Origin of the sequence: Pseudoalteromonas sp. MM1 (assembly GCF_030296835.1) — a bacterium.
In the GTDB taxonomy this organism is placed as follows: Bacteria; Pseudomonadota; Gammaproteobacteria; order Enterobacterales; family Alteromonadaceae; genus Pseudoalteromonas.
On the sequence record NZ_AP027922.1, the window covers coordinates 288,357 to 346,027 of the forward strand.

The following is a 57,671-nucleotide window of genomic DNA, read 5'->3' on the forward strand; positions in this document are numbered from 1 at the left end:
AAAAAGCAGATTTCTGGCTTATTAAACGAGTGTTACCGTCGTCTAGGTCTTAAAGACACAGTTGTGTTTGCTGACCAAGTTATGTACACCGGTTTCCACTACGCAATGAAGTCAGGTGTTTCAATTGGTATCGATGACTTAGTTATCCCACCAGTTAAAGCATCAATCATTGAATCAGCGGAAGCTGAAGTAACTGAAATCAACCAACAATTCCAATCAGGTCTTGTAACGGCTGGTGAAAAGTACAATAAAGTTATCGATATCTGGTCACGTGTAAATGAAAACTTATCACGTGAAATGATGGCCAACTTGTCAAAAGACACGGTTATCAATGCTAAAGGTGAAGAAGAAGAGCAACCGTCATTTAACTCAGTGTTTATGATGGCCGACTCAGGTGCTCGTGGTAGTGCCGCTCAGATCCGTCAGCTAGCAGGTATGCGTGGTCTAATGGCACGTCCAGATGGTTCAATCATCGAGACGCCAATCACGGCTAACTTCCGTGAAGGTCTAAACGTACTACAGTACTTCATCTCAACGCACGGTGCGCGTAAAGGTCTTGCCGATACAGCACTTAAAACAGCTAACTCAGGTTACCTAACGCGTCGTCTAGTAGACGTTGCACAAGATTTGGTAATCAACGAAGACGACTGTGGCACAGAAGATGGCTTAACAATGAAACCGCTTATTGAAGGTGGTGACGTTGTAGAAGCGCTTCGTGAACGTGTACTAGGTCGTGTTGTCGCTGAGCCTGTGCTTATTCCTAATACAGACACTGTATTAGTAGAGCGTAACGTTATGCTTGATGAAAAACTGTGTGACCTTTTAGAAGAGCACTCAGTAGATGAAGTTCGCGTACGTTCTGTTATCACCTGTGATAACGACTTTGGTGTATGTGCTAAGTGTTATGGTCGTGACCTTGCACGTGGTCATATCATCAACGCAGGTGAATCAGTAGGTGTTATCGCGGCACAATCAATCGGTGAGCCGGGTACACAGCTTACGATGCGTACATTCCACATCGGTGGTGCGGCATCAAGAGCATCAGCTGAAAACAATGTACAAGTTAAAACTGACGGTACGTTAAAACTACATAACGCTAAGTATGTACTTAATACCGACGGTAAGATTGTAATTACTTCACGTTCAACTGAAATCACTATCATTGATAGCTTCGGTCGTGAAAAAGAGCGTTATAAAGTACCTTACGGTGCGGTACTAACAGTACAAGACAATGCAGAAGTTCAAGGTAACGACATCGTTGCTACTTGGGACCCGCATAGTCACCCAATCGTTCTTGAGCATAAGTCAAAAATCTCGTTCAGCGATGTTGATGACTCAAATACTGAAGCACAAACTGATGAACTAACCGGCTTAACCCGTGTAGTTGTTAAAGACCTTGCTAAAGTAAATGCGAAAGAGCCTAAGCTTATCATCGAAAGTGAAGAGCGCGGCTTGCAAGAAACACGTCTACCTTCATTCACTACGATTGAAGTGACAGATGGCGTTACAGCAAACCCAGGTGACGTACTTGCACGTATTCCGCAAGAAGGTTCGAAAACTCGTGATATCACGGGTGGTCTACCACGCGTAGCCGACTTATTTGAAGCACGTAAGCCAAAAGATCCAGCTATCTTAGCTGAAATCACAGGTACTATTAGTTTCGGTAAGGAAACTAAAGGTAAGAAACGTTTAGTTATTACACCTGCTGAAGGCGATCATTACGAAGAAATGATTCCTAAGTGGCGTCAACTTAACGTGTTTGAAGGTGAGCAAGTGTCTAAAGGTGAAGTTATCGCCGATGGTCCTGAATCACCACATGACATCTTACGCCTACGTGGTGTGACTCATGTTGCTAACTACATTGTTAACGAAGTGCAAGAGGTTTACCGTTTGCAGGGCGTTAAGATCAATGATAAGCACATTGAAACAATTATCCGTCAAATGCTACGTAAATGTACCATCCTTGACGGCGGTGATACTGAGTTCTTAGCGGGTGAGCAAATTGAAGTAGCTCGCGTTAATATCGCTAATCGTGACCTTGAAAAACAAGGTAAGATCCCAGCGAAGTTTGAAATACAACTTATGGGTATCACGAAAGCATCACTTGCAACAGAATCTTTCATCTCAGCAGCGTCTTTCCAAGAAACAACACGTGTTCTTACAGATGCCGCAGTGAATGGTAAGAGCGATGAGCTTCGTGGTCTGAAAGAAAACGTAATTGTGGGTCGTCTGATCCCAGCCGGTACTGGCTTTGCGTATCACCAAGACCGTATGGCTCGCCGCAAGCAGAGTGAAGTTGTTGAAGAGCAAACAGTAAGTGCGGAAGAGGCAACTCAAGCACTAACTGATGCCCTAAACGCAGATTTATCTGGAAATCAATAAACTCTTATTAATCAATAGATTAATTAATCGTAAGACAGTTATCTACTGTCTTACGATGAGTTTAGGTTGACAGGTTAAACTTTGCTCATTAAAATTCCGCCACCCATTTACTTGCATGTATGTTACAAGCTTGTAAAAAGGGCGGATTTTTTTATTTTTTTCAGTAGTAATTTTAATTTCAGGAGCTATTTAAATGGCAACTATTAACCAGCTAGTGCGTAAGCCACGTCGTAGCAAGGTTACTAAAAGTAACTCAGCTGCGCTTAAAGCGTGTCCGCAAAAGCGTGGTGTATGTACTCGCGTATATACAACTACACCTAAGAAACCAAACTCAGCGTTACGTAAAGTAGCTCGTGTACGTTTAACTAACGGTTTCGAAGTAACATCATACATCGGTGGTGAAGGTCATAACCTTCAAGAGCACAGTGTAATCCTAATCCGTGGTGGTCGTGTTAAAGATTTACCAGGTGTGCGTTTTCACACTGTACGTGGTGCACTTGACTGTGCAGGCGTTAGCGACCGTCGTCAAGCTCGTTCTAAATACGGTGCAAAACGCCCTAAAGGCTAATTGTTTTCCGTTAGTAAGGCCAAGCACTAAATATTATTAATTATTGTTTTGGGTGATTGTTCCAAAAGGACAAACCTGAATAAACCGGAGATACAAAATGCCTAGAAGACGCGTAATAGGTCAACGTAAAATTCTTCCAGATCCTAAGTTCGGATCGGAACTTCTTGCTAAATTCGTTAACATCGTAATGTTAGACGGCAAGAAATCTACTGCTGAAAAAATTGTTTATGGTGCGCTAGACGTGGCTGCTGAGAAATCAGGCAAGTCGCACCTAGAAATCTTTGAATCTGCACTTGATAACATCCGTCCACAGGTAGAGGTTAAATCTCGCCGTGTTGGTGGTTCAACTTATCAAGTTCCAGTTGAAGTACGTCCAGTACGTCGCAACGCATTAGGTATGCGTTGGTTAGTAGACGCTGCACGTAAGCGTGGCGAAAAATCTATGGGCTTACGTTTAGCTCAAGAAATCGTTGACGCTGCTGATAATAAAGGCACTGCGGTTAAGAAACGTGAAGACGTTCACCGTATGGCTGAAGCGAATAAAGCATTCGCACATTACCGTTGGTAATCTGTCCTTAACCTTTAAGAGGATCATATGGCACGTACAACTCCACTTGAGCGCTACCGTAATATCGGCATAGTAGCTCACGTAGATGCAGGCAAAACCACCACAACAGAACGTGTTCTGTTCTACACGGGTCTTTCTCATAAGATCGGTGAAGTACATGATGGCGCCGCAACTATGGATTGGATGGAGCAGGAACAAGAGCGTGGTATCACAATCACTTCTGCTGCAACAACGTGTTTCTGGAAAGGTATGGACGCGCAATTTGACGACCATCGTATCAATATTATTGATACGCCAGGACACGTAGATTTCACTATCGAAGTAGAGCGTTCTTTACGTGTACTTGATGGTGCGGTAGTTGTTCTTTGTGCTTCATCAGGTGTACAGCCGCAAACTGAGACAGTTTGGCGCCAAGCGAACAAATACGAAGTTCCGAGAATGATCTTCGTAAATAAAATGGATCGCACGGGCGCTGACTTTTTAACGGTTGTAGGCCAGGTGAAATCTCGTCTTGGAGCAACGCCTGTTCCAATCCAGTTGCCAATTGGCGCTGAAGACGACTTTAAAGGTGTTATTGACCTTATAAAAATGAAAGCCATTAACTGGAACGAAGCGGACCAGGGTATGACTTTCTCTTATGAGGCAATACCGGCAGAGCTTCAAGAGCTTGCTGAAGAGTGGCACTCTCATTTAGTTGAAAGTGCAGCTGAAGCCTCTGAAGAACTAATGGATAAGTACTTAGAAGGTGAAGAGTTAAGTGAAGCAGAAATTAAATCTGCCTTACGTCAACGTACATTAGCGAACGAAATTGTTCCCATTACGTGTGGTAGTGCATTTAAAAACAAAGGCGTTCAAGCTGTGCTTGACGGTGTTGTTGAATACATGCCTGCACCAACACAAGTGAAACAAATCCAAGGTATCCTAGAAAATGGAACTGAGGAAGAACGTCCAGCTGATGATAAAGCGCCGTTTGCTGCACTTGCATTTAAAATTGCAACAGACCCGTTTGTTGGCACTTTAACCTTTTTCCGTGTTTACTCTGGTACTGTTAAACAGGGTGACGCGGTTTATAACCCAGTTAAAAGTAAGCGTGAGCGATTTGGTCGTATCGTACAGATGCATTCAAACTCACGTGAAGAGATCAAAGAAGTTTACGCAGGCGATATTGCGGCAGCTATTGGTCTTAAAGACGTAACAACAGGTGAGACACTGTGTGATCCGAACTCTATCATTACGCTTGAGCGTATGGAGTTCCCAGAGCCAGTTATCTCTGTTGCGGTTGAGCCTCGCACAATCGCTGACCAAGACAAGATGGGTATTGCACTAGGTAAACTAGCCGCAGAAGATCCATCTTTTCGTGTACAAACTGACGAAGAATCAGGCCAGACTATAATCTCTGGTATGGGTGAACTTCACCTAGATATCATTGTCGACCGTATGAAACGTGAATTCAGTGTTGAATGTAACGTTGGTAAGCCGCAGGTTGCATATCGAGAAGCTATTCGTTCAACTGTTGAAGTTGAAGGGAAGTTTGTACGTCAATCAGGTGGTCGTGGTCAATATGGTCACGTCTGGGTTAAACTTGAACCGATGGATATTTCGGATGATGAAGCACCAACTTATGAGTTCGTTAACGAAACAGTAGGTGGTTCGGTTCCTAAAGAATTTATCCCTGCGGTAGACAAAGGTATCCAAGAGCAAATGTCTCAAGGTGTACTGGCAGGCTACCCATTACTTGGCGTTAAAGCGACTTTATATGATGGTTCATTCCATGATGTAGACTCGAATGAAATGGCATTTAAAATTGCAGGTTCAATGGCAATGAAAGCTGGGGCGCTTAAAGCAGATCCAGTTCTTTTAGAGCCAATGATGAAGGTTGAAGTAATCACTCCTGACTCAAACATGGGTGATGTAGTTGGCGACCTTAACCGTCGTCGCGGCATAATCGAAGGCATGGAAGATGCAATAGGTGGACTTAAGCAAGTTAATGCTCAGGTTCCTCTTTCTGAAATGTTTGGTTATGCAACTGCTTTACGATCTGCAACACAGGGTCGTGCTTCTTACTCAATGGAGTTTTTGAAGTACGCTGAAGCCTCTAAGCAGGTTGCAGATACAATAATTTCAGCTCGCGCTGTTATATGATTTTAGCTTGTCTGGCTCAATAGTGAGTCAGGCTTTAATTTCTTAATTAGGAATTTTTTAAGATGGCAAAAGAAAAGTTTGAACGCGTAAAACCGCACGTAAACGTTGGTACAATCGGCCACGTTGACCACGGTAAAACTACACTAACTGCAGCAATCACTAACGTACTTGCAAAAGTATACGGCGGTGTTGCTAAAGATTTCGCATCAATCGATAACGCTCCAGAAGAGCGCGAGCGTGGTATCACAATCTCAACTTCTCACGTTGAGTACGATACACCAACTCGTCACTACGCACACGTAGATTGTCCTGGACACGCCGATTATGTTAAAAACATGATCACTGGTGCTGCTCAAATGGACGGCGCTATCTTAGTAGTAGCTGCGACTGACGGCCCTATGCCACAAACACGTGAGCACATCCTACTTTCTCGTCAGGTTGGCGTACCTTACATCGTTGTATTCATGAACAAATGTGACATGGTTGACGACGAAGAGCTACTTGAGCTAGTAGAAATGGAAGTTCGTGAACTTCTTTCTGAGTACGACTTCCCAGGTGATGACTTACCACTAATTCAAGGTTCTGCTCTTAAAGCACTTGAAGGCGAAAAGCAGTGGGAAGACAAGATCGTTGAGCTTGCAGAAGCACTAGATTCTTACATTCCAGAGCCAGAGCGTGACATCGATAAGCCATTCATCATGCCTATCGAAGACGTTTTCTCAATCCAAGGTCGTGGTACTGTTGTAACTGGCCGTGTTGAAGCTGGTATCATCAACGTGAACGACGAAGTTGAAATCGTTGGTATCAAAGAGACTACTAAGTCTACTTGTACTGGTGTTGAAATGTTCCGTAAGCTTCTTGACGAAGGTCGTGCTGGTGAGAACATTGGTGCACTATTACGTGGTACTAAGCGTGAAGACGTTGAACGTGGTCAAGTACTAGCTAAGCCTGGTTCAATCAAGCCACACACTACATTCACTTCAGAAGTATACGTACTTTCTAAAGATGAAGGTGGTCGTCATACTCCATTCTTCAAAGGTTACCGTCCACAGTTCTACTTCCGTACAACTGACGTAACAGGTGACGTACAGTTACCAGAAGGCGTAGAAATGGTAATGCCTGGTGATAACGTTAAGATGACAGTAACTCTAATCGCGCCAATCGCGATGGATGAAGGTCTTCGTTTCGCTATCCGTGAAGGTGGCCGTACTGTAGGTGCTGGTGTTGTAGCAACTATCGTAGAGTAATAGTTAACTTTTAAGTTAATTAATACTAAAAAAAACCCGAGCTTAGTCTCGGGTTTTTTTATACCTGAAGAAAAGTGTCTAGTTTTCAGCTATCAGCTTTTAGCTGCTTGGGGCTAATGTAAATAATGTTGTTTGGGTTGGCTTTACAAATCCCAAGCTGAAGTGGTCACTGGAGTGTAAAGGGGCTTATTCAGTGAATAACTATCGACACATAGTGGGTATTAGCCTAAGCTAAAAATGGCTTAAATTTACAACAGGAAATGGGTGATGAATAATAAAAATAACTATCCGCAAGGCGTTTTTTGCTGGGCTGAACTGTGTACTCATAATTGGCTAGAAGGGAAAGCTTTTTATACCTCGTTGTTTGAATGGGGAAATGACGATCAGCCCATTGGCGATGATGAGTATTATACTATGTTACAAAAGCAAGGTGACGATATTGCCGCCATGTACCAAATGCCTAAAGAGCAAGTGGCGGACTCCTTACCTAGTTACTGGTTGACCTATATTGCAGTAGATGATGTTGATGCATGTGCAATTAAGGCGCAAGAGCTCGGCGCGCAAATTATAGCGGGCCCGCACAATGTGATGGATGCGGGGCGTATGTTAATGCTTAGAGATCCTGCGGGTGCCACGGTGGCGCTATGGCAGGGTAAAGAACATATAGGATGCAAACGCCCTTGTGAGCTCAACACACCTTATTGGCATGAAATGGCAACGCGTGATAGTGAAACGAGTCGTCATTTTTACTGTGAACTACTGGGGTGGAAAAGTGAAACAAAGCCTATGGAAGGTATGGATTACACCTTATTTTTAGTTGCTGGCAAGCCGGTAGCTGGCATGCTACAAATGACCGATGAATGGCCACAAGATGTGCCTCCTCACTGGATGATTTATTTTGCAGTGGATAACTGCGACAGCTATGTTAAAGAAGCGGCGAGCCTTGGAGGGCAAGTGTGTGTACCCGCCACAGATATCCCTGATGTAGGGCGATTTAGTGTTATTTGCGATCCTCAAGGGGCTGTTTTTTCTATCATTGAATCAGCAATGGATGATATTAAAGCTCAGTAATTACCAACGCTCAAGTTTAAATTTTAGACTTTAGTGTGGTTATTTAGGCGCAGTAATTGTGTGCTTTTTTGCTATAATGGCAGGTAATTACACCGTCAGCCAGCAAGAGAGCACAATGGAATTTGAACAAGATAGTAAATTAACCTTACCGTTATTTATTTTAAATGAGTCGCTTAGTGAGCGAGATGTAGAAAAGCCTGACTTAGACATTTCCTTTGCTCTTACTGATGATCTACTGACGCAGATATGCCAAAACCCAGCGCTCGATAGCAGTATTGCTATTAGTTTAAAAGAGTATGTACTTGAGCTATACAGCAGTGAATTTAATGACGTATTGAATCACGAGCACGATGCACAAATAACGCTAACCCACGGCCCACTGCTAAGTGTGGTGTTAAATATGCACGACAGCCAGACTTTTGTCTCTCCGCAAATGGATATGATGCCGACCTTCGACCTAGGTGATGAGGACGAAGAATGAAAAAAATTCTGATCAGTACATTAGTCCTTATTATCCTCAGTGGGTGTGCTTATTTAGGTAATGCTCATTACAACGACTTATTTGGTGATGAACAAACACAGCAGCGAATTGTGCCGCACGATACCGGCGCTGGTGCCGAGTTTTTGCAAAGTGTTAAGCCTGTGCTAGATACACGTTGTGTGGTATGCCATGGTTGTTATGATGCGCCTTGTCAGCTAAAGCTTTCTTCGCCTGAAGGGATAGATAGAGGGCTAAGTAAAGAGCTTGTTTATGACGGAACACGGCTATTAGCAAGCACGCCTAGTCGATTATTATTTGATGCAACCAGTACTGAGCAATGGCGCAAGAAAGGCTTTACCCCAGTGCTTAATGAACGTAACCAAAGCTCGGAAGCAAACCTTGCCGGTGGGGTGTTATTTAATTCACTCGTACTTAAGCAAAGTGCACCGTTGCCAGAGAATGAAATTCTTGATGATGAATTTGATTTTTCACTTAGCCGCTCACAAACCTGCGCAACTATGGGTGAGTTTGACCGATTAGCAGCAGAACAACCCCACGGCGGTATGCCTTACGGTTTACCTGGAGTATCTAGCCAAGAGTTTTACCATTTACAAAAATGGCTTAAAGACGGTGGAAAGATGGCACACATTAAACCGCCTACCAAAGCCGAGCTAACAAACGTTAAAAATTGGGAAGCGTTTTTAAATCAAGACAGCTTAAAATACCAGCTAGCCGCGCGTTATATTTATGAACATTGGTTTTTAGCCCATATTTACTTTGATTCTGATAACCCGCAAAGCTTTTTTAAATTAGTACGCTCAAGTACGCCCCCAGGCGAAGAAATTAAGTTAATTAATACGCGCCGACCTTATGATGATCCAAAAGTGAGTCGAGTTTACTATCGCTTATTACAAGAACGATCAACCGTTTTGTCAAAAACACATCTACCGCTAAGGCTTGATGACGCTAAGCTTACACGTATTTATGAGCAATTTATTGCCCCTGATTATACCGTCACTAAAATGCCTAGTTATGAGCCTAAATCAGCGTCTAACCCTTTTAAAACGTTTGAAGTGCTCCCTATTAATGCTAAGTATCAGTTTATGCTTGATGAAGCAGAGCTAATTATAATGGGCTTTATTAAGGGCCCCGTATGTCGAGGCCAAATTGCGCTTAATGTAATTAACGATCACTTTTGGGTGGCCTTTGCTGACCCTGAAAAAGTCGCGACACCAGCCGTAGAGGATATGTTACTGCAACACGAAGAAGCGCTCGAGTTACCAGCAGCAGAAGAGAGCAACGCATTGCCTATTTCTAACTGGGTTAAATATTCAGTACGTGAGAAAAAATACTTACAGGCTAAAGTTGAACTGGCTAACGAGATGTTTAAAAATGGAGAGCATTTAACCACCGACTTATTGTGGAAAGGTGAAGGCCATAACAAAAATGCTGCGCTTACTATATTTCGTCATTTTGATAGTGCCACGGTAGTGAAAGGGTTTATTGGTCAAGAGCCTAAAACTATGTGGGTTTTAGATTATGCGCTATTTGAGCGAATTCATTACTTACTTGTTGCAGGCTTTGATGTATATGGAAATATCGGCCATCAATTAGTGACCCGCCTTTATATGGACTTTTTACGTTTGGAGGGAGAGCAAAACTTTTTGGCCTTATTACCTGAAGCGAAGCGCCATCAAATTAAAAAAAGCTGGTACAGAAAGTCTCCGCCGAGTTTGTCTAAGTTTTTTAAAAATAACCGAGAGTTTAGCCAACCTAGCGGTATTGAATATAAAACTGATGACCCACAACACGAGTTGTATGGGTTAGTTAAGCAAACTTTAGCGCCAATACTGAGTGAGCACTACGACTATAAAAAAGTCCCTGCGCCATTAAATACACTTAACGATATGCCAGCGAAGGCGATAAATTTACTACCGCAGTTGTCGTATATTTTGGTTAAGCAAGATGATGAATCACATAAAGCTTATACGCTTATTCACCACAACGCGCATTACAATATTTCCAGCTTATTAAATGAAGATGGTCAGCGCGCATATGATGAGGATACTGCTACCCTAGTGCCTGGTTTTATTGGCGATTATCCAGCGGCTATTTGGTATTTAAATGATCAAAATGAAGTGGGTGAATTTGCACAGCTATTACCTCTTATGCAAATTGAAGCAGATTACGCAGCTTTAAAAGTAAAATTTGGTATTCGTCGCTCACACCCTGATTTTTGGAAGTATAGCGACATAATGCATCAAGTAGCAAAAGAATATCGCGGTGTAGAGTTTGGTATGTTTGACTACAACCGATTAGAAAACCGCTAGTTGGTAATTGCAAAAGTGTCGTAATTACTCCATTTTTTACTATATATTTAATACATTTAGCCCAGTCACGTTACTGGGCTTTTATTTATATAATTACTAAAGCTGATGTTGAGTTTTCTATATATAGGCTACACTTATACCAATCTGCAATAATATTTAATCATTTTCAGGGGCTAAACGTGTCGCTATCTGCGTTAAAAAACTCTCATTTAGAATAACTAAATAGCGAATTTTTTGCCTTGCTATCAACACGTTTATCCATCCTCAAAATAGATCACTTAATTATGCGGATTGGTATTAAAATAAAAAAAGCGGCCTTACTATGTTTAAAATTATTGCCAATGTAAGACAGCGCTACCGATGGGCGCTGATTGCTATTGCTCTGTTAATAAGTGGCTCAGCAGTATTGTTGCAGTATGGTTTTTCTGTGCAAAAGTACGATGCCAAAATTATTAATATGGCGGGTAAGCAACGCATGCTTTCGCAAAAAATTGCCTGGCATAGTAATGCACTTCTTTCATCACGAATCGATGTTGCAACTCACACTCAATCACTAGAACACTCTCTCTCGCAATTTAAAAGCGCCCACCAAATGCTGCTTACAAAGCAAGGCAAGAGCTATCGTTATTTAACAAAAGAGTTAGAGGCCTTATATTTTTCAGCACCCGCCAATTTAGACCAAGAAGTGAATGAGTTTATTAAGCAGGCTAGCTGGCTGCTGTATCAAAAAGGCGAAGTAGATACGCAAGTGCTTGGTGTAACGCATGTAGAAAACCTACTAGCTAAGCTTGACCGCGCTGTTACTTTATTTGAGCAGCAGGCTGTAAAAAAAGTTAACCGCGTGTCTAATTTAGAATTGCTATGTTGGCTAATGGCCATGGTATTATTGCTTGTTGAACTAAGATTTGTGTTTATGCCGATGGAAAAAGAGGTGGAGCGCACGTTAGCGGCACTTCAAAAGCAAAAAGACTTTGTAGCGCAAATGAGCCAAAACAAAGAGCATTTTATTGCCAGAGCGAGTCACGAATTTAGAACGCCATTGCAGGGTTTGATTACATCGATTGATGAGCTCACCATCAATGCTGAGCAGCAGAATATTAAAACGCAAGCAAGCTATTGCGCGCTCAGACTTTTATCTATGCTTGATGAGCTACAAGATTTACAAGCACTCAGCACGGGTAAGTGGGCGCCAATTCTTAAAAACGAAAACCTTTTAGAATCCATAAACAAAGTGGTGTTAGCATATGAGTATGCAGCGCAGCAAAAAGGGCTAAAATTAATCACTCATTTTAATGACTCCCTAAATTGTTTTTGTAAGTTAGATCATCAGCGCTTACAACATGTCCTAACCGAGCTAATTAGTAATGCAATAAAATTTACCGATAAGGGCGAAGTTGAAGTTACTGCAAACATGGAAAACTCACAGTTACAGATAACTGTTAACGATAGTGGCTGTGGCTTCTTTAGTGAAATAACAGAACTGGAGCTTGACTCATTTAAACAAACTAACCACTTTCAAGGCTTAAGAACGGGATTAACACGGGCACAGTATGTTGTTAAAGCGCTACACGGTACGCTTTCGTTTAAAAACAATGCAGCGAGTGGCGCTCATGTTACGCTCAATTTACCGATTGAAATTACCAATAAGCAAACAGAGAGAGAAATCGAAAAAAAACTTTTTTGTCTTGTGGTTGAAGACAACGAATTAAACACCTTGTTACTCACACGTATTTTAAAAACGTTAGGTGTGGATTATGAATGCGTTGCAAATGGGCTAGAAGCCTCTGAAAAGGTATGTAAGACGGACTATGATGTGGTGTTTATGGATTTAAATATGCCGGTGATGGATGGGTTTGAAGCAACTAAAAAAATACGCAAAGAGCTAAATAAAACCATGCCTATAATCGTTGTTACAGCAAATACCTCAGCTGAAGATATGAATTTAATTTATGAATATGGCGCAAGTGAGCATATTCATAAACCCATAAGTAAGCAGGCCGTGGCTGATGCATTGGTAAATGTATGCATAGCTAATGAAATAAACTAATACGCTATTAAATACGCTTGCTAAAGCAATTTGCTATACGTTAAGTTATTTATTTAGCTTATGGTGAAGGTAGCATTGTGCAGCGTATTGTATTTGAACAATTTAGTGGTTATTTACAAGGGCAAGGTAAAAGCCGTTACACAATTAATAACTTAAGCTGGCAGGTAAATGCTGGCGAGCATTGGCTATTATTAGGTGCTAATGGCGCAGGTAAATCGGCATTGAGCGCCGCATTAACGGGTGAGGCTAAACAGCAAAGTGGTATTTTTAAAAGTACCTTCAATAACACGCAGCTTGTGTCATCTGATGTACAAAAGCAGTTAATAAAAAACGAAATAGAGCATGAACATCACTGCTCAGTAAAGGATTTTATTTTTCCCCAAAATGCTAGCTACAACCGTGAGCTACGTATAAAACTAATAGATGCCTTTAATTACAGCGCCCTTTTAGACAGGCATTTTAGAGATCTTTCTACTGGCGAAACTCGCAAACTCCTTCTCATAAATGCGTTGAGTAGTGGTGCTGATTTAGTGGTGCTAGATGAGCCATATGACGGCTTAGATAAACACTCGTGTGAGGTGCTAAACACTTTATTAGAAGCACTTAGCTCAACAATCAATTTTGTGTTTGTGCTAAATAGGCTTGATGAAATCCCTGCGTTTATTACTCATTACGCTTATGTAAATCAGGGACAGTTGCAGCATGTACTTAATAAGCCAACCGCAGAGCAGCGCGCTGATTTGATAAAGCTACTGCATATAACCCATACAGCTTTAGAAATACCTCAAGCAGATGTCTCCCAAGCTCGAGCAGAGTATACCGCCGATACATTGGTTAAACTTAGTAATGCCAAGGTTAGCTACGCAGGGGTTGATATATTTAAGAACCTCACTTGGCAAATTAATAAACACCAGCACTGGCAATTGAGTGGTAAAAATGGCTCAGGTAAAACCTGTTTATTAAATTTAATAACTGGCGATAACCCTCAATGCTATAGCAATGATATTCAAGTATTTGGTTTTAAACGCGGAAGTGGTGAAAGTATTTGGGATATAAAACAGCATATTGGATTTATATCAAATGCGCTGCATATGGATTATCGAGTAAGTATATCGGCATTGAATACGGTTATTTCTGGATTTTACGACAGCATTGGCTTATATCAAAAACCAAATGATTCACAAGTAAATATCGCCAAGCAGTGGCTTTCGTTAATAGGCTTAAGTGATAAGCAAAACACCTCATTTACCCAGCTTTCGTATGGCGATCAGCGTATGTTATTAATTGTACGCGCAATAGTAAAACATCCCACGTTACTTATTTTAGATGAGCCTTGTTTGGGGCTTGATGAAGCAAATAGGCAGCGGGTGTTAGTATTAATCGAGAAAGTATGTGCCGCAAATACCAGCACTGTAATTTATGTAAATCACCATGCGGCAGACAAAATTAAAGGGATTGAGCATTACTTAAAAATGGAAGATTTTAATTAAAGGCTGGGCTTATTATGCCCAACCTTTAGCGCCACTTTAAAGGCGAGTAACACTAAAACCTTTATCTTTTAACTGCTTTATTAAACCATGCTGCTCTGGCAAGTGTAGTGCACCTACAGCAATAAAGAGTTTTTCGTTAATCAGGCGCGGCACTAACTGCTCCACCCACTTATTATTACGATTAACTAGCATAACTTGCTCGCTTATTTCACCGTAGTTACTATCGTCAAAACTCATGTTGTAGTACGCGGTAAGCGTATCCATATCGCCATTTTTCCAAGCGTTTACGAGTTTGATAAAGTAGGTATTAATATCGGCAAGCTGCTCAAACGTTTCTTCAATCATTTCGTTACTTAATAGCGCCATACCATCAAACATTTGCAACTGCTGCTCTAGGGTTTCTAGCTCGCCTATTTTAATATTACGTTCTTTAGCATAAGCAAGTACTTGCTTATCTATGCCTGTTTGATCAGAGAAACCTGCATTTTGAAACTCAATCTGCATCATGGTGACCATTACAGCCCAAGGTTTAAGGCCATTAAACATAGCTATATCAATCGATTTTTTAGCAAAGTAATCTTTAAGCTTATTGTAGTTTTGTTTTGATAGTTCTGTTTGTAAGGTTTTGCCCTCTTTAAGCATCATAAAGGGCATTGAGCGCTGCTGCATTTGCAGTGGTGTGAGTTTACTAATATCTACTTCAACAATAACTTGATCGCTTTGATCTATAGCCTTAGTTATTTTTTCTGGTAAGCCTTTCATGCTGGCATCGCCCACATGAACTGTTCCAAACAAATACGAGCTAGTGCCGTTTTTTTCTACTTTAAACAATGCTGGCGCTGCGACACTATTAAAACTAGTTGTAATAAAAAGTGTCAGTATAAAAAACTGAGTAATTCGAGTGAGGGCTTGCATGGTTTGTCCTTAATCTAATTGAGTTGCCTAAATACTAACCTAAATTTACTTTATGGGTAGTGTTAAATTAAATGTAAGGGTATTACTTTTGTTATTTTGAGCATTAACTTTAAAGCCATTTAAATTGCATAAGCTTAGCACTATAGAAAGCCCTAAACCGTGCCGCTGATTATTAGTTCGTGAAGAATCGAGTTGATACAGTGGATCGAAAATAGCACTTAGCTCTTCATCGCTAAGTGGCCTGTCTATTTTATTACTTATTGAAATTGTTACACTATGCTCACTTTCGGTGGCATCTATAGTAATAGCTTGATCAGTTATACCGTAAAATAATGCATTGTCTATAAGGTTACATAAAATAGTATTTAAGCTAAATTCATCTGCAAAAATAGTTAGTTTATCATTGAGCATATTAGTAATACGCTCAGAAATATTTAGATGCTTAAAAGCGAGTTCTTCGATAACTTGCTTAGTTAAGTGCTTTAAAATGATGTTTTGTTTATTAAGCTCAATAGCGCTGCTGCTAGAGCGCTGTAATAACAGTAAATTATTTACAATAATCTTCATTCGCTGAGATATATTAAGTACGTCGCTGGTATATGTATCGCTAATGCGTTTATCGTTAGGATAGCGAAGCGCTACTTCAGAGAGACTAATGAGCTCGGCAATAGGGGTTTTTAGTTCGTGTGCGATATCGTTAGTTAGGCGCTTTTCACTGCTATAGAGCTTTTGATTTACAGTTATAAACTTATTGAGTTCGTTACGTATAGGCTCTAACTCTTCTACCTTTATGTCGCTTTCTATTGTTTGTGCAACGCCTGTAATATCAAGTATTTTTATTTGTTCATTTAAATTATTAAGCGGGAATAGACCTTTATTTACAATGCGAGTAACCAAGTAGCGCACGCCAAATACACCAAATATACACGTTAAAATAAATACAACATCTATAATTATGAGCACTTTATTTAGTTCATCAGTAGGGGCTGCTATTGCAAGTGTCATGCGGTTGAATACGTCTAAGCCTGTAGTGCTTTTATCACCTTTTTGTGCAATAAAATGACTTATAAGTGCACGGCCATCATGTCCGTTAGGAAGCTCAATATCGATTATTTTGGATTCATTTATTGGCATGTCTAAAAAAGGTAAGTTTGCGCCTGGAAATAAGTCGAGTGAATCAGAACGTTCAAATATCGCTTCTCCATGCCAAAGCTGATAAAACTCACTGGCTTGTGTATGTTCATATTCAGACATGAACTCGCCAGCAAAATCAAACTCTACATTGCCATTATCATCTTCTACCAATGTTTTTAAGTAATTTGCCTTATTTGTGAGCGACTGATTAAACTGATCTTCCACCCAAGTATCCACACTTATATCAACGGTTAAAAATATTGTGAATAAAATAACCGAGATCACGGCGCTAATATTATTAACGAGTTTACGTTTTATTGAGTGACTTTTATTTTGTTGTTGCGACATAGCCAAATCCACGTTTATTTTTTATTGGAAGCTCGCCATCAAACTGCCTTACTTTTTTACGTATGGTTGATATGTGTGCTTCAAGCGCATTTTTTGAAAGCATATCGAATTGCCCCACAACAGCTTCGCTTATAAGCTCTAAGCCTAAAACTCGTTCAGGTGAATTAAACAAGCATTCGATTATTTTGTACTCATTGCGGGTAAGCTCAATAGGGTGGTGCTTATACATGAGAGTTTTTAACGATAGATCTAAAATACAATCGCCAACAGTGAGCATGTTTTGTTGATTTTGTAGAGCACCTCTACGAAGTAGAGCCAAAACCCGTGCATGAAGCTCTTCAAACGAAAACGGCTTTGTAAGGTAATCGTCCGCACCTTTCATAAGGCCGTTTATGCGATCTTGTGCTTCGCTTTTAGCAGATAAAATAAGCACGCGGCTTTGGCTATTACTGCTGCGTAGTGCTTGTAAAATACTCATGCCATCAACACTCGGTAGCATTAAATCAAGCACGAGGAGGTCGTAATTTCCACTCAGTGCCATACTCAAGCCTTCTGAGCCATCACCGGTTTCATCTACGGTAAAACCTAGGTTACTAAGGCCTACTTGCAAACTGCGCCTTAGTGCTTCGGAGTCTTCAATTATGAGGATTTTCATGTTTGCTCGGTTTATAAAAATAGCCTTGTTACTTTAACAAGGCTTTATAATCAAGTCACTTTGTTAATGATACCAGCCGTTTGTATAAGCTAGGTTGCCTAAGTTGGCATGGGCGAGGGCTTTTTTAATCAGTTGCTCATCGTTTTCACATGGCACAAGCTTGTTATTACTGTATGTATAGGTGGTTGCTGGTTTTTGTGGTTGTAACACCACCACTTTATTACCGTGCATATAAGCAAAGTTTTTGTCGTATTGCATCATAGCACGTTGTTTGTTATCGCTAATTGGCTTTGATAAATCATGCCCTATCATTGGGTGTTCGCCACTTGCACCAATTAAAGAGAGTAAAGTTACGGGAATATCGAGTTGGCTGGCTAGTTGGTCATCGCGTTTGTGAGCTATACCTTTGCCAAAAATAACAGCTGGAATTCTAAAGTGATCAACCGGGACCAAATTAGAGCCCGATACTCGCGAGTCGTGATCGGCAATAACAATAAATACGGTGTTGTCCCAGTAGCTTGATTTTTTAGCTTTTTCGATAAATGTACCTAGTGCATAATCGGCATATTTTGCAGCATTATTTCGGGTTTGCTTTTGTTTGTCGTACAGCGTTATTTTGTTATCTGGAAAATCATAGGGACTGTGATTAGAGCTTGAAAATATAAGGCTAAAAAAGGGTTTATTCTGTTTTTCAAGTTTAGTGAGCTCGAGATCGGCTTGATCATATAAGTCTTCGTCTGATGCGCCCCATGAACCATTAAAGTCTATTTTATTAAAGTTATTCGTATCTACAATATCTTTAAAACCATTACCTAAAAAGAAGCTTCGCATGTTATCAAAATGGCTTTCGCCACCATAAATAAACTGGGTGTTGTAATTTTTCTTAGCTAAAAAATCAGCAATGGTAAAAAAATTATGTTGTGATTTATCAAGCTTAACGACCGCACGCGAAGGTGTGGGTGTAAATCCTGTAATTACCGCCTCAATTCCTCGCACCGAGCGCGTACCTGTGGCGTATAAATTGTCAAACCCCCAGCCTTGTTTATAAAGGGCATCAATATTAGGTGTAAGCGGTAAACCGCCAAGTGTACCTACGTAACGGGCACCTAAACTTTCTTGTAAAATAATGACTAGATTTTTTGGTTTGCCTGTATTGCTTGCTGCATGAAATGTTTTTGTTGGTGCGGTTAAGTCACTAAATGCGGCTTGTGTATTTTGCATATTATTACGCACAATACTAAGTAGCTCATTTGTAGGCATTTTCCCGAAATAGTCTTGGCTTGATTGCTCGTTAGAGAGTTGTTTGAGCGCAAATACGACGCTATAAAGTGAGTTCAGAGTTAAATCGTTAAGTAAGTGATCGGTAGAAAACGAGACCATAGCTGGGTTTAGCGGCCTATGCCCTAATGAATTACGCGCGCCTAAAATAGTCAAACATACTAAAACTAATGCTAAAACTGATTGATTTAGCCTCGTTAGTGATGACTTACTTTGCCATTGATGACTAAATACTTTACTTGCAAACTTACAGCTTAAAACAAGTGTTATAACAACAATCACTACGTCTAGCTTATAGCCTGAAAAAATCATTTTTGAGATTTCTTTAGGGTAAATTAAATACTCTATAAATAAGCGGTTTGGGCGCAAATCGTATTCGTTTATAAACGTAGGAGTAATCACTTCAAAAAAAACGAGTAAAGCAGACATCGCTACTAAGTAAATTTTAATGAGGCCGCATACTTTGTTTTGCCAATTTATGCTTTGCATAACTAAAGTCAGTAGTAATGCAGGCATAATAATGTAGCTTAAAGTCGCTATATCTACTCTTAGGCCACCTATAAATATAGAAAGCCATGCATGCGATCCAAATACACGCTCACCTTGCCATACGCTCAACCCAAAACGGGCAAGAGTTAAAAAACTCAGAGCTAAAATAGTAAATACAACAAGAATCCACACAGGGCCAAATACTTGCTTGACTTTAGAATTATTACTTTTAAGCGTTAAGCCCATAATACAGCCCACCAAATAAGAGCTGTAATTAGCATGGCTATAAACACACTGGCTGAGGCAATATCTTTAGCGAGCCCCGAAAGCTCATTATATTCGCTGCCAATTCTATCAACCACAACCTCAACGGCTGTATTTACCAGCTCAGCAAACAATACAAAAAGCAGGCTGGCTATCAGTAATAACTTGTCGCTTAATGCAATGTCTTGTAACCACACAAACACTCCAAGTAACGAAAACAGTGCTAGCTCTTGTTGAAACGCCGCTTCAAATCGACTCATCCATTTTAAGCCGTTAAAAGAATGGTTTAAGGTAAAAATAAGGCGCATTAAGCCTTGGCGTTTTATAACGGTTTTATTGCTCATAGTTTTATTTCGCTTGTTGTTTGGCAGTGAGCAAGTAAATCAAGGGATGCCTGATATGTTTTGCTTTTAATGCCAATTAAATTTAAAAGGGTGTGGAAAATATTGTTGTGTGAGCGTGCAGCTCGGGTGTCTAAATTAGCTAAACAGGCATTCGTAATGCGCTGATTATGCTCATCAGCCCACATATAAAGAGGAACGTGCGTTTGTGTGCTAGGTGCAAAGCTATACGGAAAACCATGTAAATAAGCCCCAGCTTCGCCAAGTGATTCACCATGATCAGAGACATATAAAAACTGCTTATCTATGTTTTTTGGCAGCGCTTTTAACTGCTCAATTACCTGGGCGTTAACATAGTCGCTGTACGCAATTGTGTTGTCGTAGGTATTAACTAATTCATCGAGTGAGCAGTTTTGAATGTCGCTTCTGTCGCACGTGGGCTTAAATTGCTTAAATTTATCTGGGTAGCGCTTAAAGTAGGTGGGTCCGTGTGAGCCCATCATATGCAGGACGATCACGGTGTTAGCTTGGCTTAAATTAGCGAGTTTACGTTTAAGTGGAGCAATAAGTGCTGCATCAAAACAATATTTCCCATCGCAAAGCGCTGATGCAGTGGTTGAGATATCAATGTTAACAACACGGGTGCATACGTTTTTACAGCCGCTGTTGTTATCAACCCACAGCACATCGCTGCCAGCTTGTTGTGCAAGGTCAATCAGGTTTTGTTGGTTATCGGCCGTTAATCGATCGAAGTTATCATGTGTTTGCAGCGAAAACATACACGGCACAGACACCGCTGTTGCCGTACCGCATGATGCGACATTATTAAAATACGTTACATTATGCTTTTGTGTATAGGGATTGGTGTTGCGTTTATATCCCTGGTAAGCAAAGTTGTCTGCTCGTGCGGTTTCGCCAACAACTATAACTGTTACGCTGGGAATCGTCGGCTCAATTAGGGTAGGTGCTGCATCTATACTTTTAAATTTTATATTGGAGTACAACAGTTGATCGCGCATATATTTATAACCGCTAGAGAGGTACTGAAATGGAATGATTTCTTTTTTCAAAATGCGATTATTACGGCCAGTGGCTGCGTAGTCGGCGTAAAAGTTCACAACAACTAAAGTAATTAATAAGCAGCACGCTAGAATAAGCTTTATACGGCTAATCGCTTCTTGGTGGGGGCGAGTGAAATGTATTTTCACTTTGCTTAATATAAAAACAGGTAACGCACAAAATAGCAGTAAAAAGCCTATGAGCTGCGGGTTTAAATAGCTCAACGCTTCGCTTGAATCTGTTTCGAACGTGTTTTGAATCATTGAATAGTCAAACACGACGCCGTAATTTAATGAGCCATAAAGTACAGCGCTTGAAATTATCAGTAATAGGTAATTTATGGGTTTTAGTAACCACCTAACCGATACAATCGAAAAGAAAATAATTAAAAGACATAACAATAGCAGCGGGACTGAAAATAAAAACAGCCATGAAAAAGACGCAAGTGAGGTAATGGCGCTAAACGAACCTTGAATAAAAGGAATGTTTATAACTAAACAGTAATAACAAGCAATCATTACTACAAAGGTGTTTGCACTACAGTGAATATAAAACCGTTTACTACGATTTGGCTTTTTTTGTACGGGTGTATGGTTAAGTGCGTTCATATTTAGGCTCGTTTAAAATAACAACGCCATGCTATGCAACAACACTTAAGAATTGCTTAAGAGAACCTACGCATTCCCTGAAGAGAATAAATAAATTTTATTTGTAAAAAAACCTCAAAAATTAATCAAACCATAAATGAGAGATTTAAGAATAGTGAATTTCTAAGCTTGAAATTTAAGCATAAAAAATTCTTTAAATAGATTTGTGATGAATTTAAAAACCACTTAATTTGAATTTTAGCGTTTTTTTTGAATTGAGTTGGTGTTGACTTAAGCGGCTCAGCGCGGTACTAATACATAACAGAGCGAAAGATTACCTTTCGTAACAAATGATTTAAATTTGGTATTAATTACATGCTTACAAATGCACTTAACCTAGTCCTGATTATTATCGTGGTGATTATTCCCGCGAGGGCTTCGTAGTGCTATAAACTTAAGCATTAAAAAGCCCTCCGCACCTAACCGTTCGGAGGGCTTTTTAGTTTTAAGCACAAAGTTTTAAAGATTTTAGCTATAAGTTTTAAGTAAGTATGTAATTGGGTTGTCACTGAGGAATGAGGATTTATTAATGACAGGCGCAGAACTAACAATCGATTTATTAGCCAAGCACGGCGTAAATGAAGTATTTGGCTACCCTGGCGGAGCTATTATGCCCATTTACGATGCGCTGTATGGCGCGCCTGTAAAGCATTACCTTACTCGCCACGAGCAAGGCGCTGGCTTTGCCGCTGTAGGTTATGCTCGCAGCACAGGAAAATTAGGTGTGTGTTTTGCTACCTCAGGGCCAGGCGCTACTAACTTAATAACAGCACTTGCCGATGCGATGATGGATTCAGTGCCATTGTTAGCAATTACTGGCCAAGTACCTACTGCCGCTATTGGCTCAGATGCATTTCAAGAAGTAGATGTATTAGGTATGTCGCTTTCGTGTACAAAACACAGTTACATGGTAGAGCGAGCAGAAGATTTAGCCGAAATATTACAAGAAGCTATGCACTTAGCTCAAAGTGGTCGCCCAGGCCCAGTGCTTGTAGATATTCCAAAAGATATTCAAATGGCGCAAGTGCCTTTTAAACCTTGGTTAGCCGCTGATGAATATTTACCGCAGCTTGATCTAAAGCAAGTGGCCATTGCAAATCAGTTATTAAGTGAGGCAAAGCAGCCTGTTGCGTATGTTGGTGGCGGTGTACAAGCCGCTGATGCACAAAATGAGTTAATGCAGTTTTTAAACAAAACACAAATGCCAGCGGTATCAACATTAAAAGCGTTAGGCAGTGTATTACCTGATTACGAGCACTACTTAGGAATGCTAGGCATGCATGGTACACAAGCCGCTAATATTGCAGTCCAAGAGTGTGATGTATTAGTGTGTATAGGCGCTCGCTTTGATGACCGCGTTACCGGCAACTTAGCCAAATTTGCAGCCAAAGCAAAAGTAATTCATTTAGATATTGATGCGGCTGAGGTTGGTAAACGTAAACCTGCTAAAGCGTCATTAATTGCTGATTTAAAAACATCATTACCGGCTCTTGAGTGCTTTGCGACACCTAAAGCTTGGTGTGATAAAAATAAAGAAATGAATAGTAAGCATGCTTGGCGTTACGATTACCCAGGCGAAAAAGTATTTGCCCCGTATTTATTGAACCAATTAAGCCAGCGTATGCCAAAAACAGGCGTAGTTTGCTGCGATGTGGGTCAGCACCAAATGTGGGTAGCGCAACACATGAAATTTAGCCATCCGAGCAACCATTTAAGTAGTGGTGGCGCAGGCACTATGGGCTTTGGTTTACCAGCGGCTATTGGCGCACAAGTGGCGCGCCCAGACGATTTTGTAATAACTGTGTCGGGTGATGGCTCAATCATGATGAACATCCAAGAGCTTGCCACTATTCGCCGTAATAATTTACCAGTAAAAATACTAATATTAGATAACCAGCGCTTAGGTATGGTTCGTCAATGGCAGGAGCTGTTTTTTGAAGGTCGTTACTCTGAAACTAACTTGTCAGATAACCCTGACTTTGTTCAATTAGCCGCAGTATTTGGTATTCCTGGGCAAACGATCACCAAAGCCAACGAAGTTGACGATGCAATAACAGCATTAGTTAATAGCAAAGGCCCGTATATTTTACATGCCTGTATAGATGATAAAGAAAATGTATGGCCGCTTGTACCACCTGGGGCTGCAAATGACGAAATGATTACGGAGAAAGCACAATGAAACACAGCTTAACAATTGCATTGAAAAATCAAAGTATTGCGGTGGAGCGCTTTTTACGTGTTGTGCGTCACCGTGGTTTTGACCTTACGCATTTTCAGCTTAATACAGATGAAGCTCAATATACGATAGCAATGACGGTCGATAGCGATAAGCCTATTCACTTATTAACCAGCCAGCTAAACAAGTTGGTCGACGTGAAAGAAATCAGTTTAGAAAATTTACAGCAACAAGCAGTGTAACTGCCAACGAAACACATTTACGCGTTACTGAATACAACATTCAGTAACTCAACAATTTTTAGAATGAGGAATGCCCGCTTACACAGCGGCAAAACAGAGGTAACTATGGCTAAATTAAGAAGTGCAACAACAACTGAAGGACGTAAACGCGCAGGCGCACGTGCATTATGGCGCGCAACAGGCATGACCGACACCGACTTTGGTAAACCTATTATTGCTGTAGTTAACTCGTTTACGCAATTTGTACCAGGGCATGTGCACCTTAATCAGTTAAGTGAGCTAATGGCTGAAACAATCACTCAAGCAGGTGGTGTACCAAAAGAATTTAATACCATTGCAATAGATGATGGTATCGCAATGGGCCACGGCGGCATGCTTTACTCACTGCCTTCGCGTGACTTAATTGCTGACTCTGTTGAGTATATGGTTAACGGCCACTGCGCCGATGCGATGATCTGTATTTCTAACTGTGACAAAATCACCCCAGGCATGATGCTTGCCGCGCTGCGCTTAAATATACCGGTTATTTTTGTATCGGGTGGCCCAATGGAAGCGGGTAAAACAAAACTTGCGAACATCGATATTAAGCTCGATTTAGTTGATGCCATGGTAAAAGGCGCTGATGAAACAGTCAGTGATGCCGATTCTGAGCAAGTAGAGCGCTCTGCGTGTCCTACCTGTGGCTCGTGTTCAGGTATGTTTACTGCAAACTCAATGAACTGTTTATTAGAGGCTATTGGCCTTGCACTACCGGGTAACGGTACAACGCTTGCAACCCATAAAGATCGCAAGCAGTTATATGTAGAGGCGGGTGCTCGCATTGTTGATTTATGCCGTGAGTACTACCAAAAAGATAACCACGATGTGTTACCTCGCGCTATTGCTAACAAAACAGCCTTTATGAACTCTATGGTGGTTGATATTGCTATGGGTGGTTCATCTAACACCGTATTGCATTTATTAGCAGCCGCACAAGAAGCCGGTGTAGATTTTGATATGTCGCACATTGACGAGCTATCTCGTAAAACACCTTTTTTATGTAAAGTGGCGCCTGCTACAGCGCAATACCATATTGAAGATGTGCACCGCGCTGGTGGCATGATGGCAATTGTACGTGAGCTAGGTAAAGCTGGTTTAGTTGATTTATCGGTAAATCATGTTGCGGGTATGACGATGGGTGAGCTTGTTAAAAAATGGGATGCCACAGATCCAAATAACGAAGCTGCACAAAAGTTTTATCGTGCAGGTCCTGCGGGCATTCGTACTACCAAAGCAATGAGCCAAGAGTGCCGTTGGGATGAGGGCGATAACGACCGTGAAAACGGCTGTATCCGCAGTGTTGAGCACGCATTTAGGCAAGATGGCGGCTTGGCTGTGCTGTCTGGTAACTTAGCGGTTGATGGCTGTATTGTAAAAAGTGCAGGCGTTGTTGACGAAATGCTGCATTTTGAAGGCACCGCTGTAGTATACGAGTCACAAGATGATTCAGTAGAAGGCATTTTAAACGACGAAGTAAAAGCCGGCGATGTTGTGGTTATTCGTTACGAAGGCCCTAAAGGCGGCCCAGGTATGCAAGAAATGCTATACCCAACGAGCTACTTAAAATCAAAAGGTCTTGCTGAAAAATGTGCCTTGATCACCGATGGCCGTTTCTCGGGCGGCACCTCTGGTTTATCAATTGGCCATGTGTCGCCAGAGGCGGCAAGTGGCGGCGCTATTGCGTATGTTGAAAATGGCGACAAAATTATTATTGATATCGCAACACGTGAAATCACCCTGGCATTAACTGATGAAGAGCTAGAAGCGCGCAAACAAAAGCAACTAGCCCGTGGTAAGCAAGCGTACAAGCCGCTTGATCGTGACCGCTATGTATCGTCGGCATTAAAAGCGTATGCATTACTGGCAACCAGTGCCGATAAAGGCGCAGTACGTGATTTAGCCAAATTGGAGGAGCTTAGCTAATTATGGTTTCTCAAGAGCTCGATTATTTTCGCGCTATTATTCAAGCCAATATGGAACCGCTGGCTAAAGTAACTGAGGTGAGCGAAATGCGCGACCTCAGTGATAAATTAGGCAACCATGTTTGGTTAAAGCGTGAAGATCAACAGCCCGTGTATTCGTTTAAACTACGCGGTGCTTATAATAAATTAAACAAGTTACCAAAAGGGTCGGTAGTTATTACGGCATCTGCGGGTAACCATGCACAAGGTGTGGCGCTTAGTGCTTCACATCTTGGCCATAAAGCCACTATTGTTATGCCTGTTACCACGCCTGAAATAAAAGTTAGTGCGGTACGTGCGCTGGGCGGTGAAGTGGTTTTACATGGCCATCATTTTGATGCAGCAAAAGCGCACGCTCTTGAACTAACAGAGCAACGTAATGGCGTATTTGTACCGCCTTTTGATGACCCAGACGTAATTGTGGGGCAAGGCACTGTAGCCCGCGAGCTTATGCAGCAACTCAATGAGCTTGATGCGGTATTTATACCTGTTGGCGGTGGTGGTTTACTTGCTGGTATGGCGGTTTATATCAAATCATTACGTCCCGATATAAAAGTTATTGGCGTAGAAGCCGACGAAAGTGCGTGTTTACAAGCTGCGCTTAAAGCGGGTGAGCCAGTAGAGCTTGATCGCGTTGGCAGTTTTGCAGACGGTGTTGCTGTTAAAATTATTGGCAGTGAAACATTTCGCCTAGCGCAAAAATTTTGCGATGAAGTTGTAACTGTCAGTGGCGATGAAATTTGCGCCGCCATGCAAGATATTTTTGTCTCTACTCGTGCAATTTCGGAGCCCTCAGGGGCCCTTGCAACCGCAGGGCTTAAAAAGTGGAGCCAACAATCTGGCTTAAAAGGGCTGCATTTAGCAGCGGTGCTTTCGGGAGCTAACTTAAACTTTGACCGCTTACGTTATGTAGCAGAGCGCACCGCGCTTGGTGAAAAAAACGAAGCGTTACTTGCGGTAACGATTAAAGAAGAAAAAGGCAGCTTTAAGCAGTTTTGTGCATCTTTAGGTGGCCGTGCTATTACCGAGTTTAACTACCGTTATGCAGGCCCAGGTGAAGCACAAATATTTGTGGGTATTGCCCTGCGCCAAGGTGAGCAAGAACTCAACGAGCTAAAACAAGACCTAACTAACAACGACTACCAATTTTGCGATTTATCAGATAACGAACTCGCAAAATTACATGTACGTTATATGGTAGGGGGCAAAGCGCCGGAGCAGTTGCACGAAAGGTTATTACGGTTTGAATTTCCAGAATACCCAGGAGCGCTAGCACGCTTTTTAGATACCTTAGGTAGCAATTGGAATATTACTTTGTTCCATTACCGTAATCATGGTGGCTCAATCGGAAATGTACTGGCGGGCTTTGCTATTGAGCCTAGCCAATTTGAGATGTTTAACGAGCATTTAAACCGCTTAGGTTACAGTGTGCAAGACGAAACACATAACCCGTGTTTTACGCAGTTTTTAACCTCTCAGCCACACAGCTCAAACGTTGACAACGTAGCCTCAGCTTAAGGCTTCATAAGCAAGTATGCACCTTTGCATGCTTGCTTTATTGTGTGTTTTAAATATAGTTACAACTAATTACTACTATTTGGAACACTCAGTTGCTTATTAAAGGATTAATACTTGCAAGCTTGCTTTTTTGCAGCCAACTAATGGCTCAAGAATCAGTCACTTTACAACTTAAATGGACCCACCAATTTCAGTTTGCCGGCTATTACATGGCTCAGCAAAAAGGCTATTACAAAGACGCCGGACTTAATGTCACCATACGCGAAGCCAATCCTAAAATGCCTGATACTTTTACTCCTGTAGCAACTGGAGAAGCTCAGTTTGGGGTGGCGCATTCGGGTATTTTACAACAAAGAGTAAACGGCCAACCGCTTGTTGCAATGGCGGCTATTTTGCAATTTTCCCCATACTGTTGGATGGTAAAAGACAGCTCTGATATTTTTCACCCTCGCGATTTTACCGCTAAACGTATTACCGAGGTAAGTAAAAAAGACAGTACCGAGCTGTTAGTCATGCTAAAACGCAGCGGCATTGACACAACGACTTTAGACGTTTTTGAAGGCGATGAGCCTGCACTGCAAGCGTGGCAAGAAAACAAACTTGATGCAATGCAAGTGTATATTACAACTCAGCCTTATTTTATGACTCAGCAAGGGGTGTCACACCGCCTTATATGTCCGCAGCGTTATGGTATGGATGTATACGGTGATGTGCTATTTACCAGCGAATCAATGCTTAAAAAGCACCCACAAACGGTCGAAAAGTTTTATCAAGCGAGTTTAAAAGGTTGGCGTTATGCCTTAATGAATATGGATGAAGCCATAGCAATTACTCAGCAATTGTATGCGCCAAACAAAAGTTTTCATCAGCTAGCCTACGAGGCCGAAGTATTGAAAGACTACATATTGCCGCCGACGACCCAATTAGGGAATATGTCGATGGCCAAATGGCGCTTAATTGCAGATTATTATGGTATTAAGCAAACCCAATTTAACGAGCACAAAGCGAGATTTGTTTATAAATACCAAGAGCCGGAGCAATTACAGCTGTCGTGGATGCTAATAGCCGCTTTTATTGTAAGTATTATTTCAATCCCGCTTTATTTGCGTTTAATACTCGCAAAAAAATAACCACTTAATGCTGGTCTGCGCAGCTGGTATAATTAACCGCCTTTTTACTATTTTAAGTTGTTATGAACCTAGCTGAGCAGTTTGCAGCACTCGATGCAGTGCTAATGAATACCCGCGAATATTGGCAATGTACAGCATTTGATTTTGATGAATTACCGTGGCCTGAGCTTCAAGCGGTGTTACATAACTTATCAGATGAGGATGTAGCAAGGCTTGATAACGATCAGCAACAGCTTTATCAATTTTTTAGCCCGTTTATCAAAGGGGTAGAGCAACTAGCTGGGCTGTGTGATTTACCAAAAAATCAGCATCATCGTAGCGAATACCCGTTTTGGATAAGTAACGGTATTAAAGGACGTAAGTTTGAGCAACTGCAAGACTTTGTTTCAGCATTACCATATACAACACAACCTGTTTTAGAGTGGTGCGCCGGTAAAGGGCATTTAGGACGCATGCTTGCTTTTAATGGCGCGCAAAGTGTGCGCAGTGTTGAGCTACAAGCACACCTATGTGAGCAAGGTCAGCACAGTGCTCAGCAGCAAGGTTTAGCTATGCAATTTAGCCAAGCAAATGTACTTGAAGATGATATAAGCCACTTTTTTAATACAGATACACATGCGGTTGCACTGCATGCGTGTGGCGCACTGCATCAAACATTTATGCAACAAGCAAGTAAGGCAGGAGTTAAACGCATTAGCTTTTCGCCGTGTTGTTATCACTTATTTACTGACAATAATTACCAGGCAATGAGCGAGCCTGCCCTTACTAGTAAGCTCAATTTAACGCATCGTGATTTAAAACTGGCGCTGCAAGAAACGGTTACAGCCCCTTCACGTGTAGCTAAAATACGAAAAACCGAGGTGGAGTGGCGCTTAGGGTTTGACGCACTTCGAAAGTCTATTACTAACGAGCAGTTTTACGTAAGTGTGCCATCGGTTAACAAAGCTGTATTTTCAGACTCATTTGCACAATTTTGTGCATGGGCGAGTGATAAAAAATCGATAAACATCCCTAAAAACACAGATTACGATAAGTTTTTATTAATTGGTAAGGCGCGTAAAAAAGTAACAGAGCGAATCGAACTGGTTCGACATGTGTTTAGAAGAGCAATAGAAGTTTGGCTTGTGCTCGATCGTGCTTTATATTTGCAACAGCAAGGTTACACGGTTTCTGTGACAACCTTTTGTGAGAAGCAATTAACCCCTCGCAACATTTTGATTCTTGCTAGTACGCAATAAGATAACGCCTTTAGCTATTTTTATTGGGTGTAATTTCCGTCCTTGATTTAAAAAGAGATGCAATGAGAAAGTTAAAGAATTTATTCGAAAATAATAAGCGTTGGGCTGCACGTACAACTGAAGCAAATCCTGATTTTTTTAAAATTTTGTCAATGCAGCAAAATCCTGAATATTTATGGATTGGGTGTTCAGACTCTCGGGTGCCTGCAAATCAAATTGTTGATTTATTACCAGGTGAACTATTTGTACACCGCAATGTGGCTAATGTAGTAGTACATACTGACCATAACTGTTTATCGGTAATGCAGTACGCGGTAGAGGTACTTAAAGTAAAACATATTATGGTGGTGGGACACTACGGCTGTGGCGGTGTTCAAGCGGTATTAAATAACGCTAAATTTGGTTTTATTGATAACTGGTTACGCCATGTCGGGGATGTAAAAGAAAAACACTTAGCGCAGCTTAATGCAATGGATGAGCAACAGCGTTTAAGTCGCTTAATTGAACTAAATGTTATTGAGCAAGTACGCAATGTGTGTAGAACAAACATAGTGCAAGATGCATGGGATAAAGGGCAAGAGCTCACAATACACGGTTGGGTGTATGGATTAGAAAACGGCCACTTACATGACTTATCATCGGTAGTAACCTGTGCTGACGAAGAAGGCGATGTGTATAAAAAAGCTGTTGCTCATGTACTCGCTAAAGCCGGTTGTGAGTAATTTAAGTAATGACTAAAACGGCGATAATCATAGGGGCAACAGGGGTTGTGGGGAGTGAGCTATTAGCGCTTTTGCTGCAAAATCCTGAGTTTTGTAAAGTGGTTGCTATTACTCGCCGTAGGCTGGAGGTTGAACATTCTAAGCTTATTAATCCGGTGATTGATTTTGATTGTTTAACTAACTACTGCGCGTTATTTAAAGGGGATGTACTTTTTTCGTGTTTAGGCACGACTAAAAAGCAGGCTGGCTCAACCGCGGCGCAACGTAAAGTTGATTTTGATTATCAGTTTATTGCGGCGCAAATGGCAGCAAACAATGCAGTGAGCCATTATTGCTTGGTGTCATCCAGCGGCGCGAGTGCGCATAGCATAAGCCCTTACTTAAAAATGAAAGGCGAGCTTGAGCAGCACATAAAAACGTTGGGCTTTGCAAAAGTCAGTATATTCCAGCCATCTTTATTAATCGGTGAGCGAAACGACACACGAATAGCTGAGCAAGTAGGCGCATTTGTGTTACCTGTTATTACTCAACTTCCTTTTTTAAAACGTTATAAACCTATTGCGGGCAAGCAAGTGGCGCTAAAAATGTGTGCTGTGAGTTTGGCGCAGCAACAACCACTGCAATACTATGTATTAGATGCATTGTTTAATACATAGTGAGTAGATATTAAAGTTAAAAGCAAAAAAGCAGCCTTGGCTGCTTTTTTTGTGGCTGAGTATGCATATGTAAATACGTGCTACTCGGCGTTATTTTTAGCATTTAGTTGTTGCTCTAGTAACGCAACTTTTGCTTCAAGCTCAGTGAGTTTCTCACGAGTACGAATAAGTACTTGGCTTTGCACATCAAATTCTTCGCGGCTAACAAAGTCCATTTCAGCCAGCTTATTTTGTAAAACTTGTTTGGTTTTACCTTCCAGTGTATCTGCTAGGTTTTTTACACCTTGCGGCATGTTATTAGTGATTTGCTTAGCAATTTCTTCAAGTTTTGCTGGATTGATCATAATCGTCCCTTGCTGTTGCCCTAAAATGATAATGACTAATATTACCTTATACCTAAGGTATTTAATACATGATCACCCCAATGGAATTAATTAATCTAATGGCTATGCCTGTATCTGCGGTTACGGTAAAATTAGCTGCCTTTTAAAACTCCATGGTCGTTATGAAACTCAATCCAAAACAAGATGAAGCAGTAAAATATATTAGTGGTCCGTGTTTAGTACTCGCGGGTGCAGGCTCAGGTAAAACGCGTGTAATCACTAACAAAATTGCTTATTTGGTGCAAAAGTGCGAGTACAAAGCACGTAATATTGCGGCGGTAACGTTTACCAATAAAGCGGCCAAAGAGATGCGTGAGCGTGTATTGCAAACGCTTAATAAGCAAGAGGCAAAAGGATTATGGGTATCAACCTTTCATACCCTTGGGCTTGAAATAATAAAAAAAGAACTTAAAACGCTTGGTTTTAAAGAGGGTTTTTCACTGTTTGATGACCAAGATACTAACCAGTTACTAGGTGAGCTAACCGAAGACGAGCTTAAAAAAGACAAAGACCTACTTAATCTATTAAAAATGCAAATAGGCAGCTGGAAAAACGAATTAATTTTGCCAGAGCAAGCTATACGCGAAGCGCGCGATGCACAAAAGGCGTTATTTGCGCAGCTTTACGCGCGTTATCAAAATCAGTTGCGAGCGTATAATGCACTGGATTTTGACGATTTAATTATGATCCCAACCTTATTACTTAGTAGCAATGCCACCTCACGAGAGCGCTGGCAACAGCGATTTAGGTATTTGCTGGTGGATGAATATCAAGATACCAATACCAGCCAATACCAGCTTGTTAAGTTATTAGTAGGCGAGCGAGCGCGTTTTACTGTGGTAGGGGATGATGACCAATCTATTTATTCGTGGCGCGGAGCTCGCCCCCAAAACTTGGTACTGTTAGGTAAAGATTACCCAGGCCTAAGACTCATAAAGCTTGAGCAAAACTACCGCAGTGCCCAGCGTATCCTTAAAGCAGCAAATATTTTAATTGCCAATAACCCGCACGATATCGAAAAAAAGCTATTTAGTGAGCTTGGCTACGGCGAGCCAATTAAAGTGATTGGCTGCAGGGATGAAGAGCATGAGTGCGAGCGAGTGGTTGCTGAAATAATTTCGCATAAATTTATGAAGCGCACCAGCTATAAAGATTACGCTATTTTGTATCGCGGTAATCACCAGGCACGCGGTTTTGAAAAATCATTAATGAGTAACCGTATACCCTATAAAATTAGTGGGGGTATGTCGTTTTTTTCGCGTTCAGAAATTAAAGATATTATGGCGTATTTACGCTTACTGGTTAACCAAGACGACGATAATGCTTTTTTACGCATTGTTAATACGCCGCGTCGCGAAATAGGCACAGTCACGCTTGAAAAGCTTGGAACGCTTGCAAACGAAAAGCACCAAAGTTTATTTGCCACTTGTTTTGATAACGATTTAGGCTACCGACTTAAAGGCCGTGGCTTAAATGCGCTTTCGGGATTTGCACGTTGGGTTGTTGAACTTTCAGATAACGCAGTGCGTAGCGATACACTTGAAGCAGTAAAAGACTTAGTTCGTAACATTAACTACGAAGCGTACTTATATGAGTCATCGCCAAGTGCTAAAGCGGCAGAAATGCGCATGAAAAACGTCTCTGAGCTGTATCGTTGGATCACTGATATGCTCACAGGCGATGCCGATAACGAACCGATGACCTTGCCTGAAGTGGTCAGCAAATTAACGCTTCGCGATATGCTAGAGCGTAACGAGGAAGAGGATGAGTCTGATGCGGTACAGTTACTCACTTTGCATGCATCTAAAGGTTTAGAATATCCGTACGTGTTTATGGTCGGTATGGAAGAGGGGTTATTGCCTCACCAAGTAAGTATTGACGAAGAAAACGTAGATGAAGAGCGCCGTTTAGCATACGTAGGGATCACACGAGCCCAGCAAGAGCTGACCTTGACGTATGCAAAAATACGTCGTCAGTTTGGTGAAACCTCGCAAACAGAGCTAAGCCGCTTTGTGCAAGAGTTACCACAAGATGACTTAGCGTTTGAAAACAAAAAAGCCCCCAGTTCGCAAGCTGAGCGCATGGAAAAAGGCCAAGCACGGGTTGCTAACTTAAGGGCGATGCTTAAAAAGCCTAGTTAATAAACTGCGCGGCGTTGTTATTAGCCGCTACTGGCTCCGATAAGCCTTGCTGCTTAGCAACAAATAAGTTTAGTCCGTATTTATCAAGCAAGGCTCTAAAGTTGAGTATAGAAGGTCCTTTGGCTATTACTTTTATGCCTTTAAGCTGAGTGATTGCTAATACGCCTTGTAATTGTAAGTTAAAGCTTTCTTGTTGCAGTACGCGTTTACTAAATGTTGAGCTAAGTAGTACATAATCGAAGTTGATGTCGGTCAGTGCATTTAGCTCACAACGATCTTTTGCAAAGTTATTTAAGCCAATGCTGTAGCCAAACTGTGAGAGCTTTTTAAGGTTCTCTAGCTGACTGGCACAGGCATAACGTATTTCTTGGTCATCAAACAATAAACACAGTTGGCTTTGCCCCTGCAGTTTACTTAATACCTCAGTAAATAAATTAAATTTAAGCGCTTCTAAAAGTAACCCTGAGCATGGCAATAATATCATTGCCACATTTGCTGCTAAGCCATGGGCGTAGGCGTGTTGTAATAGCTCTAATTCAACCTGTAGGTGCTGCTCTTTGTCGATTGCAAACTTTTTTAGTATATCAAAACTGGTACAGCCTAATATAGGGTGTTCACCAAATGCTTCAAATAGTGATTCGGGTTGCTGTTGCTCATCAAGGTTTATAATATCTGCGCTTCTAAAGCTCATCGGGAGTGAATCAAGGTGGTGCTGTGCTGGAGATTCTGTACTTGTTAGTGTTTGCGTTAATAGTGGGTGGAAAAGCTCATACCGGTCACGCCCTGCATTTTTAGCATAATACATAGCAGCGTCGGCATCACGAATAATTTCATCGGTATGTTGATAGCTCGAATTTGAGTACGTTATACCAATACTTGCACCACTTTGAATACAGGTACCTTTACTGCAAAAGGGTTTTTTCATTATATTAATAATACGATTAGCCACATCTTCTGCTTGTTGTAGCTCTGTTAAGTGAGTGAGCAAAATTACAAATTCATCACCACCAAGTCGAGCGAGTAAATCGTGTTCGCGAATACAATGGGAAAATAAATCAGCCACACTTATTAAAAATTGATCACCAGCTTGATGGCCTAATTGATCGTTTATATCTTTAAACTTATCTAAATCAATAAATAAAACAGCAAAGTGATGTTCAGGAAAACGATGGTAATGCTGCAGTGTTTTTTCTAGCTGGGTTAAAAACAGGCTGCGATTAGGGAGGCCCGTTAATGAGTCATGATGTGCATCATGATAAAGTTGCTGTTCTACTTTTTCGCGTTCATCAATTTGCATCTGTAAATGTAGGTTAGCTTGTTGCAGCGCTTTTGTTTTTTCGTTAACTCTATACTCTAACTCCTGATGGCTAGACTTAAGTGCTTGGGTGGCTAGCTTTGTTTGTAAAACCGTGGCAATTTGATGCGATACAAATGTAATAAGCTCACAGTCATCTTTGCTAAAAATATGATTATCATTATACGCTTGGCATGCAATTAAGCCGATAACCCCCTGCGATGTTTTAAGCGGTGCCCCTAACCAGCTGGTAGCCATTTGTTCTTCTGGAATAGGTTTATTACGCTGCACTTGGCCGCTTTCTAATAGTTCTTTGGCTCTACTGGGATGAATAAGTTGAGTTTGTTCGCTACTAATAACCAGTTCGCTATAACCTTTTGCAAACTGCCTAGGCTCGGTGTTGTCTTTAAATTCATCCACACAGTACGGGAAGCTAATCCAACCAGTCTTTTTGTTATAAAGTGCAATGTATAAGTTTTCTGCGTATGTAATGGTTTTTATTATTTGATGAATTTTTACATAGGCATCATCTAAGTTTTGCGCTTGCGTTGCCAACTCCGATATTTTAAACAAAATTTGTTGGCGTTGTAGTGCGCGTTTTCGTTGTTCAATTTCTAGATTTAACGCATCATTACTTTGTGTAAGTGCACGGGTACGAATTTTTACTTCCGATTCTAGTAACTCCCTTTTTTTAACCCGCTCTATGGCTGTCGCTAAATATAAAGACATAACTTCAAGCAAATGCACTTGCTGGCTGCTGTAATCCTGGTGTTTATCGTAACTTTGTGCAGCAAGTACGCCAATAATATTTTGTTCTTGATAGATAGGGACACCAACCCAATACTCAGCAGGGGAGCCAAGTGCTTTAAATAAACCGTTTTGTGCAGCGCTTTGCATCTCTTGTTTGGTAAAACAGGTGGTTTTGCCAAGCTTATAAACGTAGCCTGTAGCGCCTTCTTCAAAACTATTATCTTGATTGAGGGCGACTGATATACCATCTTTTTCATCGCAAAAATAAGAAAGTTCAAGGGCTTGAGTATATTGATTGGCAAGCACCACATAAAAGCTTTTGCTAGGCAGGTATGCTTGTAAAATGTCATGGATAGCGGGGTAAAGTAAGGTTAATTCGGCAACAGAACTTGCCTGCTCTGATAGCTGGATCAGGGCATTTTGTAGGTGGTGAGATTGCTTATACTTTTCTAATAGCGCTTTAAGACGTTTATTTTGGTGCGCTAGTTTACTTAGGTCAGCGGGCTTATCTTCCAATGACATGAATCATATTATTTTATTATTGTATGTTTATTAAACGTATAATTTCACTTTTAGTTGCGATCGTCAAGTAACTAATGCCCTTAAACAGCAACTAAAAATTAGTGCAGAAATAAAAAAAGGCCTATTAAAAAATAGACCTTTTTAAAATTAATCACCTGATTTATCAGAGGGTTAATTAAATTATTTAGCTGTCATGAAATCAATGGCTGCGCTAATTTCATCATCAGAACAATCCATACATGTTCCTTTTGGCGGCATCGCATTAAAACCGTTGATGGCGTGCTCTAGCAGCACATCTTTACCTTTAGCGATACGCGGTGCCCAGTCATCAGCTGATTTAGGTGCACCTAGTGCGCCAGTACCGTGACAGGCAAAACATGCGCCTTGGTACACTTGCTCACCAGAGCGAGGGCCAGTAGGCGCTGCGGCTGCAGCAGCTTTCTCACCTTCAAGATAAACAGCGCCAACTGGTGCTAAACGTTTTTTAATCGCATCTTCAGTCATAGAGTTATCATATGGCTGTGCGTATGCGGTGGTTGCTAGCACTAGTAATGCTGCAGCTGATAGTTTTTTCATTTTGCCTTGCTCACTTCGATTTGAACGTGATCAATCACGATTATAGATGACGGAAATTAAACCGATTATACCTTTGTGTAACAATTTATAAAACGCCCACTGGTGTTTTTATCAATAAAATTGGCTAATTTTTGCGTTAGCGCAATAAAATAGATGTTTGCGGTTAATCAAATATTTATAATCGGTGGCTTAGTAAATCACTATTTAAGCTAATGCTAGTACGTTTTTAACCAGTTTTTCGATCCCCACATCGGCATCTAAAATAGACTGCGCCAGCATATAGGCAGGGGTAGTAACGAGTTTATTGTCCTCATCAACCACAATGTCATCAACAGCACAGGCTGCATGAGTAGAGCCTAGCTGGGTTAAAGCGCTCGCGGTTTGTTCATCATTACCTATGGTTAAAGTAGCATGGGGGTATATAAACGGAATTAACGCCGGTGCAATACACATGTAGCCAGCCGCTTTTTGGGCATTGGCAAATTGTTTACAGGCCTCTAATACTAGGTCGTTTATTTGCGCATCAGCACCTTTAACAGCAAAGTCACATAAGTTTTTAGCGGCGCCAAATCCGCCAGGTATAATTAACGCATCAAATTCAGATGCCTTTAATTCGCTTAATGATTTTATATCACCACGGGCAATACGTGCTGCCTCAGTGAGTACATTACGGTTGCTTGGCATTTCTTCACCAGTGAGGTGATTAATAGTGTGAAGTTGTTCTATATCAGGAGCAAAACATTGATATGCGGCACCGTTTTTAGCAATGTGCAGCAATGTTAATACTGCTTCGTTTATTTCACTGCCATCGTACACACCACAGCCGGCTAATATTACAGCTATCTTTTTCATGCTTTTGTGCTCCTTAAGTATTTTAAATAAGTAGTTTGGGTGAAGTTTAACACGGGGCAAAACACACACTAAAATAATTTTTTAGCTTAAAAAGTATTCGCAGTGCAAGTTGTATTGCGGTTTATGCCATTTTTGCCAGTGTGCTTATAAAAAAAATTATAAAGGATCGCTATGATCTTTGATCCATTATGCTAGAATACTCCTCCGGTTATTTAAATGGATACAAATAACTCAAGTGACTAACAGCGGATGTATCAGTTAGAAAACCTTTTTCCACATTGGTTTTAAAATAATAAAAAAAGAACCTCGTATTATCTTTTTTAAACAAAACAAGCAGTTATTTATTTTTCTAAGCATATTATTATGTATTGGAGGAATAGCTCGTGGCTGTTATCTACAAAGTTATCCACAGGTTGCTCTGCAATAATTATGGTTACTAAGCGTAATTCACTGTCGTTTTATTCATAACCTTATGGCATGCTTGTAATAATATTACTTTTTTGTATTTAGGATCCAAATTCACCATGGCTCAGATCCCCGAAAACCCGCTAATTTTAGTTGATGGCTCATCATATTTATTTCGCGCTTACCATTCTCCACCGCACCTAACCAATTCTAAAGGTGAAGCAACAGGTGCTATTTATGGCGTGGTAAACATGCTTAAAAGTTTGATCAAACAATATGATCCGAGCCACATGGTGGTGGTGTTTGATGCCAAAGGCAAAACGTTCAGAAACGACATGTATAGCGAGTATAAAGCTAATCGTCCGCCAATGCCTGACGATTTACGAACGCAAATAGCGCCATTACACAGCATTATTAAAGCAATGGGCTTTCCGCTAATTAGTATTGAAGGTGTTGAAGCCGATGATGTTATTGGTACGTTTTCGCGTATAGCGACTGAGCAAAAGCGCCATGTATTGGTTTCTACAGGCGATAAAGACATGGCTCAGCTAGTTAACGAGCATGTGACGCTAATAAACACCATGACCGACAGCATTTCAGATCCTCAAACTGTTGTTGAAAAATTTGGTGTGGGTCCTGAGCTAATTATCGACTATTTAGCGTTAATGGGTGATAAGGTTGATAACATCCCAGGTGTTGAAGGGTGTGGACCTAAAACAGCTGTTAAATGGCTGCAAAAATATGGATCGCTCCAAGGTGTCATTGATAATGCCGGCGACATTAAAGGCAAGATTGGTGAAAAGCTAGCAAATGCTCTTGATCACCTACCACTTAGTTATGAGCTTGCCACCATTAAATGTGATGTTGAGGTAGAGTCAGACCTAGATACCTTTAAATTACAAGAGCCAAATAAAGATGAGCTGATTACACTGTATGGTGAGTGTGAGTTCCGCCGCTGGTTAGCTGAGCTACTTGATAATCCAAAAGATGCAGAAAAAGCAGTGCCTACACAAGCAAATGAGCTGCCACAAGTAGAAGACGCTCATTATGAAACTATTTTAAGCGAGTCACAGTTTGATGCGCTTATAGAGCAGTTAAATAACGCTGAGTTATTTGCCTTTGATACCGAAACAACCAGCCTTGATTACATGCAAGCGCAGTTAGTAGGTATGAGCTTTGCTGTAAAAGCAGGCGAAGCAGCTTACTTACCTATTGCACACGACTACCCGGGTGCACCAGAGCAATTAAGCCTTGAATATGTAATGCAAAAGCTTGGGCCAATCCTCGCCGATGCTAACAAAGCTAAAGTAGGGCAAAACCTAAAGTACGATAAGAGCGTACTGGCTAATGCAGGCTATGAGCTCAATGGCATTAAGTTTGATACTATGCTTGAGTCGTACGTATTTAATAGCGTGGGCACTCGCCATGACATGGATTCATTAGCACTTAAGTACTTAGGCCATAAAAACATTAGCTTTGAAGATATTGCCGGCAAAGGGAAAAAGCAGCTTACCTTTAATCAAATTGAGCTTGAGCAAGCTGCGCCTTATGCCGCAGAAGATGCCGATATTACACTGCGTTTACACCAAGTACTTTGGCCAAAATTAGAAGCTGATGAGAAATTAAAGTCAGTATTTGAAACCATAGAAATGCCATTAGTGAATGTTATTTCTGATATTGAACGTACCGGCGTAGCAATTGATAGCAACATGCTGGCGGCGCACAGCCAGCGTTTAGGCGAGCGCTTACTTGAACTTGAAAAAGAAGCGTTTGAGATAGCGGGCGAACCATTTAACCTAAGTTCGCCAAAACAGCTGCAAGTACTTTTATTTGAAAAACTTGAGCTGCCAGTCATTAAAAAAACACCTAAAGGTGCGCCTTCAACGGCTGAAGAAGTATTACAAGAACTTGCCCATGACTATCCATTGCCTAAGGTGATTATTGAGCACCGTGGCTTGTCTAAGCTTAAATCAACCTATACCGATAAATTACCATTGATGGTTAATGAGAAAACACAGCGCGTGCATACTTCTTATCATCAGGCTGTTACGGCTACAGGTCGTTTGAGTTCTACCGATCCTAATTTACAAAATATTCCTATTCGCTCAGAAGAAGGGCGCCGTATACGTGAGGCATTTGTAGCGGCACCAGGTTATAAAATTGTGGCGGCCGATTATAGCCAAATTGAGTTGCGTATTATGGCGCACTTATCGCAAGACAAAGGACTACTAAATGCCTTTGCAAACGGTTTAGATGTTCACAGTGCCACCGCTGCTGAAGTATTTGGTGTTGAGCTTGATGAGGTAACCACAGATATGCGCCGTAAAGCGAAAGCAGTAAACTTTGGTTTAATTTATGGGATGTCAGCCTTTGGTTTAGCGCGTCAACTTGATGTGCCACGCCACGAAGCGCAGCACTACATAGATAAATACTTTGAGCGTTTCCCTGGGGTACTTGAGTACATGGAAACAACGCGTGAGAAAGCGGCTGAAAACGGGTACGTAGAAACTATTTTTGGCCGTCGTTTACACTTACCAGAAATTAATGCACGTAATGGAGCTCGTCGTAAAGGCGCCGAACGTGCAGCAATCAATGCACCAATGCAAGGCACAGCTGCTGATATTATTAAAAAAGCAATGCTGAGCGTGCATAGCTGGGTTAATGAGCAAGCCCCTAATACCATTAAATTACTTATGCAAGTACACGATGAGTTGGTTTTTGAGATTAAAACTGATTGTGCTCAAGCATATACAAAGCAAATTTGTGAGTTAATGTCGCAAGCGGCTAGCTTAGATGTCCCTTTGATTGTAGAAGCTGACGAAGGTGAAAACTGGGAACAAGCCCATTAACCTAAAAACATACTTATAGTTCAAAAGCGCCGCAAGGCGCTTTTTATTGCCTCTAAATAGCGAATTTTTTACCTAGCTATCAACACGTTTTTCCAACCTCAACATTGACCACTTTATTAAGCGAATCGATATAAGTATTTCTAAGTGTAAACAAAGTTTAGTTAAAAGTAGGTTAAATTAAGCAACTATTTGTATTAAATAGTTATATGTTCGTCAATTCGAACTATTTTGGCGGAATATCATTGTATTTTTATGCGCGCTTTTGCTAAAGTGCGCCCGTCCTCATCCTGTAGGACATCCTGTTGATGATGCATCTGAAAAGGTGCAAAAAATTGATAGCTTCTCCCCAGTTTGCTATACCGACCTGCTTGTTTTAAGCAGGTCGTTTTTTCCTTTCAATTTCCTTTATTGTTTATTTTGAGTTGGTATGCATATACCTCAAGTGATAGTATCGAAAGCGCTATTATTCTCATTTAAATTTAAGGAGTGCGTTATGTTTAAAGCGTTAGCCGTTGTAGGTTTATCGTTATCTAGTCTTGTTTTGTCTAATGCCGCTCATGCTGATTGGCAGCTCGTTAATGATAAAAGCCAATTAAGTTTTGTTTCTATAAAAAAAGACTCCATTGCTGAGGCGCATCATTTTACTAACCTAGAAGGAACACTTTCAGACAGCGGTGCTTTTAGTGTAAATATAGACTTAACCTCTGCAGAAACACTGATCCCTATTCGCAATGAACGTTTAACTCAATTTGTATTTGAAGCGGCAAAATTCCCTCATGCAGTTTTAACCGCGGATTTAAAAAAGCAATTAAGTAATATTAAAAAGCCGGGCCAGCATGTATTAAAAGCGGTTGATGCAGAGCTTGATTTTCATGGTAATAAAAAACCATTAAAAATAAATGTACTTGTTAGCAGTGCAGAAAATGGTGATCTAAGCGTATCGTCGTTTACACCCGTAATTGTAAATAGCCAAGACTTTGGTGTGACCGAAGGCGTTAAAAAGCTACAGCAATTAGCAGGTTTGCCAGCAGTTGCTACAGCTGTACCGGTTACCTTTGCGCTGACACTAAAAAAACAGTGATCTCATTAACGGCGCTTAGTAAGCAATTAAGCGAGCCTAGCAAACCGTTTGATAGTTGGCAGCCTACCCAATGTGGTGAACTGCCAATTATTATAAACGAACAAGGGCTGTGGTTTTATGATGGCAGCGAAATTACTCGCCCGGCTATGGTAAAACTATTTGCCAGCGTTTTATGCAAAGAAGGTAAGCAGTTTTACTTAAAAACACCCATCGAAAAAATAGCGATAGAAGTACAAGATGCGCCTTTCGTTATCGTAAGCTGGCATATAGAGAACACAGAGCAGGGGCAGGTGATGTGTTGTGTAGATAATTTAGCACGGCAATGGTTAGTCAGTGCTGAGCAGCCTATATATATACAAAACTATAAAACTGCAGCCGTGCCTTATTTGCAGTTGCCTTATGGGTGTTGCGCGCGGGTATCACGAAGTGTGTTTTATCAGTGGGCAGAAATAGCCGACGCTGATGAGCGTGGCTATTTTATAAAATCTGCAGGTGAAAAGTTTTATCTCTCGTAGATGCTTATTTTTAAGCGTTTGAGTTATCTTCATCACTTGGCTGTGGTGCAACAGCCACGATTGGCCCTAAGTACCACTCATCTAGCTTTTTAGCGACTTCTGGTAAACCTGTCCCTTTAAGTGATGAAAATGCATGAACAGTGATATCACCGTCTAGTTCACTTAATTCGCGACGTACTTGTAGTACTTGTGCTTTACGCGCCCCTTGTTTGAGCTTATCCGCTTTAGTTAAAAGCGCCAATACAGGGATTTCACTGCCAATAGCCCAATTAATTAAATCTTTATCTAAATCTTTTAGCGGGTGGCGAATATCCATTAATACCACAATGCCTTTTAAACTCTGACGTTTTTGTAGGTATTCACCCAGTGACTTTTGCCACTTCTTTTTCATTTCAATAGGTACTTTAGCAAAGCCATAACCAGGTAAGTCAATTAAACGCATATCATCCACTTCACCTAATTCAAAAGTGTTGATTAACTGCGTACGACCAGGCGTTTTACTGGTACGTGCAAGTTTTTGATCTGTCAGTGCATTAAGAGCACTCGACTTACCGGCATTAGAACGACCTGCAAACGCGACTTCAATTCCCGTATCAGCAGGTAATTTAGTGATGTCTGGCGCGCTTGTTACAAAAGACGCAGTATTATATTTGATACGAGATTTGAGCACAGGCTCTCCTAAAAACGTAAAAGTTAATCTTATTGAGCTAAATTCACTCAGGGCGCGTATTTTATACTATAAAGGATGTATTAAAAAGCGTATTTAAACACCTAAAAACGCTATAAATGGCACCATTAAAGCAGCTTAAAGCTTAATCTAGGTCAAAACCCTATAAATTATAAGCTTAATATGAGTAGAAAACGTGCCAGAGAATTTTTTATCGTGTAGAATACATAAATTACAACATCCATATTGTAGATGATACAGGGTCGGAAACAGAGAATTCACCATGAAAAAAATAGCACTATCTTTAACAATATTGCTTGGTGCGTTGTCAGCAAGCAACGCAACAGCATTTGATGGCGATGTAAACGCAGGTAAAGAAAAATCAGCAACGTGTGCGGCTTGTCACGGCCCAGACGGTAATGCACCGGTTAATATTTACCCTAAACTTGCAGGCCAGCACCCAGATTACATCCTTAAACAGCTTAAGGATTTAAAATTAGGTATGACTTCAGGCGGTAAAGAAGGCCGCATGGATCCTGTGATGAGCGCTATGGCAATGCCACTTAGCGAGCAAGACATGAAAGACCTATCTGCTTATTTTTCTTCATTGAATATGACTGAAGGTACCACCCCTAAAGACGTGGTTGAAGTTGGCCAAATGCTTTACAAAGCAGGTGATGCTGAACGTGGTATTCCAGCTTGTGCGGCGTGTCATGGTCCGCGAGGCAACGGTTCGTCACTTGCTAAGTTTCCTAAAATTTCTTTCCAGCACCCAGAGTACATTAAAGCTCAGCTAGAGAAATTCCGTGATGGTACCCGTAAAAACGATCATAACGGTATGATGCAAGATATAGCGAAAAAGCTAACTGATAAAGATATTGAAGTGCTTTCTCAGTACTTAGGTGGCTTACACTAAAGTCGTATTTATCTAGCGTTAGCTAATGTAATACTATGTAATATGATTAAAAAGCAGCTCGCGCTGCTTTTTTTGTGTCCATATTTTAACGATATCACCCTTTAGTTTGTGAGATATTTGCCATACTGTTTTGTACGAAATAACTTATTTTAAATTTATTTTTACAGTTATCTCATTGTTTAAATGTGACTTTTTGTTTTTTGTATGTGTTCTATGTAAGAAAAATTATATAAACCAGTTGTAACAAAAATATTAACGGGTAAATTAACCACTGTCGCAAAACAACAATAACAACATGGATAATGCTAAAGGAAAATGGCGCGACACGACTGAATAGCACACTGAAGGTGCTACTAAAGGAAATAACAAGAAAGTGTCAGGATGACCGTAAATAATAAAATCTCAAGGAAGTTAAATAATAAAAACAAAATGGAATGTAACAAGGAAGGTTAAAATAATAACAATACGGACTGATAATAATAAAAATAATAAAGACTAAAAAAGTCGAAGGGAGAAGTGTCCAGATAATGGCGCTCAGATTAGTAGGCGGTAGAGATGTTTTCTCTACCGCCTTTTTATTTGTCCTGTTACAATACCCACCGTTTAGCAATAAGCTAATGCGCTAATTCAACGAGCAACCCAAGCTTTAATGCGCAAATCGAATTCTTCTGGCTAGGCCAGCACTGCGATGCTCATGTTATGTGCCTCGCTCAAAACCTCTTAAGTGAGATGATCAAGATATGAGTAGAAAGAAAAAATCACGCAAAATTCCTTCAAACGGCCCTGTTCGTTTAAGCCAAGATAAGCTTAAAGAAATGCGTGCGTTAAAAGAGCAACGTGTTAAAAAGCCAAAGGGCGCTAAGCCTGGCTCTCGAAATGCACCTGAGCTATTAGATAGCGACATTAAAAAAGTAAGTTCAGCACCGAAAGATAAACGTGTGGGCAGTAAAAAAGCGGTGCCTTTAGTGGCTAGTGCACCACAGCCGCAAGTAGAAATGAAGCGTAACTTAAAGCCAACAGTTGAGCTTAAAAAGGTGACAGAGCCAGAGCTTACGCCAGAGCAAGAGCTTGAAGCGCTTGAAAACGATGAGCGTTTACTTAAGCTCGTTGAGCGCCATGAACAAGGTGAAATGCTGACGGGTAAAGATGCAAAGTACTTTAATAGCCGTATTGCACGCCACCAAGTGCTATGTAAGTTACTAGGTATCGAAGATGAAGACGAGTTTGAAGATGATTTTGAAGACAACGTCGAAAGCGACGGTAACTCAGATTTCGATAAATACCTTTCAGATGATTTAGCCAATGAGTGGCTTGATGATGACGATAAATAGTAAGGGCGCTTAATGAGTACCGCAGTGATTGTAGCCTTGTTTGTAGGTGCTGTTATTATTGCTGGCTTAGCATTTTATGCAGGTCAGTTACTCTATAAGCTTAACGCGCAAAAAAAGTTAATTGCGCAAAAGCAAGCAGAGCAACAGCAAAAGCTTAAGCAGTCGCGCTTAAAGCGAAACGCTAAACTTGCAGATAGCATTCATTTAATTGCTCGTGCAATGGCTGAAAAGCAATGCGAGTACTCTGAAGGCTGTTTACGGATTTGGGTTTTAATGTCTCAGTACGCTTTTGAAGATGAGCGAGATTTAACGCTAGCGTACCCAGGTATTTATAAAATGTATAACGTTGTTAAAGAAATGCCGACTCACGATGCACGCAAAAAATACTCTAAAAAAGAGATTTTTAAGCAAGATACAGCACGTTGGCGAGCTGAAGAAAACTTTAGTGATGAGATTAAAGCCGATTGCGACAAAATCATTGTCGAGTTTAAAGCTGCGCCAGGCAGCGAAAACATTGTGTTTAATTAAACGCTATAGCAAATAAAAAAAGAGCAGACTCAGGTCTGCTCTTTTTTTATGCCTGCTTTAAATCACCCGTGAGAAACGGGTTTTACTTATTTGCTTTTGTAAGTGAGCATCAAAGCACATACATATAATACGAATAAACAGGTTTCCGCGAGGTGTTACGCGTATTACCTTATTGTTTATATGTACCATGTCATCGTCTATTAAAGGTTTTAGTGCCAACAGCGCGTCTGTAAAATACTCATCAAAATGTATAGAGTGCTTTTTCGCAAAAGTTTGTGTGTCTAATTCAAACTGGCAGATAAGCGATTTAATAGCCTCTGCACGTATTATATCATCATGCGTTAAATGCATGCCTTTATGTATAGCGCTCCCAGCTTGCGTTTCAATTGTATGATAGTAATGCTTAAGCACTTTTTGATTTTGTAAAATGGCCGTGCCAATTTGTGAAATAGACGAAACCCCCAAACCCAATAAATCGCAATTACCGTGGGTGGTATAGCCCTGAAAATTGCGATGTAGCTGCCCTTTGTTTTGCGCAACGGCAAGTTCGTTGTCGGCTTTTGCAAAATGATCCATACCTATAAACTGATAACCTGCTGATGTCATTTGCGCCAAGGTGTTTTTAAACATGGTTAGCTTGTCGTGGGCACTGGGTAAATCAGCCTCTTTTATTTTACGTTGTGCTGCAAAGCGCTCTGGTAAATGCGCGTAATTAAATACAGAGACTCTGTCTGGGCTTAAGGCAATTAATTGCGCTATTGTTTTTTCAAAGCTTTGGGGAGTTTGCTTTGGTAGGCCATAAATCATGTCTGCATTTATAGACTTAAAGCCCAGCTCGCGGGCTTGTGTAATGAGTGCTTTAACGGTCTCTACTTGTTGTGTACGGTTAACAGCTTGCTGTACCTCATCGTTAAAATCTTGAATACCAAACGAAACACGATTAAAGCCTAAAACTCGTAAGTGTATAAGCATATCTTCAGCAAGGGAACGTGGGTCTATTTCAATGCCTCGTTCAGTGTTGCGGGTAAAATGAAAGTGTTGCTCTAGCAAATTAATTAGGCGCGTCATTTGCTTTACAGTTAAAAAGGTTGGTGTACCGCCGCCTAAATGCAATTGCTCTACCGTGTAGTGTTTAAATAAAGTGGCGTGCGCTGCCATTTCTTTTGCTAAATAATCTAAGTACACATCGGCTTTAGACTGATGGCGCGTAATCACCTTGTTACATCCGCAGTAATAGCAAAGCTCACTGCAAAATGGGATATGAATATACAAAGAGAGTGAGCGACTCGATGATGATTTTATAGCGCTAACTAGGTCTTGCTGCTGATACCCCTCGCTTAAAGATAACGCGGTAGGATAGGAGGTATAACGCGGCCCTGACACGTTATACTTATTTATAAGAGTTTGATCCCATTTTGGAAGCTTTATCATCACGCGCACCTTATATATTAATGAGGTGGTGAGTATAAAAAGCTTTTAAGGAAGGGGTTTTGATCTACAACAAAAAAGGTGCCTAAGCACCTTTTAAAAGAGTATTTTTTGTTAATACGTTATGTTGTGGGCATCTTTTAGGTATTGAAACAATTCTTTATAGCCCTTGCCTGGCTTTTCGGCTTTAACCTCTTTGGCGGCGTTGCGAACTAATTGGCGCATTTTTTGGCGCTCAAGGGTCGGGTATTGCTCAATAGTTTCGTTGATTAAATCGTCGCCTTGTTCAATTAAGTCAGTACGTAATTGCTCAATTTTTTTAATTAAAACCTCAGCTTGGTTATTTTTATTAAGCATTACATCAATAATTGCTTTAATTTCTTCAACGTTTTCTACTGTGCGCAGCGTTTTAGCAATGTAATTTAAATGACGACGGTACGCATCGCTTTTATTGCTAATTTTATCAGCAACCACCATGGCTTCTTTTAAATCGTCATTGAGTGGTAAGCGTTCGCGTTGCTTTTTCCCCATTTTAGCAATTTCAGAACCTAACTGGTGAAACTCTTGCGCGTCACGCTTTAGTTCACTTTTTGATACGTAAATAATTTCTTCTTCAATTTCAGCAGGCTTGCCTTTTTTCTTCGCCATGGGGTGCTCTTAAGTAAAAATAACTTTTGCCATTATACGTGATTCTTTTAGTGATTAATATTAGCTGATGTGGTGCAGTGAGTGTGTTAGCATTTAAAGATAAGAAATGCGTGCAATATTGCCTTAAGGCTCAGGACTTAATTTATGAAAAGCCAACAACACGATCCAATTTATTCTCAAATATCTCAAGTAAAAGATGCCGTAGCAGAAGTGCTCGAGCATGCTAAAAAATTGGGTGCTACTGCTGCAGAAGCCGCTATGTCGAGCACATCTGGTTTATCGGTAAGTACACGCATGGGTGAAGTAGAAACCATAGAATTTAACCAAGATGGCGGCTTAGGTATCAGTGTGTATGTCGGCAACAATAAAGGCTCGGCGTCTACTGCTGATCTCAACCCAAAAACACTACGCACTGTAGTCGAAAAAGCCATTGATATTGCCAAATTTACCTCAGATGACCCTTTTAATGGCATTGCCGATAAAGAATTACTTGAGTTTGCACCTAAAGATCTCGATTTGTACCACCCGTGGGATGTAAGCCCAGAGCAAGGTATTGAGCTATGCCATACCGCCGAGCAAGCAGCCTTAAATGCTGATGAGCGTATTGTAAATTCAGATGGTGCAAGTTTTTCATCGCACCAAGGTTTACGTGTGTACGGTAATAGCCATGGTTTAATTGCTGGTTTTCCACGTACGCGCCATAGCATTAGTACTATGGTAATAGGTAAAGAAGGCGAGCACATGCAGCGCGACTCTGCGTACACTGTTGCCCGTGATCAAGCTGGTTTAAACGATGCCGCAGCAGTTGGCCTAGAAGCCGCCACAGAAACGCTGGCTAAATTAAACAGCCAAAAGCTGGGCACTATGAAAGTTCCTGTTATTTTTAGAGCTGATATTGCCAACTCATTGTTTGGCCATTTAGTGTCGGCTATTGGTGGTGGTGCGCTTTATCGTAAATCGAGCTTTTTACTCGACAGCTTAGGCACTCAAGTATTTAGTAAGAGCGTAAATATTGCTGAGCGTCCTCATATATTGAAAGGGTTAGCATCGTCACCTTTTGATAGCGAAGGGGTAAAAACCATTGACCGTGAAATAATTCAAGGCGGTGAGCTGCAAACGTATTTATTAGCAAGTTATGCAGCGCGTAAATTAAATATGGCGCCAACAGGCCATGCGGGCGGTATTCATAACTGGTTAGTAGAGCAAACGCACAACGATTTAACCGCACTATTAAAAACCATGGGGACAGGCTTGTTGGTCACTGAGCTAATGGGGCAAGGCGTCAACACCGTTACCGGTGACTACTCGCGTGGAGCGGCTGGCTTTTGGGTAGAAAACGGTGAAATTCAGTACCCTGTTAGTGAAATTACTATTGCCGGAAATTTAAAAGACATGTTTAAAGGCATTAGTGCAATTGGTGGTGATATTGAGCGCAGAGGCGGTATTCAAACGGGTTCAGTACTTATAGAGCAAATGCAGATTGCGGGCGCCTAGTATTGTATTTAAACCTTGCTAAAACTAATCGCTTTGCTTTTAGTTTTAGCATTATAACGTTGTATTTAATGTAAGTTGCACTATGGCTAAAGATAGATACGCACCAAAACCCCTAACTGACATTATGGCAGGCCTAAATAATCGGTTATCGGCCTACGCAGGTAAAAGCCAAGCACTTGATAAGCAACAGGTGTTGCTCAAAGAATTTTTAGGTCCTAAGCTTGCTGAAAAATGCCGTGTGAGTAATTATCGCGATGGCACGCTAATGATAGAAGTTGTATCGGCGGCAATTGCCCTTAAACTTAATTATTTAAAAATGGATATGCAGTCGCATTTTAGAGCGGCGGGCATGGCTGAGCTCGGACAAATTAAAATTGTTGCCAACCCTCAAGCAACAGCGCGCTTAAGCCCAGCAACAGATAAAACAGGCACCAAAGGTAAAGCACCCGGCAACTCAAGAAAAATGAGTCAGCAAACTTCAGATTACCTTAATGCAATTGCCGCATCAGCGCCTCCTTCGCTGAAAGAAAAGCTAGAGCGCCTTGCACTTCATGGCAAAAAATAGCGCCCAAAAACGCTATTATGGTTGTTGGTAGGGCTATTTTGTTACCTCGTCTCATAGAAAATACTTTGTTACATATTCTATTTTATTGTTTCTTTAATGGGGTTTATCATACAAATTCGGCGTGTTGTTTTAACCGCCTAAATATTAATTTCATTAAGTGAAAGTATCACAGCGCCCATTTAATTTTTCTCTGCGGTGCAATTGTTTAATGAAATAGATATTTTATTCTTTACTAACAAACGGAATAATTATGAAAAAAGTAACTATAACCGCTGCAAGTATTGCACTTGCATTGGGCCTAGTAGGTTGCGGTGAAAAACAACAAGAAACGCACGTTGCCGACACCGCTGCCGTTACAGCTCCTGCAGAAAAAAACCTTGAGCTAGGTGTAAACCTTGCCAATATGGATGAGTCTGTTCGTGCGCAAGATGACTTTTATTACCATGTAAATGGTCAGTGGCTTGCTAAAACGGAGATCCCTGGCGATAAGTCGAATTATGGCTCGTTTACACAGTTATACGATGAGTCGCAAAAAGCGATGAAAGCAGCACTTGAAAGTGCCGCTAAAAATAGCAGTGCTAAAAAAGGCAGTGACGAGTACAAAATTGGCGCTTTTTACAAAAGCTACATGGATAAAGACACACGTGATGAGTTAGGTATTACACCTTTACAACCTTCACTTAATACCATTGATAGCCTAGATTCAAAAGCTGATCTTGCGCCTTTAATGGCTAAAATTCAGCAGCAAGGCGCTAGCTTACCATTTGGCTGGTTTGTAAATAACGATGCTAAAAATTCAAGTGAATACGCGCTGTACTTATCGCAATCTGGACTTGGTTTACCTGATCGTGACTATTACTTAAAAGATGATGAAAAATTTACTAAAATTCGCGCATCTTACGAGCAATACATAACAGATATTTTAGCTAAATCAGGCGTTGAAAATGCTGCTGATGCCGCGAAAAGCGTTATCGCATTTGAAAGCGCTTTAGCAAAGGCACAATGGAGCCGAGTACAAAGCCGTGATGCAACTAAGTCATACAATAAAATGACTGTGGCTGAGGCAAATAAGCTAACCGGCGACTTTGATTTAGCTGCGTTTTTCAAAAGCGCTGGGGTAGATACCTCAGACATTATTGTTCGTCAGCCAAGCTACCTAGAAGGGTTTGCTGATGTGTACAAAGAAACCGATTTAGCAACGTGGAAAAACTACTTAAAATTTCATTTTGTAAGTGGTTACGCGCAGTTACTAAGCGCTGATCTGGTTGACCTTAAATTTGATTTTTACAGCACCACATTACGCGGCGTAAAAGAGCAAGCGCCACTTTGGAAAAAAGCGGTCGATGCGTCTAACAGCGTACTGGGTGAAATTTTAGGTAAAGTATACGTAAAAGATAACTTCCCGCCTGAAGCAAAAGCGCGCATGGAAGAACTGGTAGATAACGTTATTAAAGGTTACGGCGTTGCTATTGAAAACCTTGAGTGGATGAGCCCAGAAACAAAGTTGGCAGCCCAAGAAAAGCTAAACAAATTTACTCCAAAAATTGGCTACCCAGATAAATGGAAAGACTACTCTGAACTTACAATTAGCCCTGATGAATTAGTAGGCAACTATATACGTTACAGCCAGTGGGCTTATAGCGACATGATTGCTAAATTAGGTAAGCCAGTAGATCGCTCTGAATGGCATATGACGCCACAAACCGTTAATGCTTACTACAACCCAGTAAATAACGAAATTGTATTCCCAGCTGCTATCTTACAGCCACCGTTCTTTAATTTAGAAGCCGATGACGCTGTAAACTACGGTGCAATTGGCGCAGTAATTGGCCATGAGCTAGGCCACGGTTTTGACGACCAAGGTGCTAAATACGATGGTGACGGTAACTTACGTAACTGGTGGAGTGAGTCTGACCTTAAACAATTTGAAGAGCGTACCGGTGCGTTAGTCGCGCAATACAACGAATATAAACCGTTTGAAGATGCAGGTGTAAACGGCGAGCTTACGCTTGGCGAAAACATTGGTGACTTAGGCGGTTTAACCGTAGCCTACAAGGCGTATCAATTATCATTAGGTGATAACAAAGCGCCTATAATTGACGGATACACCGGCGATCAGCGTTTCTTTATGGGGTGGTCACAAATTTGGCGTCGTAAGTACCGCGATGAAGAATTACGTAACCGCTTAATGACAGACCCGCATTCACCAAGCCATTACCGTGTAATCGGTATTTTGTCGAACATGCCAGAGTTTTACGACGCGTTTGACGTAAAAGAAGGCGACAAAATGTATATTAAACCAGAAGATCGCGTAAAAATTTGGTAATTGATATTCTTTTTGGTTAACTTAGTAAAAACCAGCAAGTGTTTAGCTTGCTGGTTTTTTTATACCAATAACACTACTGTTATTGCATGAGGGTCTTATGCATCCAACTTTGATTGCTTAAAATATTTTTATACAAAGCCAGCTGGTTTTGCGCACGCTCTAAATTATGTTCTGCATGGGCGGTTTTAAAGTACAGGTCGTTATTTAAGTAATCAGTTAAAAACCGCACACTAAGCATTAGCGGCATAACTTTAGCACCAAGTAGTAAACTTGCTTGCTCTTTGTTGCTAATAGCCGATTTAAGAGGAGTAAGGTAGCCTTTAACAAGCGCTGTAAATACCTCTTTGCGAATAACTACTTTATCAAGATTAATCGAATCTTCTGCCTCAGCGCAGCAAAATGTGCGTACCATGTCTCCAAAGTCATATAATAAAAAGCCGGCCATACAGGTATCTAAATCGATAACCGCCTTCGCTTTATATGTGTTGCTGCAATACAGCATATTATTTATTTTAGTGTCGTTGTGGCACACGCGGGTGGGCAGATCAGCCGTTACCTCAGCAAGCTCTTTTACTAAATGTTGTTGTGCAATACAGTAGTCTATGTCGTTTTTGCACTGCTGTAGCCTCTCTTTATTAGCTGTGGTAATGGCTGTATTTAGCTGTTTAAAGCGCATGGCTAAGTTATGAAAGTCAGTAATAACAGGGTAGAGGCTTGATGCGTCAAAATCGAGCAGGGCACGTGTAAATGTGCCAAATGCAAATGCCGCTTGCTCTGCATGAGGGGGATGATTAACCACATCTATACTTACGCTTTGGCTAATAAAATTAAGCACGCGATAGTACGCGTTGTTAATTGTAATAAGGTATTCACCTTGGTCGGTACTTATATGCTTAACAATATCGAGCGGGTAAGTATTTGCTTGCTGTTTAGCGCTTAGGTGCTGCTCAATTAGTTTGGCGTTATTAACCAGTTGTGCTGGGTTTTTAAATACATGGGTATTGAGCTTTTGCACAACAAATTGCTGCGCAGCATTGGTGAGCAGCCACGTAGTGTTTATATGTCCGCTGCCTAAAGAGCTCACCTGAGTAAGCGCAGGGTTTAGTGCTAATAGCTCACTTAATTTATTTTGTATTGCTGTATTCATGGCAGATTACGCGTAACGCGCGTGTATTTTTTCAATAATCTCAGCGTTAGCAGCAGGGAACTCATAGTTACTAAGCTCATTAATAGCGACCCATTCACTGGGTTGACCTTCAGCGCCATGCGCTTCGCCGCTAAAGTTACTTACAACGTGAATATCAAGTTTTACACATTTATCGCCATAGTCATGTTCAATCACCATCAGTTGGCTAGAGCTGTGAATGGTAATGCCAACTTCTTCACTAAGCTCTCGCTTAAGTGCAGCAAATACGCTCTCGCCAGCTTCTACTTTGCCGCCTGGAAATTCCCATAAGCCACCTTGATGTTGCTCATCACCGCGCTTGCAGATAAAGATGGCGTTATTTTTTTTTATTACGCCTACCGCTACATTTACAGTTTTCGTTGTCATGTTTTTCTCCATAAAAAAAGCGACGCTAGCGTCGCTTTTTAACTATATTCAATGCGTCGTTACTTTAATTTACCACAACATTGCTTAAACTTTTGTCCTGAGCCACACGGACACGGGTCGTTACGCCCAACTTTAGGCGCTGTTCTTGCCATAACAGTTGCGCTTTGAGGGGCTTCACCGCCTACATGTTCAGCTTCTTCGTGTTGGTACTCGCGAGGGGCATTTTCACTTTTACGGTGTTGCTCTTCTACTTTTTCAACATCTTCTTCGGCACGAACTTGTACTTTACTTAAAATGCCCACTACATCAACTTTTAAGTTTTCAAGCATTTCGGTGAATAGCTCAAATGACTCGCGTTTATATTCTTGCTTAGGGTTCTTTTGTGCATAGCCACGTAAGTGAATACCTTGGCGTAAATGATCCATGGCAGCAAGGTGATCTTTCCAGTGCTGATCAAGACTTTGTAGCATAATCGCTTTTTCAAACTGACGTAGTACAGAGTCGCCAACTTGCTCTTCTTTTTGCTTGTAAGCTTGCTCAACTGCTTGCTCAATGCGCTCACGAAGTTTTTCTTCGTATAGTTTATTGTCATCAGCTAACCACTGTGTGATAGGCAGCTCAATCAGGAAGTCTTGTTTTAAGCGCTCTTCAAGACCTGGGATATCCCACATTTCAGCAAGGCTTTGTGGTGCAATGTATTGATCGATCATTCCATTGAGTACATCTGCGCGGATTGCTGTAATTGTTTCAGAAATATCGCCTTCTTCAAGCAACTCGTTACGTTGAGAGTAAACAACACGACGTTGATCGTTTGCTACATCATCGTACTCAAGTAATTGCTTACGTACATCAAAGTTGCGTGCTTCTACTTTACGCTGAGCGTTTTCAATGGCACGGTTAACCCATGGGTGTTCAATGGCTTCGCCGCGTTGCATGCCTAGTTTACGCATCATGTTAGTCATGCGCTCACCGGCAAATATACGCATTAGCGCATCATCCATCGATAAGTAAAAACGGCTAGAGCCGGCATCACCCTGACGACCAGCACGGCCACGTAATTGGTTATCTATACGGCGCGATTCATGACGTTCAGTACCAATAATGTGCAAACCGCCAGCATCAATTACTGCATCGTGACGAATTTTCCACGCCGCTTTAATTTCAGCAATTTGCTCATCTGTTGGGCTTTCTAGTTTTTCAACTTCGCTGTTCCAGTTACCACCAAGCACAATATCGGTACCACGACCGGCCATGTTGGTTGCAATTGTTACAGTACCTGGCAAACCAGCATCCGATACAATGTCAGCTTCTTGCGCGTGGAATTTAGCATTAAGTACGTTGTGCTTAATTTTTTCTTTGCGTAAAAACTGCGATAAATACTCAGAGCTTTCAATCGAAATAGTACCTACAAGCACAGGTTGTCCGCGCTCTTGGCAATCTTTAATATCGGCTAAAATAGCTTCGTATTTTTCTTCTTGTGTTAGGTAAACTAAATCGGCGCGATCATCGCGGATCATCGGCTTATTAGTTGGCATAACAACCGTGTCTAGGCCGTAAATAGATTGAAACTCAAATGCCTCAGTATCGGCTGTACCTGTCATACCGGCTAAGGTTTCGTATAAACGGAAGTAGTTTTGGAAAGTAATTGAAGCCAGTGTTTGGTTTTCGTTTTGAATTTTTACACCTTCTTTAGCTTCAACAGCTTGGTGTAAACCCTCAGACCAACGACGACCTTCCATAGAGCGCCCTGTGTGCTCATCGATAATGATAACTTCGTTTTCTTTAACAACGTAATCAACATCTTTTTGATAAAGCTTGTGGGCACGAAGTGCGGCATACACGTGGCTAAGTAAGGTAATGCTACCGGCTGAGTAAAGCGAGTCGCCTTCTTCAATTAAGCCACGTTCAGTAAGTAGATCTTCTACTTTAATTTGACCGCGCTCAGTTAAATGAACTTGTTTAGACTTTTCGTCGATTGTGTAATCGCCATCGCCTTCAATGCCTTCTTCGTCTTCTTTTTCTTGAAGCTCTAATAACGGCACAATTTTATTAATTTCGATGTATAGCTCAGAGCTATCTTCAGCTGGGCCTGAGATAATAAGTGGCGTACGCGCTTCATCAATTAAGATTGAATCCACTTCATCCACTACCGCATAAAACAGTGGGCGTTGTACGCGCTCATCAATGCTAAATGCCATGTTGTCACGTAGGTAGTCAAAACCAAACTCGTTATTAGTACCGTAAGTAATGTCGGCACTATAAGCTTGTTTTTTCTGTTGTGGCATCATGCCTGGTACGTTACAGCCTACAGTGAGGCCTAAGAACTCAAATAACTCGCGGTTTGTTTCAGCATCACGTTTAGCAAGGTAATCGTTCACGGTAATTACGTGCACGCCTTTGCCAGTTAAGCCATTTAAGTAGGCTGGAAGTGTGGCTGTTAGTGTTTTACCTTCACCGGTACGCATTTCTGCTATACGGCCTTGATGTAAAACCATGCCGCCTAATAGCTGCACGTCAAAGTGACGCATGCCATTTACACGCTTTGACGCTTCACGTACCACAGCAAATGCTTCTGGTAGAATGTCATCAAGGCTTTGTCCGTTATCGTAACGTTCTCTAAACTCAGCTGTCTTAGCTCTTAAATCTTCATCAGAAAGCGCTTCTAATTGCGTTTCTAGCGCGTTAATTAGCGCGACCGTCTTTCTTAGGTTTTTAATAGTGCGGTCATTGCGACTACCAAAAATCTTGGTAAATAAATTAGATATCATGATAAAACCGTTACAATGTATTCTTTGCTAACCGAGTGTCGGCTAACCCATTTTTTACAATTGGTAATTAATATGTACTTTTACATAACCTGTAGAACATATTAATTAGCAATTTTGTACTAAAGAGCCTCAAAAGCACTGTTTAATACGTGTGCTACTATACCAGACTCTGCCAAACAACAAACTATCTCAACAAAAAGATGTGTATTTAAAACAGAAAAATTTGATCTGATGCGTAAAACTAATTTAATTACGCTTAAAAATAGCAGCAAGTTGTGAAGATATGGTGTTAAAAAATTTAAAAACAAGAGTATGGGTGGGTAAGTTTTATACTTAATTACCCACCTAGTTCTGCGGTGTATTTAAAGCTTAAACTGATTAACCGTTTTGTTTAAGGCAATAGCAAGGTCGCTTAAATCGCGCGCTTCATCTGCTAAAATGTGGGCGTGATCAGCGGTGCTGTTTACTAAGCCATTAATCGCTGCAAGGCTGGTATTAATGTCCTCAGCCACAACGGTTTGTTGCTCAGTTGAGGTGGCAATTTGGTGGCTTTGATCTTGCACTTTAGTTACCGACTGGGCAATGTTTTCTAATGAGCTAAGTACTTCTTTGGTTTGCGATACTGAGCCCTCAGTTTGCTCTTGCCCTTGCAGCATCATTACCGACGCTTGCTGAGCAATTTGCTGTAAGCGAGTAATCATATTTCGAATATCGTCGGTTGATTCTTGCGTACGGCTCGCAAGTGAGCGCACTTCATCTGCAACTACGGCAAAACCGCGGCCATGCTCACCGGCACGCGCAGCCTCAATAGCGGCATTAAGAGCAAGTAAGTTAGTTTGATCGGCAATGGAGTTAATTACATCCACTAATGCACCAATATTATTACTTTCTTGTTCAAGCCCTGCTACTACTTTAGATGCTTCACCTATGTGCAGTGCAAGC

Annotated in this window: 45 protein-coding genes (2 of these 45 cut by a window edge); 28 read left to right on the top strand and 17 right to left on the bottom strand. The window is 41.0% G+C overall.

Annotation, left to right across the window (positions count from 1 at the left end; translation table 11 throughout):
* The 10 genes from rpoC to QUE46_RS01370 all read left to right on the top strand — a co-directional run.
* Positions 1-2,382, top strand: the 3' portion of a protein-coding gene (rpoC, locus tag QUE46_RS01325; protein ID WP_286245894.1) for a DNA-directed RNA polymerase subunit beta'. It extends 1,791 nt beyond the left edge of the window; the window shows 2,382 of its 4,173 coding nt (coding positions 1,792-4,173); its start codon lies beyond the left edge, outside the window; it ends in the stop codon at positions 2,380-2,382.
* 193 nt (positions 2,383-2,575) lie between these two features.
* The gene (gene rpsL, locus QUE46_RS01330) at positions 2,576-2,950 is read left to right on the top strand and encodes a 30S ribosomal protein S12 (protein ID WP_002958885.1); all 375 of its coding nucleotides are present in this window, start codon (positions 2,576-2,578) and stop codon (positions 2,948-2,950) included.
* A 97-nt stretch (positions 2,951-3,047) separates the two neighbouring features.
* Positions 3,048-3,518 carry a 30S ribosomal protein S7 gene (gene rpsG / locus QUE46_RS01335; RefSeq protein ID WP_004588211.1) on the top strand — a complete coding sequence of 157 codons (471 nt, stop codon included), beginning with the start codon at positions 3,048-3,050 and terminating at the stop codon, positions 3,516-3,518.
* A 27-nt stretch (positions 3,519-3,545) separates the two neighbouring features.
* Positions 3,546-5,660 carry an elongation factor G gene (gene fusA / locus QUE46_RS01340; RefSeq protein WP_286245895.1) on the top strand — a complete coding sequence of 705 codons (2,115 nt, stop codon included), beginning with the start codon at positions 3,546-3,548 and terminating at the stop codon, positions 5,658-5,660.
* A gap of 62 nt (positions 5,661-5,722) precedes the next feature.
* The gene (tuf, locus tag QUE46_RS01345) at positions 5,723-6,907 is read left to right on the top strand and encodes an elongation factor Tu (RefSeq protein ID WP_029773026.1); all 1,185 of its coding nucleotides are present in this window, start codon (positions 5,723-5,725) and stop codon (positions 6,905-6,907) included.
* 267 nt (positions 6,908-7,174) lie between these two features.
* A complete protein-coding gene (locus QUE46_RS01350) occupies positions 7,175-7,978 on the top strand; it encodes a VOC family protein (RefSeq protein WP_286245896.1) in 804 nt (267 codons plus the stop codon).
* 115 nt (positions 7,979-8,093) lie between these two features.
* Positions 8,094-8,459: a hypothetical protein gene (locus QUE46_RS01355; protein ID WP_286245897.1), complete on the top strand. Its 366-nt coding sequence runs from the start codon at positions 8,094-8,096 to the stop codon at positions 8,457-8,459.
* Complete coding sequence (locus QUE46_RS01360; RefSeq protein WP_286245898.1) at positions 8,456-10,789, top strand: fatty acid cis/trans isomerase; 2,334 nt, start codon at positions 8,456-8,458, stop codon at positions 10,787-10,789. Before QUE46_RS01355 ends, QUE46_RS01360 begins: the two co-directional genes overlap by 4 nt.
* Before the next feature lie 322 nt (positions 10,790-11,111).
* The gene (locus QUE46_RS01365; protein WP_286245899.1) at positions 11,112-12,836 is read left to right on the top strand and encodes a response regulator; all 1,725 of its coding nucleotides are present in this window, start codon (positions 11,112-11,114) and stop codon (positions 12,834-12,836) included.
* Positions 12,837-12,913: 77 nt separating this feature from the next.
* Complete coding sequence (locus QUE46_RS01370; protein WP_286245900.1) at positions 12,914-14,326, top strand: ATP-binding cassette domain-containing protein; 1,413 nt, start codon at positions 12,914-12,916, stop codon at positions 14,324-14,326.
* Between the two features lie 36 nt (positions 14,327-14,362).
* On the opposite strand, the gene QUE46_RS01375 is transcribed toward QUE46_RS01370, so the two are convergent.
* The 6 genes from QUE46_RS01375 to QUE46_RS01400 form a co-directional block, all read right to left on the bottom strand.
* Complete coding sequence (locus tag QUE46_RS01375; RefSeq protein WP_286245901.1) at positions 14,363-15,241, bottom strand: TraB/GumN family protein; 879 nt, start codon at positions 15,239-15,241, stop codon at positions 14,363-14,365.
* A 45-nt stretch (positions 15,242-15,286) separates the two neighbouring features.
* The gene (locus QUE46_RS01380; RefSeq protein ID WP_286245902.1) at positions 15,287-16,723 is read right to left on the bottom strand and encodes a sensor histidine kinase KdpD; all 1,437 of its coding nucleotides are present in this window, start codon (positions 16,721-16,723) and stop codon (positions 15,287-15,289) included.
* Positions 16,704-17,378: a response regulator transcription factor gene (locus tag QUE46_RS01385; protein ID WP_055014544.1), complete on the bottom strand. Its 675-nt coding sequence runs from the start codon at positions 17,376-17,378 to the stop codon at positions 16,704-16,706. Before QUE46_RS01385 ends, QUE46_RS01380 begins: the two co-directional genes overlap by 20 nt.
* Positions 17,379-17,441: 63 nt before the next feature.
* A complete protein-coding gene (locus tag QUE46_RS01390) occupies positions 17,442-19,391 on the bottom strand; it encodes an LTA synthase family protein (protein ID WP_286245903.1) in 1,950 nt (649 codons plus the stop codon).
* Positions 19,382-19,753 (bottom strand): diacylglycerol kinase, encoded by a 372-nt coding sequence (locus QUE46_RS01395; RefSeq protein WP_055014546.1) that lies wholly within the window; start codon positions 19,751-19,753, stop codon positions 19,382-19,384. The genes QUE46_RS01390 and QUE46_RS01395 overlap by 10 nt, the downstream gene beginning before the upstream one ends.
* Positions 19,750-21,417, bottom strand: a complete 1,668-nt coding sequence (locus QUE46_RS01400) for a phosphoethanolamine transferase (protein ID WP_286245904.1) — start codon at positions 21,415-21,417, stop codon at positions 19,750-19,752. The genes QUE46_RS01395 and QUE46_RS01400 overlap by 4 nt, the downstream gene beginning before the upstream one ends.
* A 568-nt stretch (positions 21,418-21,985) precedes the next feature.
* Here QUE46_RS01400 and ilvG point away from each other — a divergent pair.
* The 8 genes from ilvG to QUE46_RS01440 all read left to right on the top strand — a co-directional run bounded on the left by ilvG (position 21,986) and on the right by QUE46_RS01440 (position 31,138).
* Positions 21,986-23,635, top strand: a complete 1,650-nt coding sequence (gene ilvG, locus QUE46_RS01405) for an acetolactate synthase 2 catalytic subunit (protein ID WP_286245905.1) — start codon at positions 21,986-21,988, stop codon at positions 23,633-23,635.
* Positions 23,632-23,874: an acetolactate synthase 2 small subunit gene (gene ilvM, locus QUE46_RS01410; RefSeq protein ID WP_004589295.1), complete on the top strand. Its 243-nt coding sequence runs from the start codon at positions 23,632-23,634 to the stop codon at positions 23,872-23,874. Before ilvG ends, ilvM begins: the two co-directional genes overlap by 4 nt.
* A gap of 105 nt (positions 23,875-23,979) precedes the next feature.
* Positions 23,980-25,836 carry a dihydroxy-acid dehydratase gene (gene ilvD, locus QUE46_RS01415; protein ID WP_286245906.1) on the top strand — a complete coding sequence of 619 codons (1,857 nt, stop codon included), beginning with the start codon at positions 23,980-23,982 and terminating at the stop codon, positions 25,834-25,836.
* Positions 25,837-25,838: 2 nt separating this feature from the next.
* Positions 25,839-27,392, top strand: a complete 1,554-nt coding sequence (gene ilvA / locus QUE46_RS01420; RefSeq protein WP_286245907.1) for a threonine ammonia-lyase, biosynthetic — start codon at positions 25,839-25,841, stop codon at positions 27,390-27,392.
* A 143-nt stretch (positions 27,393-27,535) separates the two neighbouring features.
* Positions 27,536-28,522: an ABC transporter substrate-binding protein gene (locus tag QUE46_RS01425; RefSeq protein WP_286245908.1), complete on the top strand. Its 987-nt coding sequence runs from the start codon at positions 27,536-27,538 to the stop codon at positions 28,520-28,522.
* A 62-nt stretch (positions 28,523-28,584) separates the two neighbouring features.
* Positions 28,585-29,760, top strand: a complete 1,176-nt coding sequence (locus tag QUE46_RS01430) for a methyltransferase (protein WP_286245909.1) — start codon at positions 28,585-28,587, stop codon at positions 29,758-29,760.
* A 62-nt stretch (positions 29,761-29,822) separates the two neighbouring features.
* Positions 29,823-30,482 carry a carbonate dehydratase gene (can, locus tag QUE46_RS01435; RefSeq protein WP_286245910.1) on the top strand — a complete coding sequence of 220 codons (660 nt, stop codon included), beginning with the start codon at positions 29,823-29,825 and terminating at the stop codon, positions 30,480-30,482.
* 8 nt (positions 30,483-30,490) lie between these two features.
* Complete coding sequence (locus QUE46_RS01440; protein ID WP_286245911.1) at positions 30,491-31,138, top strand: NAD-dependent epimerase/dehydratase family protein; 648 nt, start codon at positions 30,491-30,493, stop codon at positions 31,136-31,138.
* 80 nt (positions 31,139-31,218) lie between these two features.
* On the opposite strand, the gene QUE46_RS01445 is transcribed toward QUE46_RS01440, so the two are convergent.
* A complete protein-coding gene (locus tag QUE46_RS01445; protein WP_286245912.1) occupies positions 31,219-31,482 on the bottom strand; it encodes an accessory factor UbiK family protein in 264 nt (87 codons plus the stop codon).
* 161 nt (positions 31,483-31,643) lie between these two features.
* On the opposite strand from QUE46_RS01445, the gene rep reads away from it, so the two are divergent.
* Positions 31,644-33,662, top strand: a complete 2,019-nt coding sequence (gene rep, locus QUE46_RS01450) for a DNA helicase Rep (RefSeq protein WP_286245913.1) — start codon at positions 31,644-31,646, stop codon at positions 33,660-33,662.
* Here the strand turns inward: rep and QUE46_RS01455 are convergent.
* From QUE46_RS01455 to elbB, 3 genes are all read right to left on the bottom strand, one after another.
* Entirely contained in the window at positions 33,655-36,228 is a 2,574-nt protein-coding gene (locus QUE46_RS01455) for a diguanylate cyclase domain-containing protein (RefSeq protein ID WP_374761388.1), read from the bottom strand. The two genes, rep and QUE46_RS01455, sit on opposite strands and share 8 nt — an antisense overlap.
* A gap of 180 nt (positions 36,229-36,408) precedes the next feature.
* Positions 36,409-36,804: a cytochrome c5 family protein gene (locus tag QUE46_RS01460; protein ID WP_286245914.1), complete on the bottom strand. Its 396-nt coding sequence runs from the start codon at positions 36,802-36,804 to the stop codon at positions 36,409-36,411.
* A gap of 204 nt (positions 36,805-37,008) precedes the next feature.
* Complete coding sequence (gene elbB, locus QUE46_RS01465) at positions 37,009-37,656, bottom strand: isoprenoid biosynthesis glyoxalase ElbB (protein ID WP_286245915.1); 648 nt, start codon at positions 37,654-37,656, stop codon at positions 37,009-37,011.
* 524 nt (positions 37,657-38,180) lie between these two features.
* On the opposite strand from elbB, the gene polA reads away from it, so the two are divergent.
* The 3 genes from polA (at position 38,181) to QUE46_RS01480 (ending at position 42,506) form a co-directional block, all read left to right on the top strand.
* A complete protein-coding gene (gene polA / locus QUE46_RS01470) occupies positions 38,181-40,910 on the top strand; it encodes a DNA polymerase I (protein ID WP_286245916.1) in 2,730 nt (909 codons plus the stop codon).
* 493 nt (positions 40,911-41,403) lie between these two features.
* Complete coding sequence (locus QUE46_RS01475) at positions 41,404-41,991, top strand: YceI family protein (RefSeq protein WP_286245917.1); 588 nt, start codon at positions 41,404-41,406, stop codon at positions 41,989-41,991.
* Complete coding sequence (locus tag QUE46_RS01480; RefSeq protein ID WP_286245918.1) at positions 41,988-42,506, top strand: DUF1285 domain-containing protein; 519 nt, start codon at positions 41,988-41,990, stop codon at positions 42,504-42,506. Before QUE46_RS01475 ends, QUE46_RS01480 begins: the two co-directional genes overlap by 4 nt.
* 10 nt (positions 42,507-42,516) lie before the next feature.
* Here QUE46_RS01480 and yihA read toward each other — a convergent pair whose 3' ends face one another.
* Complete coding sequence (yihA, locus tag QUE46_RS01485; protein WP_055014563.1) at positions 42,517-43,176, bottom strand: ribosome biogenesis GTP-binding protein YihA/YsxC; 660 nt, start codon at positions 43,174-43,176, stop codon at positions 42,517-42,519.
* A 280-nt stretch (positions 43,177-43,456) separates the two neighbouring features.
* Here yihA and QUE46_RS01490 point away from each other — a divergent pair, with 280 nt between their 5' ends.
* The 3 genes from QUE46_RS01490 (at position 43,457) to QUE46_RS01500 (ending at position 45,948) form a co-directional block, all read left to right on the top strand.
* Positions 43,457-44,089, top strand: coding sequence for a cytochrome c (locus QUE46_RS01490; protein WP_286245919.1), 633 nt, complete (start codon positions 43,457-43,459; stop codon positions 44,087-44,089).
* 740 nt (positions 44,090-44,829) lie between these two features.
* The gene (yihI, locus tag QUE46_RS01495) at positions 44,830-45,420 is read left to right on the top strand and encodes a Der GTPase-activating protein YihI (protein WP_286245920.1); all 591 of its coding nucleotides are present in this window, start codon (positions 44,830-44,832) and stop codon (positions 45,418-45,420) included.
* A 12-nt stretch (positions 45,421-45,432) separates the two neighbouring features.
* Entirely contained in the window at positions 45,433-45,948 is a 516-nt protein-coding gene (locus QUE46_RS01500; protein ID WP_286245921.1) for a DUF2489 domain-containing protein, read from the top strand.
* Positions 45,949-46,005: 57 nt separating this feature from the next.
* Here the strand turns inward: QUE46_RS01500 and hemN are convergent, their stop codons facing one another.
* Entirely contained in the window at positions 46,006-47,379 is a 1,374-nt protein-coding gene (gene hemN, locus QUE46_RS01505; RefSeq protein ID WP_286245922.1) for an oxygen-independent coproporphyrinogen III oxidase, read from the bottom strand.
* Positions 47,380-47,490: 111 nt separating this feature from the next.
* Positions 47,491-48,024 carry a ribosome biogenesis factor YjgA gene (yjgA, locus tag QUE46_RS01510; protein WP_138540933.1) on the bottom strand — a complete coding sequence of 178 codons (534 nt, stop codon included), beginning with the start codon at positions 48,022-48,024 and terminating at the stop codon, positions 47,491-47,493.
* 144 nt (positions 48,025-48,168) lie between these two features.
* Between yjgA and pmbA the strand changes: the two genes are divergently transcribed.
* The 3 genes from pmbA (at position 48,169) to QUE46_RS01525 (ending at position 52,409) form a co-directional block, all read left to right on the top strand.
* Positions 48,169-49,518: a metalloprotease PmbA gene (gene pmbA, locus QUE46_RS01515; RefSeq protein WP_286245923.1), complete on the top strand. Its 1,350-nt coding sequence runs from the start codon at positions 48,169-48,171 to the stop codon at positions 49,516-49,518.
* Between the two features lie 82 nt (positions 49,519-49,600).
* Positions 49,601-50,083, top strand: coding sequence for a DUF721 domain-containing protein (locus QUE46_RS01520; RefSeq protein WP_286245924.1), 483 nt, complete (start codon positions 49,601-49,603; stop codon positions 50,081-50,083).
* Between the two features lie 250 nt (positions 50,084-50,333).
* Complete coding sequence (locus tag QUE46_RS01525; RefSeq protein WP_286245925.1) at positions 50,334-52,409, top strand: M13 family metallopeptidase; 2,076 nt, start codon at positions 50,334-50,336, stop codon at positions 52,407-52,409.
* 79 nt (positions 52,410-52,488) lie between these two features.
* On the opposite strand, the gene QUE46_RS01530 is transcribed toward QUE46_RS01525, so the two are convergent.
* The 4 genes from QUE46_RS01530 to QUE46_RS01545 all read right to left on the bottom strand — a co-directional run.
* Complete coding sequence (locus QUE46_RS01530; protein ID WP_286245926.1) at positions 52,489-53,556, bottom strand: phosphotransferase enzyme family protein; 1,068 nt, start codon at positions 53,554-53,556, stop codon at positions 52,489-52,491.
* Between the two features lie 6 nt (positions 53,557-53,562).
* Positions 53,563-53,961, bottom strand: coding sequence for an 8-oxo-dGTP diphosphatase MutT (mutT, locus tag QUE46_RS01535; protein ID WP_286245927.1), 399 nt, complete (start codon positions 53,959-53,961; stop codon positions 53,563-53,565).
* A 59-nt stretch (positions 53,962-54,020) separates the two neighbouring features.
* Positions 54,021-56,729, bottom strand: coding sequence for a preprotein translocase subunit SecA (secA, locus tag QUE46_RS01540; protein WP_286245928.1), 2,709 nt, complete (start codon positions 56,727-56,729; stop codon positions 54,021-54,023).
* Positions 56,730-57,091: 362 nt separating this feature from the next.
* Positions 57,092-57,671, bottom strand: partial view of a methyl-accepting chemotaxis protein gene (locus tag QUE46_RS01545; protein WP_286245929.1) — the 3' end only. Its footprint extends 1,448 nt past the window's final position; the window shows 580 of its 2,028 coding nt (coding positions 1,449-2,028); its start codon lies beyond the right edge, outside the window; it ends in the stop codon at positions 57,092-57,094.

Bases quoted from the DNA above. Each gene is read 5' to 3' on its own strand.
- QUE46_RS01530 (WP_286245926.1), bottom strand. From the start codon at position 53,556: ATGAATACAGCAATACAAAATAAATTAAGTGAGCTATTAGCACTAAAC.
- QUE46_RS01385 (WP_055014544.1), bottom strand. From the start codon at position 17,378: ATGAAAATCCTCATAATTGAAGACTCCGAAGCACTAAGGCGCAGTTTG.
- QUE46_RS01355 (WP_286245897.1), top strand. From the start codon at position 8,094: ATGGAATTTGAACAAGATAGTAAATTAACCTTACCGTTATTTATTTTA.
- ilvD (WP_286245906.1), top strand. From the start codon at position 23,980: ATGGCTAAATTAAGAAGTGCAACAACAACTGAAGGACGTAAACGCGCA.
- QUE46_RS01390 (WP_286245903.1), bottom strand. From the start codon at position 19,391: ATGGGCTTAACGCTTAAAAGTAATAATTCTAAAGTCAAGCAAGTATTT.
- QUE46_RS01400 (WP_286245904.1), bottom strand. From the start codon at position 21,417: ATGAACGCACTTAACCATACACCCGTACAAAAAAAGCCAAATCGTAGT.
- yjgA (WP_138540933.1), bottom strand. From the start codon at position 48,024: ATGGCGAAGAAAAAAGGCAAGCCTGCTGAAATTGAAGAAGAAATTATT.
- QUE46_RS01380 (WP_286245902.1), bottom strand. From the start codon at position 16,723: ATGTCGCAACAACAAAATAAAAGTCACTCAATAAAACGTAAACTCGTT.
- QUE46_RS01425 (WP_286245908.1), top strand. From the start codon at position 27,536: ATGGCTCAAGAATCAGTCACTTTACAACTTAAATGGACCCACCAATTT.
- QUE46_RS01520 (WP_286245924.1), top strand. From the start codon at position 49,601: ATGGCTAAAGATAGATACGCACCAAAACCCCTAACTGACATTATGGCA.
- tuf (WP_029773026.1), top strand. From the start codon at position 5,723: ATGGCAAAAGAAAAGTTTGAACGCGTAAAACCGCACGTAAACGTTGGT.
- hemN (WP_286245922.1), bottom strand. From the start codon at position 47,379: ATGATAAAGCTTCCAAAATGGGATCAAACTCTTATAAATAAGTATAAC.
- ilvA (WP_286245907.1), top strand. From the start codon at position 25,839: ATGGTTTCTCAAGAGCTCGATTATTTTCGCGCTATTATTCAAGCCAAT.
- rep (WP_286245913.1), top strand. From the start codon at position 31,644: ATGAAACTCAATCCAAAACAAGATGAAGCAGTAAAATATATTAGTGGT.
- pmbA (WP_286245923.1), top strand. From the start codon at position 48,169: ATGAAAAGCCAACAACACGATCCAATTTATTCTCAAATATCTCAAGTA.
- QUE46_RS01375 (WP_286245901.1), bottom strand. From the start codon at position 15,241: ATGCAAGCCCTCACTCGAATTACTCAGTTTTTTATACTGACACTTTTT.
- QUE46_RS01445 (WP_286245912.1), bottom strand. From the start codon at position 31,482: ATGATCAATCCAGCAAAACTTGAAGAAATTGCTAAGCAAATCACTAAT.
- QUE46_RS01350 (WP_286245896.1), top strand. From the start codon at position 7,175: ATGAATAATAAAAATAACTATCCGCAAGGCGTTTTTTGCTGGGCTGAA.
- QUE46_RS01460 (WP_286245914.1), bottom strand. From the start codon at position 36,804: ATGAAAAAACTATCAGCTGCAGCATTACTAGTGCTAGCAACCACCGCA.
- QUE46_RS01525 (WP_286245925.1), top strand. From the start codon at position 50,334: ATGAAAAAAGTAACTATAACCGCTGCAAGTATTGCACTTGCATTGGGC.
- QUE46_RS01475 (WP_286245917.1), top strand. From the start codon at position 41,404: ATGTTTAAAGCGTTAGCCGTTGTAGGTTTATCGTTATCTAGTCTTGTT.
- yihI (WP_286245920.1), top strand. From the start codon at position 44,830: ATGAGTAGAAAGAAAAAATCACGCAAAATTCCTTCAAACGGCCCTGTT.
- QUE46_RS01440 (WP_286245911.1), top strand. From the start codon at position 30,491: ATGACTAAAACGGCGATAATCATAGGGGCAACAGGGGTTGTGGGGAGT.
- mutT (WP_286245927.1), bottom strand. From the start codon at position 53,961: ATGACAACGAAAACTGTAAATGTAGCGGTAGGCGTAATAAAAAAAAAT.
- fusA (WP_286245895.1), top strand. From the start codon at position 3,546: ATGGCACGTACAACTCCACTTGAGCGCTACCGTAATATCGGCATAGTA.
- QUE46_RS01455 (WP_374761388.1), bottom strand. From the start codon at position 36,228: ATGTCATTGGAAGATAAGCCCGCTGACCTAAGTAAACTAGCGCACCAA.
- ilvM (WP_004589295.1), top strand. From the start codon at position 23,632: ATGAAACACAGCTTAACAATTGCATTGAAAAATCAAAGTATTGCGGTG.
- QUE46_RS01360 (WP_286245898.1), top strand. From the start codon at position 8,456: ATGAAAAAAATTCTGATCAGTACATTAGTCCTTATTATCCTCAGTGGG.
- rpsL (WP_002958885.1), top strand. From the start codon at position 2,576: ATGGCAACTATTAACCAGCTAGTGCGTAAGCCACGTCGTAGCAAGGTT.
- can (WP_286245910.1), top strand. From the start codon at position 29,823: ATGAGAAAGTTAAAGAATTTATTCGAAAATAATAAGCGTTGGGCTGCA.
- QUE46_RS01490 (WP_286245919.1), top strand. From the start codon at position 43,457: ATGAAAAAAATAGCACTATCTTTAACAATATTGCTTGGTGCGTTGTCA.
- QUE46_RS01500 (WP_286245921.1), top strand. From the start codon at position 45,433: ATGAGTACCGCAGTGATTGTAGCCTTGTTTGTAGGTGCTGTTATTATT.
- secA (WP_286245928.1), bottom strand. From the start codon at position 56,729: ATGATATCTAATTTATTTACCAAGATTTTTGGTAGTCGCAATGACCGC.
- ilvG (WP_286245905.1), top strand. From the start codon at position 21,986: ATGACAGGCGCAGAACTAACAATCGATTTATTAGCCAAGCACGGCGTA.
- polA (WP_286245916.1), top strand. From the start codon at position 38,181: ATGGCTCAGATCCCCGAAAACCCGCTAATTTTAGTTGATGGCTCATCA.
- QUE46_RS01430 (WP_286245909.1), top strand. From the start codon at position 28,585: ATGAACCTAGCTGAGCAGTTTGCAGCACTCGATGCAGTGCTAATGAAT.
- QUE46_RS01365 (WP_286245899.1), top strand. From the start codon at position 11,112: ATGTTTAAAATTATTGCCAATGTAAGACAGCGCTACCGATGGGCGCTG.
- rpsG (WP_004588211.1), top strand. From the start codon at position 3,048: ATGCCTAGAAGACGCGTAATAGGTCAACGTAAAATTCTTCCAGATCCT.
- elbB (WP_286245915.1), bottom strand. From the start codon at position 37,656: ATGAAAAAGATAGCTGTAATATTAGCCGGCTGTGGTGTGTACGATGGC.
- QUE46_RS01395 (WP_055014546.1), bottom strand. From the start codon at position 19,753: ATGAGCAATAAAACCGTTATAAAACGCCAAGGCTTAATGCGCCTTATT.